The organism is Streptomyces sp. SLBN-8D4 (assembly GCF_049739545.1).
Taxonomy (GTDB): Bacteria; Actinomycetota; Actinomycetes; order Streptomycetales; family Streptomycetaceae; genus Streptomyces; species Streptomyces canus_C.
Genome location: NZ_JBMGQC010000001.1, coordinates 9915029 through 9971596, shown reverse-complemented (window position 1 = coordinate 9971596; position 56568 = coordinate 9915029). Strand labels below are relative to the sequence as shown.

Below are 56568 nucleotides of genomic sequence, written 5' to 3'. Positions count from 1 at the left end.
CGCCGTGGGCATGGTCGGGCCCGTCGCCACCCCGACCAGCACCGGCTTCTTGCCCGCGACCACGGCGTTGAAGGAAGCGTCACCGAGGTAGAGGTTGCCGACACCGATGGCCGAGACACTCTTGTCGCCGAGCAGTTGCTGGCCGCACTTCTGTCCTTCCTCCTCTGCCGACACCACAGTGCAGACGTTCAGTTCCAGCGGATGCCCGCCGATCCCGCCCAGCTTCTCGTTGACGTACTTCACGGCGGCGCGGGCGCCCGCGGTCGCCTCGGGGTTGCCTCCAGGGCCGCCCTCCACGTTCACCCAGCCCAGACCGATGGGGGAAAGGCTTCCGTCGGCCTTTCCTGCCTTGCCTCCCACGTAACGCAGGTAGTCGGTCACGACGGCGCTCGACGGGCGGGAGTCCGCAGCGGAGGAGGAGGCCGCCTGCGAGCCGGCGGTCGATGTCGATGCGGGTGTGCTCGCACCGCCGCACGCCGAGATGCCCAACAGGGACGTCGTGACGGCGGAGACGAGGACCAGTCTTCGGGGACGTGAGGTTGCGGGCATGCGGGATCCTCCGTGGTGGGAAAAGGGCAGGGCGGTGCCCGGCGGGGCATGCGGAAGGAGAGGCGGCAGGCAGCGAGAAGTCTGCGGGCGGCCCGGGGTGACCGGCGCGGCGGACTGGCTCGAAGGGTACGAAAGGCCTGATCATTCAGCCTTTCGAGCTTTCGTAACTTTCTTACGGAGCTGGAATCTAGGTGTAGGCTTTGCGCCGTGTCAACGCCTTGGTGACACCGAATTAACGATCATGCAATGAGGAGAGGCAGGGCATGACAACGGAAGCTGGGCGGCGTCGGCTCCCGCGACGTTCCCTTGAGGAGACGCGGGCGCTGATGCTCGAAGCGGCCACCAAGCTCGTATGCGCCGGCACGGGCGACACCAGTGAGGCAGCCGTCTCTGCCGCCCTCGCCCATATCCGTGTCAAGCAGGTCACCGAGGAAGCCACGCGCATCATGCGGGAGCGCCTGGGCGACGACCGGGCGCCGGCGATCACGACCGGATCGATCTACCAGATCTGGCCGGCACAGGCGGATTTCCAGGCGGAACTCCTGTTCCACCTCACCACCCGCCAGGCCGAACTGGTCCCGAGCCTGCCGGACAGCATCCGCCGCTTCGAGGAAGCGATCGACAACGGCCTCACGTGGCAGGAAGCGCTCAACGGCGTACTCACCCACAACCACGAGAACCACCGTGTCGACCCGATCTACCGTGTGATGCTCGGCTTCTACGCCAGTGCGGCCAATCCACGCGTACGCGAGTCCCTCGGGCATTACGGCGATTCGTTCACCAAGGTCGCCTGTGAGGCGTACCAGGCCCTGCTCGACGCCTACGGACTGCGGATGCGCGCGCCCTACAAGGTCGAACACCTTGCCACCACTCTCGCGGCCCTGCTCGACGGCTTCCATATGCGATGGATCGCCGGATACGCCGATCTGGACGACCCCGAGCAACAGGACGGCTGGTCCCTCCTGACCCGGGCCGCCGTCACGCTGTTCGACCAGTTCACCGAGCCGGCACGACCGGGCGGCACCACTGGGCACGTCCGAGCGACCCCGAGCACACCGACGTAACGCCCACGAAAAGCCGTCCGCCGCGCGTGATGCCGGCGCCCTGGGTCCGACCACTCGGTGCGGAAGGAGCCGAACTCGATCGCCCTCACGTGGATCCCGAACTGGGCGACTTCCCTTGCCCAGCGCCTCCAGGATGCCCTCCAGGGCGAATTCGCTGCCGCAGTAGGCGGACATGCCGGGCACGGCCATGAGCCCGGCCATGGAGGTGACGGCCATCAGGTGCCCACGGCGGCGGCGCATGTGGGGCAGCGCCGCGATCACCTCACGGTGGCCAAGGAGGCGGAGAAGGCCACCGTCCCGGACCTTACCGGCAGCAGTGAGCGAGGCCCGGAATCTGCTGGCCGAGCAGAACCTGAAGCTGGGGAACGCGACCGAGGTCGAGAGCAGCGCCGAGTCCGGAACCGTGTGCGCTCGGCCTCCACGTCAGTGTTGCCACCGGGTACTCCCAGGCGTCCGACGCGTTGGTGACGTCCAGCACCCCCGCGGCGGGAAGCGAGGTGGAGGCGGGAAGCACCGTGGTCGTCGTCACCCAGGACGCCGGTGCCGACCCGTCGGGCGAGGACACGGCCATGGGTTGTGACACGGCACCTTAGACACCTCAGTTGCTGCCGGTCCCACCCGTCCTGCCGTGACGCTCGTCGCTGCAGGCCCGCCCATGGTGTAGGCGGTGCCCTTGTCCTCCAGGATCCGGGACGCGTCGTCCTCGTCCTTGTCCGTCACGTCCGGCACCTCGACCTTGGGCGCACCGGTGGAGAGGGTGACCGAGACGGCCTCGCCCTTGGCGATGCTCCCTTCCAGCGGGCTCTGCCGGCAGACGTGGCCCTAAGGCTGGTCGGCGCAAGGCTCCCGCTGGGAGACGGTGACGGTGAGGTCGACGTGGTCCGCCGTACGCTGCGCTTCCTCCAGGGCCTGACCCACAAGGTCGGGTACATCGACCTTGCCGTCGTCTGCCGTACCACGCCCGAACATGAACCAGCCCACCACCAGCGCCAGGACGACGACCGCCACGCTCGCCGTGATCAGCACAGCTCCTCCTCTGCGACGGCCGCTCTCCTCCTGCTCGGCATCGTCGTACGGGAAGTCGGTCTCTGCAGGCGGGGGTTCGGCGCCCGAGACCAGGAGAGCGCACGCAGGGCTTCACCCCACCCGTCGACCGTCACGCCAACCCGGTCGCCCCCTCACTCGCGCGACCGCCAGGACGCTGGAGCGCAGGCCCGGCTTCGCCGCACAGGGACGAGACCGCAGCCATTGACCGAAAAGCTCAACTCCGCGGCCTGCTGGGCGCCACCGCAGGCAATCCGTCGACCGTTGCCGACAGCAGAGGCAGGAGCTGGGCGAGTTCTCCCCGGTCACCGATGGCATCGAGAAGCCGGGTCTGGTCGGAGTGGACGCGGTGGGCGGCGCGCTGGTGGAGGATGCGGCCGCGGGCGGTGAGGTGGAGCAGGACGCGTCGGCGGTCGTCGGGGTCGGGCCGACGGTAAACCAGGTTGCCGGCAACCATACGGTCGACGAGCTTGGTCAGAGTGGGCGCCGGCATGAGGGCATGCTCGGCGATTTCGGACATCGGGTGGCCCTGCCCGTCGGCGACGGCCGAGAGGACGCGCCACTCCTCCACCGAGCAGCCCTCCTCGGCCAACACCGCGCTCAAGCGCCGGCCGAGGCGCCGCTCGGCGTGACTGAGAAGGTGGGCAAGGTCCGGGGAGGAGGGTTCGGACGGCATTGCCGGTGTCCTTCCGATAGGTCTAGTGTTCGGACAGATTACGAGCCTCCGCAAGGGCGCCGGGGCCCGAACCGGGATCCACGCCCAGTGCCCTCACGGAGGTGGTCTGTGCATCCGGTGCCGCCCTGCGGGAACGGCGATGCGAGCACGACGCTGGTCGTGGCCCTGGTCGTGCCGCTGCAGGGGCCCGCGGGGGTCTTCGGCCCGTCGTGCGAGCTGGCCGCACAACTGGCCGCGGAGGAACTGAACGCCGCGGGCGGCGTGCTGGACCGGGAGGTCCGCCTGGTCACGGTGGACGGCGGGGCATCGCCGGAGCAGGTGGCGGCCGAGGTCGAGGCCCTGGTGTCGCTGCACGCCGTCGACGGGGTGGTGGGCTGGCACACCTCGGCCGTGCGCCAGGCACTGCTGCCGCGGATCGCGGGCCGCGTGCCCTACGTCTACACAGCCCAGTACGAGGGCGGCGAGCGTACGCCCGGCGTGTTCCTGACGGGCGAGACCGATGCCGCGCAACTGCTGCCGGCGATGCGGCTGCTGGCCGAGGCGACCGGCGCGCGACGCTGGTGCACGGTGGGCAACGACTATGTGTGGCCGCGCGTGACCGCACGCGGCGCACGGCGATACGTCCAGGCGTGCGGCGGCCTGGTGCACGACGAGGTCTTCGTGCCGCTGGGGACGCACGAGTTCGGGCCGGTGCTGCGCCGGATCGAGCGGTGCGAGGCGGACGCGGTGCTGATGCTGCTGGTCGGCGACGACGCGGCACGCTTCAACCGGGCGTTCGCCGCGTACGGCCTTCACCAGCGGTGCCTGCGGCTGAGCACTCATATGGACGAGAACATCCTGCTGGCCACCGGTGCCGAGGCCACCGAGGGGCTGTGGGCGACGGCCGGTTTCTTCGAGACGCTCGCGACCGCTGAGAGCCTGGACTTCAGCGCCCGGTACGCGGCGCGGTTCGGTGTGGAGGCACCCGTCGTGGGCAGTCTGGGCGAGTCGTGTTTCGAAGGGGTCCGCCTGCTGGCGGCGTTGGCCGAGCGGGCGCGGTCGCTGGACGTGCGGACGATGTGCGCGGTGGGCGAAACGGTCTCCTACGAGGGCCCGCGCGGCGTACTGCGGCTGCGCGGCAACCATCTCACCCAACGGCTGTACCTGGCACGGGCGGATGCCTTCGACTTCCACATCGTCACCCAACTCTGACCCCGCTCCCTGCCGTTGACATTACCCTGCCACAGAAATACTTTCTACGGGAAGCATCTGGCGCAGGCGAGGCATCCGTACTCAATCGGGCCGTTCGCTCGCCGCATTCGCCCATGGACGGGCGCTCCAGCCCACGCGGCTCCGCTCCTGTTGGCGCACTATCTACGCGCATTGAACAAAGGCCCGTTAAAGACCTTCCCCTTAAAGGAAGCGAAACCTTCGAGAAACAGTGCGGCGTGACTCTTCCGTGCAATCACCCGGGGTCACTCGGGTCGTCCCCAGTGCTGGGAAGAGGGAATGTCGTGACGGAGATCGTCGACAAGGAAGCACCGCCGACGAGTTCGGGCGGACGGACGTACAACAACTGGGCGCAGAACGACACGTTGGAGGACTACTCGCTGCGCTACGCGCCGAAGTCCTTCCGCCGCTGGAGCCCCTACGTGGTCGCCACGACCGCGCTGGGCGGCATCGCGTATCTCGCGGACTTCGCCATCGGCGGCTCGATCGCCATCTCCAACGGCTTCTCCAGCGCCATGGTGGCCATCCTGGCGGCGGCGGTGGTCATCTTCCTGACCGGCATCCCGATCTCGTACTACTCGGCGAAGTACTCCATCGACATGGACCTGTTGACCCGCGGCGCGGGCTTCGGATACCTCGGGTCCACGCTCACCTCGGTCATCTACGCCAGCTTCACCTTCATCTTCTTCGCCCTCGAAGGCTCGATCATGGCGCAGGCCCTGGAGCTGGGCCTGCACATCCCGCTCGCCGTCGGCTACTTGATCTGCTCCCTCATCATCCTGCCGCTGGTGATCTACGGCATGACGGCGCTGTCCAAGATGCAGGTGTGGACGCAGCCGGTCTGGCTGGTGCTGATGGTCGCGCCGTTCGTGTCCATCGCCATTCAGGAGCCGGGCAAGTTCTCGCAGTTCACCCACTTCGCCGGCAACTCCCCGACCGGCTCCGGCATCAGCATGCTCGGCATCGGCGCGGGTGCGGGCGTGGCGCTGTCGCTGATCGCGCAGATCGGTGAGCAGGTCGACTACCTGCGCTTCATGCCCGACAAGACGCCGGAGAACAGCAGGAAGTGGTGGGGTGCCGTGCTCAGCGCAGGCCCGGGCTGGGTGGTGCTCGGCGCGGCCAAGCAGATCGGCGGGGCCTTCCTCGCCTTCTTCATCGCCGGCAGCGTCGGACTGAGCAAGGCCAACGAGCCCATCCAGCAGTACGTCCACGGTTTCAAGACCTTCGCCGCGCCCGTCGCCCTGGGCCTGGCCACGTTCTTCGTGATCCTCTCCCAGATAAAGATCAACTCGACGAACGCGTACTCGGGTTCCCTGTCCTGGTCGAACTTCTTCTCCCGGTTGACCCACCGCCACCCCGGCCGCGTGGTCTACATCTTCCTCAACGTCGGGATCGCGCTGGCCCTGATGGAGGGCGGCGTCTTCGGCTTCCTCAACACGGTCCTCGGCTTCTACTCCAATGTGGCCATCGCCTGGATCGGCGCCGTGGTCGCCGACCTCGTCATCAACAAGCCGCTGGGGCTCAGCCCCTCGTACATCGAGTTCAAGCGGGCCCACCTGTACAACTTCAACCCGGTGGGCTTCGGCTCGATGCTCATCGCCTCGGCGGTCTCCATCGCCGCCTACTTCAACGCCTTCGGCGACTACGGCAAGGCGTACTCCCCCTTCATCGCCCTGTTCCTGGCCATGGTGCTCTCACCGCTCTTCGCCGTGCTGACCAAGGGCAAGTACTACATCGCCCGCGTCGACGACCTGGCAGAACCGCTGCTCGACGCCGACGGCCTGCCGTCGGCGGTCACGCTCACCTGCACCGTGTGCACCACCGACTTCGAGCGGCCCGACGTGGCCAACTGCGCTTTCCACTCCGGGGCGATCTGCTCCCTGTGCTGCAGCCTGGAGAAGGACTGCCACGACTCCTGCAAGAGCGGCGCCGGTGCCGGTCCGGTCACACTCGCCATGCCCACCGTTCGATCCGCGGACTGACTACCCCCTCGCGTCCTGCGCGGTGCGGCTCCGGCCCGTGTCCTTTCGGCACAGGCCGGAGCCGCACCGGCGAGCAGCCCCCACCCTGCAACCAGGCAAGGGATACGGCTCGTCGGCCGCACTGGACGCCTCCTCGCCGCACCACCGTTCCCGGTGCCCTGGTCCAATCCCAACTGGTCCACTGCACCGGGGAGGGGGGAGGGTTCCGAAACCGATCGGGCAGCAGCGGCGGCCCGGACCAAACATCACCGTACGGAGCAGCCGGGCCGCCTACGCCACCGCCGTCATGACGGCGAACACCGCCCCGTTGTTGGGGTAGTGCACAGTAGTCCAGAGGGTCACTGCGTGAAGCTCGTGCAGGAACGCGGCTGAGCAGCTGTTGCCGGTCCGACCTTGAGGCATGTGCGTCGCACGGGAGTCTCGCCGACCGAGATCCTGGGGACCCTGTTGCCGCAGTTCTACGTGCTCGTGCCGGTGGAATTCAACTCGACGTCTCCGTCGTGTGATTGTGTCGCTCGAACCTGTTTCTGAGCCCCGGCTGATGATGCGGCGACGCCGAGTATTACCTGTTAGCACGGCTGTCGTGTGGTGACACGCGACGACGCGCGGTGGGGATGACTGTCATCCGACGAGTCCTGCCGCGCGGTGGGGTCTGCCTTTTGACGAGCAGCCAAGGTGCCGGTACAAGCAACTGCTCGGAGCGGAACCGACCTTCTACCCCAGCGACGTCGAGGCGGTGTGGCAGCTGGGCGAGGAGCTTTACGTGTAGATCGTCGAAAACGTGAGCAGGGCGGGCGGCGCTGTGAGCCTGATCCGGCTGGAGGACCCCGCTACCGAGGTCGCACGGATCGCTGAGCGGGACCTGCGGCCGGTGAGCGTGGAGCAGTACGGCAACGAGACGGGAATCGGGGGCGAGGTCTCGAAGCCGAGTCCCCTGACAGAGTCGTCCAGCCAAGCCCTGTAGCCGAGCCCTGTCATCCGCATCCTCAGCGACCGCACCCGGCGAGAGCGGCGCGGGACAGTGCCGGCATTGGCGAGTGGCCACTGCGAGACGTCCACCGCCTGGATCAGCGAACCGTGGGACGGCCCTGGGGCAGTAACCGTGTCGACCACCCGCGAGGCTCCGAACGAGTGGACTCAACGGTACGTGATCTGGCGGGGCCCTTTACGACGCGTTGCCAATGGTGAGGTTGCTGCCGTCCGAGCCCGCAACTGAAAGAAGCCCCGCAGATGCGACGTATCCCCCACCTCCGGATGCTCGCCGCAACGCTGTTCGTGGCGTGCGCCGCTCTGGTCCCGACGGCAGTGGCTCCCGCCGCAACCGCCCAGACCACAGGGGTCGACCGGCCCTACGGGGACGACTACCCGCCGGGCGGCCTCGGCCCAGAGTTGACCGCCCGCCTGGACAGGACGATCGAGGACGTTCGCCGGCAGGCAGGCATCCCCGGTGCCGTGGTCGGCGTCTGGCTGCCCGGCAAGGGAAGCTACGTCCGCGCGACCGGCGTCGCCGACACCGCCACCCGCCGCCCGATGACCTCCGATGCCTTCCTACGGATCGGCAGCGAGACCAAGACGTTCACGGTCACCGCGCTGCTCAAACTCGTAGACGACGGTCGGATCCGCCTGGACGACCCGATCTCGCACTACGTCGACGGCGTACCGAACGGACACCGAATCACCCTGCGCCACCTGGCCGGGATGCGCAGCGGCCTGTTCCCGTACAGCGCCGACCCGGACTTCGCCCGCGCCCTGCTGAGCGACCCGCAGCGCCACTTCACCCCGCAGGAGGTACTCGCGTACGGCTACCGCCACGACAACACCTTCGCGCCGGGCACGCAGTTCCAGTACTCCAACTCCAACCTGGTCCTCTTGGGCCTGGTGATCGAGAAGGTCAGCGGCCAGAGCCTCGCCGACTTCATCGAGAGCCGGGTGCTGCGGCCGTCCCGCCTGCACCACACGCTGCTCCCCCAGGGCCCGGAATTCCCCGAGCCACACCCACACGGCTACACGAACCAGACCCTGACCCGCGAGGTGGCCGACGCCACCAACTGGAACCCCAGCTGGGCCTGGGCGGCCGGCGCGATGATCTCCAATCTGCACGACTTGCGCCGCTGGGCGCCGATCGTCGCAACCGGGTCGCTGCTCAGCCCCGAGACCCGGGCTCAGAGGCTGAAGACGCTGCCGACGGGGCTTCCGGGCCTGAGTTACGGCCTCGGCATCTTCGAGACGGGAGGGTGGATCGGCCACAACGGTTCGATCCCGGGGTACCAGACGGTGACGGTGTATCTGCCCTCGAAGAAGGCGACCCTGGTCATCATGATCAACACGGACATCAGCAGCGGGGGTCAAGAGCCGTCGACGCTGCTGGCTCGGGCGGTGACGGGGGTTGTTACGCCGGGGAATGTTTATGACGGGGCGGTTGCTCCGCGGTAGGGGTGGAGCCGGGCTGCAATCGTCCCCACCCTGTACCCCCGACTCTGCAAACGCTCAGTGTCCGCGAGCAGAACTCATGTGCCGCCGTCGTGGTGCCGCAGGGTGAACCGCTGTTTCTTGGGCCCCAGTTGCATGATGACATCGTCGCCCTGGGCGCTCACGGTCGTCGGGCCGTAGAGGTCGTTGGCGTACGTTCCGGTGTTGGCGCCCGTCCGCCTTGGCCTGAGCAGTGCCACCGGTCGGTCCGATTCGGTCCGGGTCACATCGTCTCCGACCGCCACTGCTACGAGGCAGTCCGCTCCCCCGACGCCCCAACAGGCCGGACCTTCTCACACAAGGGCATCGATCCCGCACCCACAGACTGAAACAACGCCCTCATCCACTTGACCAAAGAGAAAGGGCACCCCCCACCTGCCCGTCAGTGACGGTGCCGGGCGGCCATCCACTGCCAGATGTGAGTTCCGCTGATGCTGGGGTCGTTGCGGGCCACGTAGATCCACGACCAGTGGCCGTTGAACTGGTAGCCGTTGCGGACGACGTGGTCGTAGAGCGTCATCAGGGAACCGGGAATCACGTCGCGCGCGTGCACGGTGTTGGCCTGCGGGTCCACGGTGGGGTCGTCGCGGGAGGTGACGAGCCAGGTGGGGGTGCTGATCCGGGCCAGGTCGCTGTCAGGGATCAAGGCTGGACCGCCGGGCGGGAACGACTCGACGACGCCGCAGATCGGAACCGATGCGGCGAACAGAGTGGGATGGACGGTGGTCATCTTCAGACTCATGTAGCCGCCGTTGCTGCAGCCCGCGACGTAGATCCGGTTGCGGTCGATGTTATTGCGGCGCGTGACGTCGCTGATGATCTCGTGGATGAGGGGGGCGAAGCGGGGGCCGTCCTCCATCCAGTACGAGGTGCTCTGCGGGGCGAGGACGTAGGCGCCGTCGAAGATGCGCTGCGCCTGGGGGGTGGCGAAGCCCAGGGCACCGCGGTTGGCGCGCAGCGTGGTCTCGTTGTCGTAGTAGTCGTTGGGCAGTGAGGCGCCCTCACCTCCGCCGTGCAGCCACACGATCAGCGGACGCTTCTTGTGCCGAAAAGCGTGGTAGGCGGTGGGCGAGTACAGGCGGTACTTCATTCCCGAGCCGGAGACGTGCGAGCTGAAGGCATCCACCTCGGGGTCCGACAGTCGCGGGTCCTGCACGAAGTTGTCGATGGTGATCGTCCGGTGGTTGCGTAAGGGGATCGGGGCGTGCTGGATGAGGGTGTAGACGAGGTCGAGCATCACGTTGCGGCCCGCGCCCGCGAGGTAGCCGAGTGTGCCGCCCCCGGTTTGTCCCTCGCCATGGCTCAGTTCGAGCACGATGTCACCGCGGTGGTCGAGCCGGACCGCGGTCACTGTGCGGTCGAGGTCGTACTCGCCGAAGATGATGTCGTCCGGGGCGACGGGAAACGGGCTGACGGCCTTGGCGCGCACGCTGAAGGTGTCGGTGGTCAGGCCGGCCGGGTCGATCGGGCCCAGCCGGGAGGTCCTGAGAGTGATCGACGTGACCTGCTCTCCGCCGTCGAGCACCTGGGCGTTCAGGGTGAATCTCACGCTGGTGGTTGCACGGTCGTCCGCGTACGCGGCAACGCCGGGCAGGGACAGGCCGGCAGCACTCGCTCCGGCGGTCAGTATGGTGCGACGGCTCATACGCGGTGCCATGCGGACTCCTTGTTGGGGGTTCGGAGGCTTCACCACGACCAGTTCGCGCCGAACTCGGCGGCGCGCTACCGAGAAGCGCAAACGGTCGGCCCCGTCTGCCGGGGCTCACACGACCAGACCTCTCTTGATGGCAATAGTCAAGAGTCAGACGCGGCTGACGCAGCCACAACTGTCACAGGATCAGACGGGCAGGACGCGGCGTACGGCCGACGTATCGGTGCCGGGCCTTCAGCTGAGCGAACGGCGCACACTGTGCCGGCGGTCAGGGGGCGGGCGCCCAGACCGGCGATCCGGCGAAGACCCCATCAGCACTCGCCGGACTGTTGTCGACCAGCAGGCCATGGATCTGAACTCGACACCACAGTTGTGAACACGGGCCAGACCGAAGTACGCGGCGATTTCGTTCAACCGTGCACCAGTTCGTCGACACTGCGCTTGCCCCATACCTGACCTTGCAATATCTTAGAAATGCCGATCTTCATGCTTCGCAGAGCTGTTCGCCCCCGCAGAGGCGCAGCGACAAGGATCCCGGTCTCATGCGTTGAGCGCCCCTCAGGGATGGCTTGCAGCGGCAGAGAGGGGCGTCGGGAATGAAAATGAGCCTGGCCGAGCTGCGCGCACTCGCCACACAGGCAGGGTTTACCGGCAGCGACATCAAGATCGCCGCGGCTGTCGCCATGGCAGAGTCAAAGGGCGACCCGGTCATCATCGGGGACCAGCATCTGGTCGACCACAAGTGGGGGCCGTCCATAGGCTTGTTCCAAATACGCTCACTCAAGCACCCGGGGCAGTTCTCCCCACCGGACGCACTCAGGGTTGAGGCAAAACTCAAAGATCCGCTCTACAACGCCAAGACGGCGAAGGCCATCAAAGACGCACACGACTGGAAACAATGGTCCACGTTCACAAACGGGGCCTACAAGCAGCACATGGATGGCGACCCCGGCAAGTTCGAGCCGTTCCCCGGTGCGTCGTTCTTCCACACCGGACGGAAATCGCCGATCATCGCCGCAATGCACCACCGACTCGTCGCCAAAGGCTGCGACCGGTACCAGTCCCACGCCAACGCCGACGCATGGGGCCCGGGCGATGTGAAGTCCTACGCCGCCTGGCAAAAGAAACTCGGCTTCGACGGCGCCGCCGCCAACGGCATACCCGGCGAGACCAGTTGGGACAAACTACAGGTCCCCAACGTCTGAGCGTCGAGGATTGTCAAGAACTGTGGACGGGGCCTCATCCTGGCTGTCTGTAACATCATCGCGTGCCGGAGACATGGATCGGTCTCGACACCAGGGCTGCGTCGTGCAGTCGGTGTGCCAGGGTTGATGGGGTTTCAGGAGCTGGGGCAGGACCGCGAGTTGGTCTCCGGGGGCTGACGCGGATTCTGGGCATCACCTACAAGCCCAACCTGAACGGAACTTGACCACGCCCTGAGTTGACGGCGGTGAAGAACTAACGGAGGGCCTCGGTGGTGTTCAGAATTCGCGCAAAAGGATCAGCTTGCCGTCCTTGAAGCGCGAGATGTTGATGTAACGCTGGTTGCAATCGTTCACCGACGGGCAGGTGCCGTTACATTCCAGCACATAGCAATCTTCCTTCACATACGGCCACACACGGACATCGGTGATGGTCAACCCCGGCAGCATGCGCGCGTAATGTCCAGCCAGGCGTCGATATCCTCGCACCCGGTCACGCCCGTTGTACTTCCAGCCCACCCATACCAGAGCAACGACCCACCGACCGGGAAGCCGCGGGTTAGAGATCTGCACGCCCTGAGACGGTTCTTCGTCCGTGTCCCCAACGGCCGGGTGGTCAACGTGCTGAGCCACCGATGACGGCCGAGAACGGGACCGACCAGTGCGGACCCATTGACCCCTGGCAGACGACGCGCTTTCATCTCGTGCATCCTCGTGAGTCTTCTGCGCCGGGCCGGGGGCACGGGGTACGGGGGACGGCGGTGGCCGTCCCCGGCCGAAGGGGGAGCCACCTGATGAGACCTTCCTTACGCATGTCCATGACCGCTGTCCTGGCGGTCGCTGTCGCCTGCGTCTCCTGGCCGGCCGGGGCGGCCGACGCCGATCAGGTCCCGCGCACCGAACGGATCAGCGTGGCCCCCGACGGCACCGGCGGCAACCACCACTCGGTGCAGCCGGTGGTCAGCGCGGACGGACGCGTGGTGGCCTTCCAATCGTCGGCGAGCAACCTGGTGCCCGGTACGGACGTGCCGAACAGCATCTTCTACCGGACGGCTCCCGGCGCACCGCTGCAGCGTGTCGTGGTGCCGGGTGAGACGACGTCGACGCCACAGCTGTCCGAGTCGGGGCGCTACCTGACCTTCAACTCGTACTCGACCCCGACCGGGACGTCGTCCGTGCACGTCATGGACCTGCAGACCGGCCAGACCGAACGCCTGGCACCTGCGATGGACGAGGGCTACCACGTGTCCTACGGTGTCGCCCCGATCAGCGCCGGTGGCCGCTACGTCGCCTTCGTCGCCCGGCCCAACACCGACGAGAACGGCGCCTACGCCTGCCGGGTCATGCTCCTGGACCGCCGGACGCAGCAGGTCCGGCGGGTCAGCCGACCCTCGGACGGGTCGAAGAACTTCCACCAGTGCCAGCAGGTCTCGATGAGCGCCGACGGCCGCAAGGTCGCCTATCTGGAGGGTTACTCCGGGCCGGCCGACGACGATCAGGGCGACATCCTGGTGTACGACCGCGTCACCGGAAGAACCGTACAGGCCGATGCCACCCATGACGGTGCGACGGCCGACATGTCGGCCGTCGGTCCGGTGCTGAGTCCGGATGGTTCCAAGGTCGGTTTCAACTCACGGGCCACCAACCTGGTTCCGCAGGTCGATCAGAATGGCGGCTGGAACGCCTTCGTCCGTGACCTGCGCACTGGCACGCTCCAGCGGTACGACGGCCACTCCCCCACGGATCTCACCTCGGTGTCGGACCTGTCGGTGCACGGCTCGAAGCTGCTGCTGGACACCGCGGACGCGGATGGCAGGTCGCTGGGGCTGGTCCTGCGCGATCTGCGGACCGGCCACGAGGAGTTGCTGTCACCGGGACAGGACGGCAAGCCTGTCACCGTGGGGCGCGCGGCGCTGAGCGCGGACGAGTCGACGGCCGTGTTCGACTCCTACTACCCGGGGCTGGTGCCCGAGGACACGAACCTGATCGGGGACGTGTTCGTCCGTACCCTGCGCTGAACCGTCGGCGTCGCCGCCCGGAGCGCCGTGGCACAAGCGGTCATCGCGTGGGCCTGCGGTGGCGGGTGAGGAAGGCGGCGCCGATTTGTTCCGCCGACAGGCACTGGGCGTCGTCGCTGCCAGCGGGGAACGCCCGCAGCGCCGCAGCTACAGGTGCCGGCCGCCGTCGGGAAAGACACCACTTGTCGATCGCAGGGCCGTGGAATGTCGTTGAGAGGCGACACCACTCCCGCAGTGATCTGGTTCGTTCACGGGCCGTGGTGATGACCGCCGGATCAGCCGACTCTGTTCTGGACGACGCGGTTCCGCGTCGCCAGGTCAGTTCTAGAAGTTGCCGTGTGACGGTTCCCAGATCGAGCAGTCATGGGCGAAGAGCACTCGTCGCGGGTCGAAGTCGGCAAGTCGCTCCAACCAGTGCGCGTAGTCAGGAAGCGGCTGTTCCACGCCGTGAAGAGCGGCCCGGCGGGCCAGCTGGTCCGACGCGAACTGGGATGCGAAGTCGTGAGCCTGGCCGGCAAGGATCACGGTGCCGTCGTCTTGCCGAAGGACCAGCGACTGATGTCCTGGGGTGTGCCCGGGTGTCGGGATGATCCAGACGCCCGGCCAGATCTCGGTCTCACCGGTGAGTTCCTCGTAGGCTGCGCCGGGGAAGTCGACGAGCTCGTCGATGGTGTAGTTGCCCCGGCGAGCGGCGGCCAGCTCGGATTCCTGGACCAGGATCGGCTTGCCGCCCAGCAGAGGATTACCGCCGCAGTGGTCGAAGTGAAGGTGGCAGTTCACGACCAGAGAGATGTCGCCGAGGGCGACTCCAGCCGCAGACAGTGCCTCTTGCAGTGCTCGGCGTTGGGGTCGGTAGTGTGCCTCGGTCTCGGGGTCGGCGCTGCCGATACCGCTGTCGAAGAGGATCAGTCCCTGTTCGTGTTGCACCAGATAGGCGAGCACGGGTTCGACTCGCGGTTGTGGGCCGCCTGTCTCTGAAGCCGGCCGGATGAAGTATCCCAGGTCGAGTCGACGCACCGCCGTGTTCCTCCCCATGCCAGCCATCCTGACAGGCGTCGATGTGCCGTTCAGGGGGTCTGCCGACAGCAGAATCGCGACTGCGACGTCGATCGGCCCGCGCCTGTCCTGTGGTGTCCTGGGCAGCGGCGCGGGCCTGGGTGATGGCGAGGCGGTAGTAGTCGGTGCCGGTCTGGATCAGTTTGCCGCCGAAGGTCAGGCGGTCGACGATGACCGCGCAGAGGCGGGGATCGGTGAAGGTCTTGGTCCAGCCGCTGAAACTCTCGTTCGAGGCGATGGCGGCGCTTTCTTCTCCTCCCGCTCCGTCGGAACCCGGAACAGCAGCTCAGCACCCCTGCGGTCCAGCTCCATACAGCCCAGCTCGTCGATGCACAAAAGATCGACTCGGCCGTAGCGGGCGATGGTCTTGGCCAGCACCTTCTCGTCCGCGGCCTCGACCAGCTCGTTGACCAGCCTGGTCGCGAGCGTGTTACGCGCTTGCCCCACGGCTGCACACCGGGGTGCGCCTGAACTGGAGCGCGTCCTCCGCAGGCCTGCGTCCCCGGCCGCCGGCCAGGACAGCCCGATGATCCCGGTCAGCCTTCAAGTCCATTTGCGTGAGATCGGCGTCCCGCCACAGCGCGGCAGGACCTCCGCATCCAACAGCTCGTCCTTCAGGCCCCGTCCCCCGTTATCGCGAAGGCACGAACGTTGCAAGGGCAGACCCGGCAGTAGTGTCGGGCTGGCAGATCCCCGAGGAGCAGAAGGCACTACTGGCCAGTGTCGGGATCCCCATCGTTGATCAGTCGATCGAGTACATATCGTTCCAGGTGAAAGCGGCTCCAGTACTTCAGACGTCGGACGGCAGGTCGCTCTAGCGCCTCACCCGGAACCGCCATGGTGACCTCGTGCCCGGCCTGGAATGGTCGTTCGGCGTCGAGCTCGCGACAGGCACGGTCCACTACGTCCTTCCGCAACGCGAGGCATGGTTCGCCAACTCCTCCATCGACCTGTGGCTGCGAACCCTGCACCACTACGGCCTGCACGTCAGCGAATCCGAGATCCTCAGCGACCCGGATGACCGCGAGGACGAAGCCCTGGCCGAACTCAGCGGGCTCTCTCACGAACTCAAGAAGATCGACCCACCTGCCTTCGACGGCTACCACGGGTTCATCTGGGCCGAGTTCCTCGACCGCTGGCTCTGGTAGTCGCACGCGGCCGCCACAACGGCAAGTTCGAACGCCTCGGCCGGACGGTGCAGGGCGTGCTCTCCCCGGCCCGCCTGGAGAACGCCGCCCCCACCGCCGAACCCGTCGACCTGGACACCGTCCTTGCCGACCGGGTCGCCATGTGGGAGTCGTTGGCCGCGGAGCAGTACGTCACCCGCGACATCACCGGCCCGCCCGCAGGCCGCGTGTGGGCGATCCCCGGCGCGCTGGGGCAGATCATGGACAACCTCCTCGCCAACGCCCTCCGCGTCTCCCCGCCCAGCACCACCATCACCCTCCACCGCGGGCCCGGCAGCGAGCTCCACATCATCGACCAGGGACCGGGCATGAATGCGGCCGACCACGAGCGCGCCTACGACCGTTTCTGGCGCTCCGGCGGCGCCATCACCCTCCACCCCACACCCGGCACCGGCCTCGACACCCACATCCAACTACGACCCGCCACCCCGCACTTCCGCGAGCGGCGCCCTGGCGGGGAGGACTTCAGCTCCCGTCACTCCCCCGGCCATCGCGCTCAACTCGGTCCGGCGGCGGGCTGAACATCGTGGAGAAACTGAGTCCAGTGCCCGCAGGAGGAGTGCAGAAACCAGGGAAATCGACCGTGTGTTCTTGCATTCGCCGGGCATCAGGAGCGACGGAGGTTGATAACTATGGTTCCCCTGCTTGTCGTTCTTCTGCTGGCTCTCATCCTCTTCGGCGCGGGTTTCGCGCTGAAGGCACTGTGGTGGCTCGCCGTCATCGTGCTGGTCGTCTGGCTCCTGGGCTTCGTCATGCGCTCCGCTGACACGGGCGGCCGCAAGGGACGCTGGTATCGCTGGTAACCCGAAAAGCAGCAACTGCCTGTGGCTCCGGATGCGTCCGGAGCCACAGGCATGTCCCGGTCCTGGACATCTCACCGGGCAAACCGCGTAAATGCCACGTTCCCGGGAACCGGGCCTCATCGCTGGGGCCCGGTGAAGCAGTGGAACCTGCGCCTCCAAATCCACCGGCCCTCAGCCACAAAGGGCCCAGCCGTCGGCCGCTTCCTCGTACCGGCCAGCCGTCTCAGGCACTCCCAAGGCCCACACGTCTGCGAAGGCGAGCCGCAGAGTCCGCCCGTCCCCGGCCGCCGCACCGTCCCCGGCCTGGCACAGCGGCCCTCAGGCCACCGGATTCTCCAGCAGCGTGATCCGGTTACCGTTCAGGTCGTGCAGAGCAGCAAACCGGGTGCCTGTTCGACCGGTATGCACCGGCTCCGTGTTCAGGCCGCGTTGCTTGAGCCGCGCCATGGTCTCGTCCAGAGCAGGCACCTCCAGATAGAGAAGCGCTGGACCAGCACGCTCGGCGCCCCCGAAGACCTGGAGCGACTCGCTCATGGTGAGACGCCAGTCTGCCGGTGACGGCATCGGCCTGGCGTCCCAGCAACCGTTCGTACCAGACCACCGCCTCCTCAACCCTTCCCACGAGCACGCTGCCCGGATCAAGGTCGACCGTGGTGGTCTCATAGGGGAAGCCTCCGACGGTGAGCGGCGGCCCAGCGGGGAGATCGACGATGCGGAAGGTCCCGTCCGGGTTCAGAACGATGGGTGGCGGGTGGCCTGCGCCGGCCATCGCGCAGCGGCGGGTGGCCGGGTCGTAGATCGCGTAGAAGCAGGTGGCGCCAACGGTGTCCTGCTCGTCGGGCGATGCCTCCGCCGCCATGCGCTGGAGCAGGTCCCCGACCCGGGCCGACTACTCCTCGGCTACCAGGAAGTCCGCCAGAGCTTGGTCAGGCTCCAGGCAGAGAACGGCAGGTCGTACTCGGTCGGCTTCGGGTTCGCGATCCTTGATCTCGTGCCGCTCGGGCAGCGTGAAGGTCTTCGGCCGGCCGGCCTTGTACTTCGGGTACAGCGAGTCGAAGCCGTCCGTATTGAAGTTGTGGATCACATCCTTCACCCGGTCCGCGCTGGTGAACGGCACCTCCGCGATCTTCGGCACCTCCGCGATCTTCGGCACCGGGCATGCCCTCGCGGACAGCAGGACCATCTGGGGCCGCCGCCATGTCACCACTGACCCGATGCCTCTGCGGATGATCCGCAGCAGGCACTGCCCCTCGTCATCGTCGATCCGTCGAACCTGAACTCTGTCGGCCACGCCGACCAGTTCCGTGAACGCGCCGATCGGAAACGGAACTTGATCGGCGCGCCACGGACCACGGGCGGCGGGTATCAGCCGAGGTGCCGGGCGAAGAACCTCAGCGTGCTCTCCAGCTCGAATGCCGGGATCTCCCCGTGCTTGCCGGGGTTGGCGTGCAGCGTCTTCTCGGCCGAGGCCAAGGCGTCGAACAGCGCCAAGCTCTGGACCCGTGGCACTCGCTCATCGTCCCACTGCACCAAGAACTCCACGGGGATGGTGATCCGCGCGGCGGCCTCGGCCGACGCCAGGACCCCGCCCAAGCCCAGTACCGCCGCGCGGACCCGGGGTTCGGCAGCGATGAACGGAACACCGAGTCCGCACCCCAGCGAGACCCCCCAGTAGCCCACCGGGCCGGCGCCTACGTGCTCGAGTTGCTGAACCGCGTCCAGGACCGCCCGCCATTCCGGCACGGTCTGGCGGGCCACGAACGCCTGGAAGCCGGCGATCAGCGGCGCCAACTCTTCCCCGGCCTCCACACGGGACTGGTTCTCGGTCGCGATCCGGTCGTACTCCTCAACCTTCGGCCGGTCACCATGGGCGGGCACGTCGACCGCCACGACCGCGAACCCGCCTTCGGTCACGAAGTTGCGTGCACGAGCCAGGACGTCAGGGGCCTTCTTGTGCTGACCGCCACCGTGTCCCATCAAGACGAGCGGACGAGTGGCGACGGCACCTTCCGGCGTCCACAACACGCCAGGAATGTCGCCGAGGGTGAATTGCTGTTCGCGGACGCCGTCGGACGACGTCTCAGAGATGAAGCGCATAGCGGTTCATGCCTTTCGGGATGCCTCTGCGGGCACTCCCTAGGCCATGCGAGGGAGGAAGGCCCGACCTGTCAAAGCGTTGATCGGTCTCACCTCCTCAATTCGCAGCAGTGCACGGCGACAGGAACGTATCACGAAGGACTTCACCCTTGCCCGGGCGGGGATGCAGACAGGGCGAACGTTGTCTGACGCGGCATTAGCTGCGCCGGGGTAGTACTGCGGCGGCGGCCGGCTCAGTCCCGCTCCACGATCCTGGACGGCCGGCAGGCGGGTGCCGGGCGCCCACCTCCACCGAACGTGGAACCCTGTCGATCCCGGAAGGCATCGAGGCGCCGTCCAGCCGGTTGACGCATCCGCCCTGCTAGGCCCCGAATCAGCGGGGGTGGGCAGAGCCGTGGCGGGTACACGCCACGAAACTTTGTCGATGTCCGCGTCCAGCTCGCGGCGCAGCACCGGGAGACCACACATGAAGGTGCGCCGATCAGGCTCCCCCACGGCGCTGGGCACGCCCGCCGAAGTCGTGGCCGACCGATACCGGTTGGAGGCCAGGCTCGGCTCCGGTGGCGCCGCCGACGTGTACCAGGGGATCGATCTCCGCCTCAAGCGTCCGGTGGCCGTCAAGGTCTTCCGGCCCGACGGCGAGCCGGCCCTGGCGCAGCGCTTCGCGGACGAGGCCGTGCTGCTGGCGGGGTTGCAGCACCCGGGGCTCGTCACCCTCTACGACGCCGGACGGCACCAGGACCGCCCCTTCCTCGTGATGGAGCTGGTGAAGGGCCCCACTCTGGCTCAGCGCATCTCGGCTGGGGTCATGGAGCCTGCGCGCGTGGCCCGGCTCGGCACCGCCCTCGCTGGAGCTCTCGCCCATGTGCACGCGGCGGGCATAGTGCACCGCGACGTCAAACCGTCGAACGTCCTGCTGGACACCGCGGGCGTCCCGCACCTCGCCGATTTCGGCATCTCACGGATGGTGGGCGCCACCCGGCACACGGCTTCGGGGGCACTCCTCGGCACCGCCGCCTACCTGGCACCGGAGCAGGTGCTGGGCAAGGTCGTGGGACGGTCCGCCGACATCTACGCACTCGGCCTGGTCCTGCTGGAATGCGTGAAGGGCGAACTCGAATACGGCGGCACGCCCCTTGAAGCCGCTGTAGCCCGCCTGCACCGCCCACCCGTAGTTCCGCGCTCCGTGCCCCCGCGGCTGGCCGAGCTCATCCATGCCATGACAGCACTTGAGGACAAGGCACGGCCTGACGCCGAACAGTGCGCGGAGACACTCTCCGCCCTGTCCGATGAGGCCCTCATGCCAACCGCGGCCAATGCTGTCCGTCCCGACGGTCCCGAAAGCGGCAGGGACGCGCACGCCAGGGCAGGAGCACGAACTGAGGGAGTCCCCGCACCGACTGCCGCCGGGCCGAGCCTCCGGCACCAGGTATCGAAGCCGTCCCGTACCCGCCGTCCACTGCTGGCCACCGGCACAGCCGTGCTCACAGCACTCCTCGGCGCCACCCTGGTCGCCTCACTGGACGGTGCAGGAGACGGCTCCGAACGGTCCGCCCCGGGCTCACTCGGATCCACACCCCTGCAGCAGCCCTCCCCCACCACCTCCGCAGAAAGCCCACGGAGAGCGGCCGGACAGCCGGCGGCATCCACGTCCACACCCCCATCGAAAGCCCATCGTCCCGCGACATCGGCGGCTTCCGAACCGCAGGCCCGTACGCCATCGAGCGATCCGACAAGCAGTCCCGGCCCGGAAACGTCAGCGGATCGCAAGGACGCGCAGAGCAGCCGCCCCCGCCCGGACGCCACTCGAGCCGAGGCCAAGAACCCTTCCGAGAAGTCAGCGAAATCGAAAGGCCAAACCGCGGACAAGGCACACCACTGACTCCCGCACACGGTGTCCGCCATCCTGGGGCGTTGGGGCTCACGGCCACCTCGCCGCCTCACGACGGTCCACAGAGCACGAGCTTCACGCCAGACCCGAAGGACACCAAACCCGGGCAAGACCTGCTGGGCTTCGACCTGGCGCTCAGGATCCGCAACTGGAAGTCGCAGTTCCGCCACCTGATGCAGGTGGCTGTCTCCGTGCGGGAGGGCGCGATCTCCTCCACGCTGCCGCTGCGCCGGCGGGTGACCGCCGCGACCAACAGGTCGAGTCGTTCAACCGGTTCTCCCAGTGGGTCGGCTCGGCAACGGCGGCGTGATCGCCGAGATCGTGCGCCAACTGCAGGCCGAGGGGATGGGCATCGCCCCTGAGGACCTGGCACAGGTCCCGCCGTACCTGACCGAGCACATCCGGCGCTTCGGCGAATACGCCATCCCCGAGCTCGGCGACGAGCCCGACGCGTACGTTCCGCGCCTGGACGTCGACTTCACGCTTCTGCGCGGCGACGAGCCGGCGACCGAGGGGTTCTCGCAGGCTGCGTGAGCCCGTGTCCCGAGTCGGCGGCCGTCACATCACCGCTCCACCTGGTCCGGCGTGACCGTCACGTCTCCGTGGGCTCCTGATCGCTGTGTTCTTGCTCCTGCGCCCAGGCGGTCGCCCATTCGTCGAGCGGACGGAGGGCATCACGGAGTGCTGTCCCCAGCCGAGTCAGCTTGTAGCCATCGGCCGAGGGGGCGATGATCCCGCTCGATGCGAGTTCGCGGAGCCGTTGGTAGAGGACGCTGGATGACAGCCCTTCGCACCGTGCCAACAGTGCGCGGGCGCCGAGCGGACCCGCACGCAGTTCCCAGAGAATTCGCAGCGCCCACCGACGGCCGAACAGGTCCATCGCGGCCATGAGGGGACGGCCGGTAGTCGATCCACGAACCGGTGTTCCTGGGCGCGGTGTCGGCATGACACTCCTTGCGTTTCGTTATTCGAAACACTAACATCCATCCGGCGTTTCTGATTTCGAAACGAACTCGACGGGAGAGCCGATGTCGCGGACAGCCCTGCTGGAACCGCCGTACACCGACCAGGCCACCTCTTCCCCGACGACAGCGCCTACACCACCGCGGCGCTGGTCGGCATCGGCGCCATGGCGATCACGACGCTGACAAGCCTCGCTCTCGCCCGCCGACGCTCGTCCGACACCAACCCGTAAGTCGGATGCACACATCCCCACACCGGAGGTTCCATGCCCAAGGGCTACTGGGTCAGCGTCTACCGCACCATTTCAGACCCCGAGAAGCTGGCTGCCTACAACAAGCTGGCCCGTCAGGCCGTCCAGGCCTGGGGCGGCCGGACCCTCGTCCGTGGCGGTCGGGTCGTGGCGTATGACGCCGGAATCGCCGAGCGCACTGTCCTGGTCGAGTTCGACAGCTTCGAGCAGGCCGTCGCGGCGCGTGAGAGTGCGGCCTACCAGGAGGCGCTGGTCGCCCTCTCCGACGGCGTCGAGCGTGACTTCCGCATAGTCGAAGGCATCGAATGACCGAGATCCAGTCGGACCTTCGCTGAAGGCTCACGGAGCTCCGAGAGGCTCGACTCGCCGAGGTGCTGTGCAACGGCAGCTGGACCCTCACCCCGCTCGACCACGACGCCCACGACGCCCGCGAGGCCCTGCGCTCGGTCACCGAGTGGTCGCAGCGATGGGCTGCCGAGCTTGCCGACGCCCGCCCTCTGCCGCCGCGGGTGCCGGCGAGGGCCGGCGCAACCGGTTCTGACAGCGGTCCCCACGCGGGACACCTCAGATCTCGGCCCGTAACCACAGGACTGGAGAGGACGGACCATGACAGAGTTTCCCTCGCAGGCGGCGCGAACCGCCGTCGCCGCTGCCCTGGCCGAGGATGAGTCGGGCCAGGACATCACCACCGCGTGGAGCGTTCCCGAAGGCATGGCGGCCGTGGCCGAGATCCGCGCCCGGCAATGCGGCATCGCCGGCGGTCTCCCTGTGGTCGCCGAGGTCTTCGCCCAGGTCGACCCCGAGGTCACAGTGGAAGCGCTCGTCCCCGATGGCGCCCGGCTGACCGGCGACGATGTCCTGGTGCGCCTGTCCGGCTCGGTGCGCAGCCTGATCACCGGGGAGCGTACGGCGCTGAACTTCCTGCAGCGCATGTGTGGCATCGCGACGCTCACCGACCGCTACGTCCAGGCCGTGGCCGGAACCGCGGCGCGCATCCTGGACACCCGCAAGACGGCGCCGGGCCTGCGCGCCCTGGACAAGTACGCGGTGACCGTCGGTGGCGGCCGCAACCACCGGCTCAACCTCGCGGCAATGGTGCTGCTCAAGGAGAACCACATCGCCGCGGCAGGCGGCGTGTCGACCGCGATCGACGCGGTCCGGCGCGGGATGGCGCGCACCGAGCAAAAGGTGGAGACCGATGTCGAGGTGCAGACAGTGGCGCAGGCCGTTGAGGCCCTCGATGCCGGGGCCCGCTGGATCATGCTCGACAACATGTCGGTGGCCGACCTCGAAATGGTCGTGAAAATCCGGGCCGAGCGTGGCGACGCCTCCCGGATCCTGCTGGAAGCCTCGGGCACCGTGCGTCTGGACAGCGTCCGCGCCATCGCCGAGACGGGAGTCGACCTCATCTCGGTCGGCGCGTTGACGCACAGCGCGCCCGCGCTGGACCTGACGATGCTGCTGACGACCGATCCGGTGCCATGCCTTCGGTAGTGATCATCGACGCGTGTCAGCGGCAGGGCCGGGGCGGCAGCCCGACCGCTGTTCTCGACGAAGCGTCGTTCACCGACGAGGAGCGATGCCGCATTCCCGGGGAACTGGGCACTTCGCACGCCGTCTTCATCCGTGCCACCGGAGTTGAGGGCGGCCGTCCCTCGTACTCGCTCCGGTTCTTCACCGCCGAAGGAGAACTGCCTGCCTGCGGCCACGGCACCGTCGCGGCCCTGGCGCTGCTCGCCATACGCGAAGGCGGCAGCGACCACCACGCCGTGCTGTGTACGACGAACCGCAGCTTCGAAGGCTGGGCCATCCGGAACCGCGACAGCGTGACAGCGTCGTTCGACCCGGGCCCGGTGAAGCTGCGCGTCGCCCAGGCACCCGAGCTGAGAGCGGTCACAGCCGGTCTCGGCCTGGCTGACGAAGCAGTCGTCGGCAACGCCTGCGTGGCCTCGAACGGGCGGCCGAGGCTTCTCCTGCCAGTGCGATCGCGCGCCGCGTTGGCCGACCTCTCCCCAGACTTCGCCCTGCTACGTACCGCCTGCGACCGCTACAGCCTGTTGGGCTGCTACACCTACTCGATCCCGGACCGGCACGGCCGGGCAGCCGCTCGGATGTTCGCCCCGTCGATCGGCGTCCCCGAGGACATCGCCAACGCCAACAGCACAGCCTGCTTGGCCGCCCATCTGCTCGACACGACAGGGGCACAGACGGTCGCGATCGAGGTGGAGCAGGGCGACACCCTCGGTCGACCGGCCAGCGTGCTCGCTTCGGCACGACGAGGGCCGGCGGGCATCACGACCCGGGTCGGCGGGGTAGCCGTGGTCCGCGACGGACACTGAGGCGACGACTGGACCGTCCCTCTCTGCGATCCGCGACGCACCGAGCCAGGGCCGGTCGAGACGATGACCGGCTCGCCGGAAGGGCGACGGCCCGAACAAGGACAAGAGGGAGACCACAAGCAGGTACGAGTCGCACCGGTACGACGTGATCGGCCATCAACCCCGAGCCCCTGCCACAGATGTCGTCAGACCTGGCCGAGCTCTTCGAGGGCGGACACTGAGGTACGAGGTCCGCGACTCTCACGATCGAGACCGGCACGGACTCCTACCGCCTCGCCCAGACCAAAGCCCGGGCCGAACAGGCAGCCACACTCTGAACCCTAGTTGTTGCGCGTCATGACGTTGGTGACGTGAGTTGTTGGCAGATCAGCTGGTGAGCAAGTTGCGCCGTCGCGAGCAGGTCCTCGCGAGTCGTGTGGCCACACGCCAGCCGGCGTCATCGCCCGCGTCATGCATCGCATCCTCGCGCTGACCGCCGCGATCTGGCACAACCACCACACAGGACAGCCGACCAGAGTAGTTGGAGTGCGTTGTCCGGATGAGACCGATCGCCAGGCTACAGAGGGTGCCCATCGCACGGGGTGCGGTGCCGGTGCGGACGCGAGAGGCGTCCTCGGCCAAGGTCGCGTCTCTGATGTGGTGCAGGGCCTCGACCTGCCAGTGTCCACGGATGCGTTCTGCGATCCGGTGGGGGGGGGCTTTTTCGGGAGCAAGGCTGGTGACCGCGTAGATCGTCTTGACGATGCAGGAGCCGATCAGTGCCTTGGTCATGCCGAGGACGACGTCGCAGCTGTACCGAAGCACCGGGCTGCTGCCGCCCCAAGATGGGACAGTCAGCACCCATGGGCCCCGGGGGATCCACCGGCTCGCCGCGCGCCTTGGCGACGTCCCGATCGGGGTGTTCACCGCCGACTGGACCCTGGTGCCAACGGAAAGTGCGCAAGCCGGTGCCGTGAAACTGGCCGCGCTCATGCGAGAGCCTGCGGTACTTGTCGTGGCCGTAGGCGCGGTCGGCGAAGAGCGTCAACGACACCGCGAGCGGGATCCCTTGGCCGTCGGTCGTGAGGTGGTGCTTGCTGCCCGGGCGTGCGCGGTCGGCCAGGCTGGGCAGATCACCGGGGTCGCACCGAAGTGGGTCATTAAATGCCCAAAATAGTGCAAGGTGGGATAATTGAGTAAAGCGGGGACGCGTCACCGGTCCCCCTCCCCCCACTGACCGTGAAGAGGCGGATCCGACCATGTCGAAGAAACCACGTTCGTCCGAGCCACCGCACGGCAAGGGTCCCAGCCGTCACCAGGGCACCGGACAGCACGGCTGGTCGCCCGATGTGGACGAGACGCGCCAGCAGGACAACCCGAGCGCCCATCGCTCCTTCCGGCCAGAGCAGGCCGGCGAAAAGGGTCGGGGCCGGTCGGTCTCCCCGGAGGAGACGAAGCCCGTTCCGGGCGACACGGCCAAGAGCAGCAGTGCGAGAGGCGAGGCGTACGGCGACGCGGACGAGAAGGGCAGGCGCGACACCGGACCCAAGGGCCGCTCCCAGCGCCCCAGCGGCACCAGGGACGCTTCCGGCGCGACCGGCGTGGATCCACAGGAGCCGCCGTCCGGGCGCCGCCAGGGTTGACGGTCCCCTGGCGCCTGGACGGCCTGACTCGCGGCTGGACGAGCGACGCCCCTGTCAGCGGATCCGCACGGATCCCGTCAGCAGATCCGCGGCAGTTGCTCCCCGATCGGTAGATCGACCACCCGCGTCCCTCCCAGGCCGGTCCGTGCGACCACCATGCCGGGATGCCCCTCCACGGCCTCACCGATGATCACGGAGTCCGCGCCCAGAGGATGGGCTCGCATCGCAGCGAGGACCGCGTCGGCGTGCTCGCGCGGGACGAAGGCCACCAGCTTGCCCTCGTTGGCGATGTACATGGGGTCCAGTCCGAGAATGGCGCAGGCGTTGGCGACGGCCGGCGGGACCGGGACGTCGCGTTCCCGGATGACCACTCCGGTGCCCGAGGCCTGCGCGATCTCATTGAGCGAGGCGGCCAGGCCGCCTCGGGTGGGGTCGCGCAGGACGTGCAGATCCGGGGTGACGGTGAGCATGGCGTCGACCAGGCCGCCGAGCGCCGCGCAGTCGCTCTTGATCTCGACTCCGAACTCCAGGCCCTCCCGCACGCTCATGACCGCCACCCCGTGGACGCCGATGGCGCCGCTGACGATCACGACGTCGCCGGGGACGACTCGCTGAGGGCGCAGATCGACGCCCGCCGGAACCAGACCGATGCCCGCGGTGTTGATGTAGATCCCGTCGCCGTGTCCGGCCTCCACCACCTTGGTGTCGCCGGTGGCCACCTCCACACCGGCGGTGCGCGCGGCCGCGCCCAGCGCCTCGGACACGCGGGTTACCACGTCGAGCTCGACACCCTCCTCCAGGATGAATCCGCAGGAGAGGTAGGCCGCGCGGGCTCCGCTCATCGCGAGGTCGTTGACGGTGCCGTTGACCGCCAGATCGCCGATGCTGCCGCCGGGGAAGCACAGCGGCCGCACCACGTAGGAGTCGGTGGAGAAGGCCAGCCGGGCACCGCCCAGGGAGAGGACGGCGGCATCACCCATCTGGGCGAGCACCGTGCCCCCGAAAGCGGGCGCGAAGATCTGCTGGACCAGTTCGGCGGAGAGGACTCCCCCACCGCCGTGGCCCATGACGACGCGGGGCCGGTCCCGCAGGGGCGCCGGACATGTCCACGCCTCGACGTCCAGGGCGGGGACGGGGAGATCGGTGGTGTCAGACAACGGGGGTCGCCTCCTGGGCCTTGGTGGCGGGCATATCCAGCCGCCGGTAGAGGTAGTACGCGGCGCAGGCTCCCTCGCTGGAGACCATGGTGGCCCCCAGCGGGGTGCGAGGGGTGCACAGGGTGCCGAAGGCCTCGCACTCGTGCGGCTTGAGCAGCCCCTGCAGGACCTCTCCGCTGCGGCACTCGGCCGGCTCCTGGGTGCGGATGCCCTCGACGGAGAAGCGGTGTTCGGCGTCGTAGGCGCGGTACTTCGGCGCCAGCCGCCAGCCGCTCTGCGGGATCACCCCGATGCCGCGCCAGGCACGGTCGGTGACCTCGAAGACGTCCTCCAGCATGGCCCGGGCGGCCGGGTTGCCCTCCGCTCGCACGGCACGGGCGTAGGCGTTGTCGACGGTGTGCTCGCCGCGTTCCAGCTGCTGGACGGTACGGCGCACGCCTTCGAGGATGTCCAGCGGCTCGAAGCCCGTCACCACGATCGGCACCCGGAAGCGCTCCGCCAGTTCCGGGTACTCCCCCATGCCCATCACGCTGCAGACATGGCCGGCCGCGAGGAAGCCCTGCACCCGGCAGCTCGGCGACGACATGATGGCCTCGATGGCGGGCGGTACGCGGACATGGGACACCAGCATGCTGAAGTTCCCGATGCCCAGCTTCCGGGCCTGGTGGACCGTCATGGCGTTGGGGGGTGCGGTCGTCTCGAAGCCGATGCCGAAGAACACCACCTCGCGCTCCGGGTTCTGCTGGGCGATCCGCAGCGCGTCGAGCGGTGAGTAGACGACGCGCACGTCACCGCCCTCGCCGCGGACCTGGAAGAGGTCCCGTCCGGTGCCCGGCACGCGCAGCATGTCGCCGAAGGAGCAGAAGATCACCTCCGGTCGGGAGGCGATCTCCAGAGCCTTGTCGATGACCTCCAGCGGAGTCACGCACACCGGGCAGCCGGGTCCGTGGATCAACTCGACCATCTCCGGCAGGAGTTGGTCGATACCGTGGCGGATGATGCTGTGCGTCTGCCCTCCGCACACCTCCATCAGGGCCCACGGCCTGGTCACCGTGGCGTGGATGTCGTCGAGCAGGCGGCGGGCCAGCTCCGGGTCCTGGAACTCGTCGATGTACTTCACTACTTCCGCACCTCTTCCACCGGGTCGACGCCCGCCTCGGTCGCCGCCATTTCCCAGGCGTCGCCGAACTCCTCCTGCAACAAGCCGAGTTCGGCGAAGAGTTCGAGTGTCTGCCGCGCCGATTCCTCGTCCAGCCGCTGCAGGGCGAACCCGACGTGGACGATGGCGTACTCGCCGACCTGGAGGTCGGGCAGATACTCCAGGCACACCTCCTTGACCACGCCGCCGAAGTCGACGGTGGCCATCCGGGTGCCGTCCCGTTCCTCGATGTCCAGCACTCTGCCGGGTACCGCCAGGCACATGAGTGATCTCCTCGCTGTCGGTCGCGCGTCTGCTCAGTCGGTGGGGATGGGAGTGGGAGTGGCGCGGGCGGCCACCATCAGTTGGCCCAGCGCCAGGCCACCGTCGTTGGGCGGCACCAGGTGGTGCCGCAGGACCGTGAAGCCGTCCTCGCGCAGGGTGGCGGAGCAGGCCGCGGAGAGCAGCGTGTTGGCGAACACGCCTCCCGTCAGCGCGACCGTGTCAAGGCCGTGCCGCTCTCGCGCCCGCACGCACATCCGGTGCACCAGGCCGGCCACGCCCCGGTGGAAGCGCGCGGCGACCAGCGCCGGCTCGACTCCCCCGCGCAGGTCGCCGACGATCGCCGCGAGTACAGGTGCCGGGTCGGCCCGTACCGGTTCCGGATCGGCCGGTACGGCGCCGTCCCGGTTCTCCTCCGGTGCGTGCAGGGCGAAGGCGTACGCGGTGGTGTCGTCGGCCGGTGCACGCACAGCCGCGCCTTCCAGTTCGACGGCGGCCTGCGCCTCGTATCCGGCTCGGTGGCACACCCCGACGAGGGAGGACACGGCGTCGAAGAGCCGGCCCATGCTGGACGTGGGGACACAGTTCAGGCCGCGCTCCAACTGCCGTTCCAGCACGTGGAGTTCGTCGAGCGGGCAAGCGGTCGTGCAGGCAAGGTCGTCGGACCAGTCGATTCCGGCCGCCCTCAGATGGGACAGTGCCATGCGGTACGGCCGGCGCACCGCGACGTCACCACCGGGCAGGGGAACATACGCGAGGTGTCCGAACCGGGTGAAGCGGTCGTAGTCCGCGACCAGGAACTCCCCGCCCCACACGGCGCCGTCGTCACCGTGGCCGGTGCCGTCGAAGGCGACGCCGATCACCGGCCGGGTGCCGTCCAGTCCGTGTTCGGCCATGGCGGCGGCAATGTGCGCGTGATGGTGCTGGACGCGTACGACGGGCCGATGCGTCGCGTTCCGGTCGGCCCATCCGGCGGAACGGTAGCCAGGATGCCGGTCGGCGACCAGGACCTCGGGCCGCACTCCCGTGATGGACTCCAACTGCGCCACCGCGCCCTCGAAGACCCGCTGTGTGCCGACGTCGTCCATGTCGCCGATGTGCGCCGACAGCCAGGCCTGACGGCCCGCCCCGAGACAGAAGGCGTTCTTCAGGTCTCCGCCGACGGCCAGGACCGGACGCACGGGCAGCGGGAGGGAGAGCGGCAGCGGGGCGTAGCCCCGCGAGCGGCGGATCACCAGTGGCTCCCCGTCGCAGACGCGGACCACGGAGTCGTCGCACGGGACGTGGATCGGCCGGTCGTGCGTGAGCCAGGCGTCGGCCAGATGCGCGAGTCGCTCCAACGCCTCGTTGTCGTCGGTGACGATGGGCTCACCGGACAGGTTGCCGCTGGTCATGACGAGCAGCCCGGGGCCGTCCGGGTCGCCGGGCAGACCGAGCAGCAGATGGTGCACGGGGGTGTAGGGCAGCATCACCCCGAGGTCGGGGCTGCCGGGTGCCACGGCCGCGGCGGGCCGGAGGCCCCCGGGGGCGTGCGACGGACGCCGCCTCAGCAGGACGACCGGCCTGGCACGGCCTTCGAGCAGGCTCCGTTCCGCCGGGCTCAGCCGCACGAGGTGACGGACGTCGTCCGCGGTCCGCGCCATGACGGCGAACGGCTTGTCCCCGCGCGCCTTTCGCCGGCGCAGGAGGGCGACCGCGTCCTGGTTCGAGGCATCGCAGGCCAGGTGGTAGCCGCCCAGGCCCTTCACGGCGAGGATCGCGCCACGCTTCAGCAGCGCGCGGGCCTCGGTGACCGGGTCCGAGGTGGCCGGGTCCGAGGTGACCGGGTCCGCGGTGACCGGGTCCGCCCCCTCGTTCTTCCCGATCCGTGCTTCCTGGGCGAGGATCAGCCGCAGACGGGGCCCGCAGGCCGGGCAGGCGACCGGCTGCGCGTGGAACCGGCGGTCGGCCGGATCCTCGTACTCCCGGGCGCAGTCGGGGCACATCGCGAAGCCCGCCATGGTGGTGTTGGCCCGGTCGTACGGCACGCCGGTGACGATCGTGAAGCGCGGGCCGCAGTGGGTGCAGTTGACGAACGGGTGCCGGTAGCGCCGGTCCGCCGGGGTGGCCAGCTCGCCGAGGCAGTCGGCACAGGTGGCGGAGTCCGGGGAGACCAGGGTGCGGGCCGGTCCGCCGGTGCGCGAGGTGAGGATGGTGAACGCGGTGCCGCCGACGGGAGCCATCTCCCGGTGGTGGACGGACTCCACGCGGGCCAGCGGCGGTGCCTGGGCGGCGATCAGGTCGCAGAACCGGGCCACGGCCGAGGCGCTGCCCTCGACCTCCGCGACGACGCCCTCCGGGGTGTTGGTCACGTGTCCGGCCAGGGCCAGTTCGGTGGCGAGGCCGTAGAGGTAGGGCCTGAAGCCCACGCCCTGCACCACTCCCCGGACGGTGACCCGGCGTCGCCGTGGAGTGTTCCCGGCGACGGCGGTCGGAGCCTGCGGACCGCTCACGAGTGGGTGTGGGCCATGGTGCCGGTGGCCTCCGGGTGCGTGTGGGTGTGGTTGTGGAGATGAGGCTGCCGGGCCATGACCGGTGAGTGGACGGGTGTGCCGTCCGCAGCGCCCAGCGCCCGGTCGAGCAGCGCGCCGACTCCCTGCCCCCGGCGTGCCGACGTCAGGATCACCTCGACCCCCGGGTTGACCTGCTGCACATTGGCGCGGAACGCCGCCTCGTCGAACTCGACGGCCTCCGCGATGTCGGTCTTGGTGACCACCACGAGGTGGGCGAGACCGAAGGCGGTGGGGTACTTGAGGGGCTTGTCCTCGCCCTCCGTCACGGAGGCGAGCGTGACCCTCAGCGTCTCCCCCAGGTCGTAGGAGGCCGGGCAGACCAGGTTGCCTACGTTCTCCACGAACAGCAGCCGGGTGTCCTCGGGCAGCCACCCGTCCAGGTGCCCGGCGAGCATCCCCGCCTCCAGATGGCACAGCCCGTCGGTGAGCACCTGCTTGACGGGGACCCCCGAACGCGCCAGCCGGGCCGCGTCGTTCTCGGTGGCCAGATCGGCGCTCAGCGCCGCGACGGGAACCGCCCGCTCCCGTGCTCGCAGCAGTTCGCGCTCCAGCAGCGCGGTCTTGCCGCTGCCCGGACTGGACAGCAGGTTGACGACCGCGATGCCTCGAGCCGTAAGGTGCGCGCGCAGTTCGTGGGCGCTCGCGTCGTTCTTCGCGAGTACGGCCTGCCGCAGGTCGACGACACGGCACATGGTTCAGCGCTCCTCGGGGATCGGTTCGCGGGTGGGTGCGTGCGGGGGGCCGCCGTCCTCCCAGTGCACGTCGAGGATCTGCAGTTCCCGGCCCGCGAGCAGGTCGGTCTGCGTACCGCCGCACGCGGGGCAGGTCAGCCGGGGCGGCATGCCGACGGCCCATTCGTGTGTGCAGGGAGTGCAGCGAGCCCGCCCCGGCACCGCTTCCGTGATCAGTTCGGCGCCTTCCAGCAGGGTTCCGGCGCAGGCCAGTTCGAAGGAGAAGGCGAGTGCGTCGGGTACGACGCCGGCCAGTTCGCCCACCTGGAGTCGTACCGATCGCACCGCCTTGACGTCCTTGGCCCGCATGGCGGCCTCTTCCACCTGGTCGACGACGGCCAGCGCGACGGACATCTCGTGCATGGGGCTTCGTCCTTCCGCAGCCTGTCTTCCGCAGGCTTCATTAGAGGCGGGCGCCCCCTGGAGGGGCGGCCCGGCACGCCGTCGCCGGCCGGCGGATACACCGTTCGACGCAACCTCACGGCGCACCGCCGTCTCCCGCGTTTCACATCCGTCGGATCCGCAGGTAGCGCCGGAGGTCGGGAAGCACCTCGGCGGCGACAGCGACCAGGGCGGCGAGGGCCGCTCCGCCGATGACGATCTTCTTCATCCCGTCTCTCCTCATGTCGAGATCCCACCGGCCGTGGCCCGCGGCGCGGACTCTCCCGGCTCGTGCCTCAGCAGCTTTTCGATCAGCCGGACAGCCTCAGGAACGGCGTCGGACACCGGCGGGCTGAGACCGATGCCCTCGTCCACCGAGGCCGGTTCGCATCCCACGACCAGGACGCGGCGTGGTGGCTCGCCGCCGGTCCCGGCGCACAGGGTGCCCAGCAGTGCCAGGACGGTGTCGGGGGTCATCCGGTGGCCGTCCAGCGCGGGGGCGGCGGGTGAAGGGCTCCCTCCGCCGACGTCGTGCTCGATCACGTACAGCGTGCCGGGGGCTTCGCCGCGTGCCGTGGCGTCCACGAGGACGAGGGTGTCGTAGCCGTCCAGCAGCTGATAGGCGAGGTGCACCCCGCGCACCCCGATGTCCACGACCTCGATGTGTGCGGGCAGGTCGTGCTCGGCGAGCCAGCGGGCGGTCTCCACGCCGAAGCCGTCGTCCCCCAGGAAGACGTTGCCGATGCCGGCGACGAGAGTCCGGGGGCCTGACTGGGGAGCGGGGTTCATACGTCGTCCTCCAGCGGGGTGATCTCGTCGGGCTGGAAGTACAGGTACCGTCCCTGTTCGCGGCGGATGTCGGCGCCCGGGTCGCCCTCGACAGTGACCGCCAGGTGCACCCCGCCGTCGACGTCGTGCAGCACCGCCTCGACCGTCGCGGTGCGGCCCCGCAGGAAGATGTCCTGCGCGTCCGTGCGCCGCAGGCCCGGATGCAGTTCGACGCGGCTGCCCTGGCCCACCGACCGGCCGTCCACGACCACCCGGTCCCGCTCGGGGTCGAAGCCCACGTCGCTCGCCGGGTCCCACCAGGGGGTGTCGGGCCGCTGCACCCCGAATTCGTCGGGGAAGCCGCCGTCCGGGGAGGACGGGCCCGGGCCGGCCACTTCGCGCAGGCTGCGCACCGCCCCGTGCAGCCGCTCAAGGACCTCGGCCGGCATCGAGTCGGCCAGCTCGATCACGGCGGCCGCCCGCTCGTCGGTGCCCCGGGCCTCGCGTTTCTCCTCGTCGGTGAGGGCCGCGGTGCGCAGCGCGAGGATCTCGTCGATCTCGGTGGCGTCGTAGAGCGCGCCGGGACTCTCCGGGGCGATGGCCGGATGGTCCTGCAGGATGATCGGCGAGGACAGCACGAGGTCGGCACGGCCGGGTTCGCCGGCGAGTACGGGCCAGGTGTGCAGGTTGCGGCAGGCGGCGACCGCGCCCTTCGCCCACTCGGGGGGATCCGTCATCGACAGGAACGATCCGGCGCTGAGGGCCATGAGGAGGTGGGTGGCCACCAGGGAGTGCGGCAGAGCCGCCTCCCGGTCCGCGCCGCGGCCCGCGGGCGGTGTCCAGTCGCTGGTGTTCTCGATGACGGCGGTCAGCCGCACGGCCCGGTAGGGGCCGTCGAGTTCGCGGGCCGAGAGCCGTACCGCCCCATTGATCTCCTCGCAGCGCCGGACCAGCCGGCCGACGGTGCGGCCGGCCTCGTCCACGACTGGCTCGGACTCCTCGCGGGCGGGCAGCCGGAAGGGATGTGTGACGCCGTCGCCGAGGAGCTCGTCCACCGACGCGACCACCTCGACGCGCTCCTCGTTTCCCTCGTCCCAGGGCACCAGAACCCGGTCGTCGAGGCGGAGTTCGGGCACCGTTTCGAAGTCGCCGTCCGGACGGGCCCGCTGCACCGTGCGCCTTCGGGCGTGCAGGAAGCGCACCTCGACCGAGAGGGTCGCCCCCGCCTTCGGTTCCATCAGGCATTCGGTGTGCTGGAAGTCGTGCTCCTCGCACTCGGTGCCCCAGCCGGGCGGCACGAGCACACCGAACTGCCAGCGCAGCCGGTTCTTGGCCGCCGAGGCGCGGTACGGGTAGAGCACATAGCCCTCGAAGAGGACGGCGTCGGCCACCTGCCGGGCCAGAGCGAAGCGCTCCTCGGTCTCCGGGGCGAACGCGGTCACGGTCACGGATCGGTCCTTCCGGTGGTGGCGGTGAGGGCGCGCAGCGGGTCGTGCGCCGGCGGGTCGGCACCCTCAAGGAGCGCCGCGACAGTCGCCTCCCAGGAGGGCAGGGCATGCCGGGAGCGGTAGGCGAGGAGGGCGTCCATGGTGTCGCGGGGCAGCCGGAGCCAGCCGCAGCCGGGGAAGTGCTGCTCGACCATGTCCCGCCAGGCGGTGACGGGCATCCTGAAAGGTGCCTCGCGGTCCCACGGGACGGGCTCCACCCGGAAGCCGCCGGTTCCGGTGAACGCCGTACCGGAGAAGAGCATCAGCAAGGGGACCTCGCCGTCGGTGAGGGCGTCGAGATAGCGGGTCGCGGCGATGTCCATGTCGTAGGTGCAGGGAACGACGAGGTCGGTCTCGATCTCTCCGGTGAAGCTCGGGACCATGACCGAGACCTGGGCGAACTGCACCGGCTGGAGCGTGCTGCCCCAGCGTGAGCGCTCGCCGAAGAGGTCCGCGAGGCCGTCGGCCTCGGCGGGCTCGTATCCGCGGCGGGCGGGTTCGATGCGGATCTGGCAGCGCAACGCGAGGGCGTGCACGTGCGCGTTGTCGCCGGCGGTGACGCGCAGCCGGAAGACGAGGGTCGGACCGGCGGCGTAGCGGTCGGCTCGGACACCGGTGCAGGCGAAGGAGAACTCGGTCACGGATGACCCACCTCTCCCAGGGGCCGGACGCGTCGCGCGACATCCGCGAAGAACGCGTCCAGCGCGGCGCGGGCCTCGGCTCCGCCGTCGAATCCCTGCCACAGCAGGCGCATGCGGCCGACGAGTTCGTAGCAGATGTCGATGGGTACGAGGTGGCACTCGCAGCCGGCGTTCGTGCGGCGCAGCAGCAGCGCCTCGACGTCTGCTTCGAGCAGTCCGGCGAGGCGGCTGCCGCCGAGGACGTCCGTCCACGTGGCCGGTTCGAGTTCGCTCTCGGTGGCTCCGGCCGGGCTCGGGTAGAGGGCGACCAGCCGGTCGAGCGCCGCGTTGCGGAAGAGGAAGGCGACGCCGACCGGGATCTGCAGCGCCTCCCACGCGCTCTCGTCGAGGCGGTGTCCGGGGTCGGTGAGGTAGCGGGCCGGGACCGTACGGAAGCGGCCCGCGGCGGCGCCCGGCTGCTCCATCAGCAGCGCGCACGGGGCGCAGGCGCACACCAGGGCGCGTTTCTCGGTGTCGACGAGATGGCGGTGGCCCGCCTCCACCGCCACGGCGCACAGCTCACACCGTTCGGGCTGCGGAGGCTTCTCGGTGAGAAACCTCCGCAGGCCGGGCGTGCGCGTCGCCGGGGACGCCGTCATCGGGCCCCCGTCGGTGCCGTGCCGATCTGGAGGAGCGTCGGTCCCGCGGGGGCGGTCTGTACGTCGACCGCCCTGACCTCCGGTGCCAAGCAGGCGAGCGCTGCCTCAGCGGCCTCCTGGGCACCCGTGCCGCTGCCGCAACCGCAGCCGCCGGCCTCCCGGGTCCGCAGGGTCAGGGTGCCGCTCTCCTCGTCGAAGCCCACCACCTCCAGGGTGTGCTCCCGGACCCCGTCGAGGGCGCGGGCGATGCGGGTGTCGCGGTCCTCGGGGTGCAGGTCGTGCAGGACGAGCAGGTTCGCGACCAGTCCGTCACCGAGCAGCTCCGCGGGGAGTTCGCCCGGAGTGGAGGACAGCAGGTGGAGGATGCGGGCCAGGCCGGCGCCGTAGAAGTCCATGAGGGACCGCACGAGTTCCTCCGCGGCCGCGGCGGCGGCCGGGTCGCCGCTCGCGGTCAGCCGCTCCAGCACCTCCTCGACACGGCGTCCGGTCTGCTCCGCGTTCACCGGCGTCGCCGCCGTCGCCGCGCTCATCCGCCCAGTCCGCTCAGGCCGGTGGGGACGTGCATCGACTTCACGGTCTTGCCGCCGCCGACGTACATGTGGACGCCGCAGGGCAGACAGGGGTCGAAGCTGCGGACGGCGCGCATGATGTCGATGCCCTTGAAGTTCTCCGGGGTGTTCTCCTCGAAGATGGGCGTGTTCTGCACGGCGTCCTCGTACGGGCCGGGCGTGCCGTAGGTGTCCCGGACGCTGGCGTTCCAAGGGGTCGGCGGGTACGGGTGGTAGTTGGCGATCTTGCCGTCCCGGATCACCATGTGGTGGGACAGGACACCGCGGACCGCCTCGGTGAAGCCGACGCCGATGCTCTCGTCCGGGACCTCGAACTTCTCCCAGGTCTGGGTGCGTCCGGCGCGGACCTCCGCCAGGCCCTTCTCCGCACAGTGCAGGGCGACCGCGGCGGCGTACGCCTGGAAGTAGGTACGGGCGCGGTTGCGTTCCAGCGCGTTGGACCACTTCGGGATCTTCCACTCGAAGGTGGTCTCCGGCTTGGTCATGGTGCGGGGCAGGTTGATGACCACGCTCTGCCCGGTGGCCTTGACGTACCCGACGTCGACGAGACCGGACAGGGCCGTCGACCACAGGCGGGCGATGGGGCCGCCACCGGTGTCCAGGGCGAGGTGGTCCTTGCCGTCGAACCAGCGCGGGGACATGACCCAGCTGTACTTGTCGTCGAAGTTCCGCTTCTGCGGGGTGGGGATGGTGTGCTGGTTCCACGGGTGGCGCGGGTCCACCGGGTTGCCGAGCGGGTCATGGGTGACGAACTGCTCCTGACCCTGCCAGTCCTCGTAGTAGGAGCTGCCCAGCAGGATGCGGATGCCGAGGTTGATCTCGGTGAGGTCGTTGGTGACGAGCTTGCCGTCGACGACGATGCCGGGCGTGACGAACATGCGCCGGCCCCAGTCCGTCATGTTGGCGTAGGTGAAGTCGCAGTACTCGGGGTCGTTGAGCGCGCCCCAGCAGCCGAGCAGGACACGCCGGCGGCCCACTTCCTCGTACCCGGGCAGTGCCTCGTAGAAGAAGTCGAACAGGTCGTCGTGCAGCGGCACGACGCGCTTCATGAACTCCACGTAGCGCATCAACCGGCTGAGGTAGTCCGTGAAGAGCTGCACGGAGGCGATGGTTCCGACGCCGCCCGGGTAGAGCGTGGAGGGGTGCACATGGCGGCCCTCCATCAGGCAGAACATCTCGCGCGTGTAGCGGCTGACCTGGAGGGCCTCGCGGTAGAACTCGCCCTCCAGCGGGTTGAGCGAGCGCATGATGTCGGCGATCGTGCGGTAGCCGTGCTCCGCGGCGTGCGGGGCCTCGGTGCGCTCGGCGAGTTCGAGGACGCCGGGGTTGGTCTCCTTGACCATCTTCTCGCAGTAGTCGACCCCCACCAGGTTCTCCTGGAAGATGTTGTGGTCGAACATGTACTCCGCGGACTCACCGAGGTTGATGATCCACTCGCCGAGGTGCGGGGGCTTCACGCCGTACGCCATGTTCTGCGCGTACACCGAACAGGTGGCGTGGTTGTCACCGCAGATGCCACAGATACGACTGGTGATGAAGTGGGCGTCGCGCGGGTCCTTGCCGCGCATGAAGACGCTGTAGCCACGGAAGACCGACGAGGTGCTGTAGCACTCGGCGACCCGCTTCTGCTTGAAGTCGATCTTCGTGTGGATGCCCAGGCTGCCCACGATCCGGGTGATCGGGTCCCAGGCCATCTCCACCAGGCCGCTGCCGTCGCCGGCCGCCTTCGTCGTCGGTGCCATCTGTGTGCCGTGCCCTTCGTTGCGCGGGAGGTTCGGGTGGGGGGTGCATGCACGAGAACGGGGAGCGGGTCAGCTGCGGTGCGTGCTCACCACGGGGGTCGGTATCCGGTGGTGATCGTGTCTCCGGTACGGCGCCACTTGGGCTCCTTGTCCACGGTCCTGGCCGTGATCGACCGCAGTTTGCGGACCACGGCGCCGTACGCCCCGCTGGTACCGCTCGACACCTTGGCGCCGGGAGGTTCGTCCATGAACGGCATGAACTTGTCGGGGAAGCCGGGCATGGTGCAGGCGATGCAGATGCCGCCGACGTTGGGACAGCCGCCGATCCCGTTCATCCAGCCGCGCTTGGGCACGTTGCACTTGACGACCGGGCCCCAGCAGCCGAGCTTGACCAGGCACGTCGGCGAGTCGTACGACAGGGCGAACTGGCCCTGCTCGTAGTAGCCCGCACGGTCGCAGCCCTCGTGCACGGTGGCCCCGAACAGCCAGGTCGGGCGCAGCTTGTCGTCCAGCGGGATCATCGGGGCCGCGCCGGTCGCCTGGTAGAGCAGGTAGGTGAGCGTCTCGGAGAAGTTGTCGGGCTGGATCGGACAGCCGGGGACGCACACGATGGGGATGCCCGCGTGCGACTTCCAGTCCCAGCCGAGATAGTCCGGCACGCCCATCGCGCCGGTCGGGTTGCCCGCCATGGCGTGGATGCCGCCGTAGGTGGCGCAGGTGCCGATGGCGACGACCGCCAGTGCCTTCGGGGCGAGCCGGTCGATCCACTCGCTGGTGGTGATCGGCTGGCCGGTCTCCGGGGTGTCGCCGAAGCCGCACCAGTAGCCCTCGGGCTTGATCGCCTCGTTGGGGATGGAGCCCTCGACGACCAGGACGAACGGGTCGATCTCGCCCCGCTCCCCCTTGAAGAACCACTCGATGAACGTGTCCGAGCCGCCGACCGGACCGCACTCGAAGTCGATGAGCGGCCAGTGGACGGCGATCTTCGGAAGGCCCGGCAGCGCACCGAGCACGATCTCCTCGATGCTGGGCTGCATGGCCGCTGTCAACGCGACCGAGTCGCCGTCGCAGCTCAGGCCCGCGTTGATCCAGAGAATGTGGATCGTGGGTGTCTCGTCGGCGGGCGCGCCGCTCGCGTCCGCAGCATCGACCGTGTCCGGCGTCGCCTCAGTCATGGGACCGCCTCCTGGGGAGGTAAGGGATGAAGGCTAAGATTTCGACCATCGCTTCTCTTCGTATCAGCCGTTCGGCCGCGATGAGACGCCAATGAGGGCCGTTCCGGTGACATCCGCGACGGAGGGGGTCGGGCCGGTCTGCGCAACCCGGGCGGGACCGAGGTGCGGCGGGGTGCGCGCGGGCCGCTCCTTGTGGACGAAGGCACGACGCAGCGAGTGGTACGGGGCTTCCGGGTCGTCGAAGGTGCGCCGCATCCGGACCAGCTCCTGCTCACGGAAGCCGGCCAGCGGGGTCGTGCTCTCCAACCGGTCCAGCTCCGCCTTCTTCGCGGCGATCCGTGACGCCGTCGCCGGCAGTGACGCCAGACGCGCCGCCAGACCGCCGACCTCCCCCGCGAACTCCTCAGGTCCGCGGTCGACCACCCGGTCGACGAGACCGAGGCTCAGCGCGCCCGCCGAGCTCACCGGCAGAGCCTCACGCATGAGCCGTTCGGCCGTCGCGGAACCCACTCTGCGGGGCAGTGTGTGCGTCCAGTACTCCGAGCCGTACAGGCCCATCAGACGGTAGTGAGGGTTCAGCACGGCGCCCGAGCGGCACCACACCTCGTCGGCCGCCAGGGCGAGCATCACCCCGCCCGCCGCGGCGTTGCCCGCGACAGCCGCGACCACCAGTCGGTCCGTCGTCGTCAGGACGGCCTCGACCAGGTCGTCGATGGCGTTGATGTTCGCCCAGGACTCCGCGGCGGGATCGTCCGCGGCCTCGATGACATTGAGGTGGATCCCGTTGGAGAAGAAGTCCCGTTCGCCGCCCAGCACAAGGACGGACGTGGGCCGCCGGCACGCTTGCCGGTATGCGTCCAGCAGACGTCGGCACTGCTCCGTGCTCATGGCGCCGCCCGGAAAGGCGAACGAGAGGAACCCGACGTCGCCCTCCTCCCGGTAGCGGATGTCCGTCCAGGTACGGTGCTCCACCTCGGGCAGCAGGGGCAGGGCATGATCGGGCAGGGGCGGCAGCAGGCCGCCCAGTGCCCGCACGGCGGGCAGTTTGTACGTGGGCGGCTGCCCGGGCATGCGCCGGGGTCGCAGCTCGGGGATCCACACGGCGCCGTCCCTGGTGGCCCGGCACACCGCTCCGGCCCTGGTGCCCAGCAGCTCGCCCGGGCGGCCGCGCAACACGCTCTCGGGATGACCGCCGTGCAGGTACCACTCACGTCCGAGCAGGATGTCCAGCACGCCGGGCTGCGAGTCCGCCGCTCTCAGCTTGCGCAGGACATCCTGGGTGGAGTCCTCGGCCCAGTCGATTCGCCGGATGCTCTGGTCGAGGTAGGGGCGGGGGCGCAGGAGAGCGTCGGCCGTGGGTGCCACGTCCTGCTTGCGTGGTACGTGGGTTCCCTCGGCGAAGCGCTCGACCGAGAGCATGACGGCCTCGACAGCGGCGTCGGCGATCTCGCCCCGGTACAGCTCGCTCTTGGGGACCGGAGGAACCCGGCACGGTACGCAGGCCCACACGTCGCCGGCGTCCATCTCCCTGTCGGCCTGCAGGACGGTGACGCCCCACTGGTCGACGCCCTCGTGGATCGCCCAGTCCAGGGAGGAGGGACCGCGGTCGCCCACGGGCCCCGGATGGACGATGAGGCAGGTGTGCGCTGTCCATACCTCCTCGGGAATCGCCGTCTTCAGCATCGGCGCCACGATGAGCTGCGGTGCGTGCCGCCGCACGAGGTCGGGCAACGGGCTGCCGGGCAGGGCGAGTTCCACCGCCACGGTGTGGCCACGGTCGCGCAGCTCGGCGTGGACACGCTGGGTGAGGCTGTTGAACGCACTGGCCAGGAGCAGGATGTGCACGGCTGCCTCCGAGACGGACGAACGGCAGGCAGCAATGGCCGCCGCACGCGATCCTCGGGCAGGGCGACCTGCCGTCCCCGACGACAGGCGGTGAGGTCATCCGAAAGCGGGCGCCGATCCGCCGTCCGGCCTCACTGGCCGCGGCAGACGACGCCACTGATGATCACATTCGTCGCAGGCCGCTGGTGATGCGCTCCCACCGGGAGCGGGTGGCGCCGAAGTGGGTCTCGTGGGCCCAGATGTGGGTGCACGACCGGCACTGCAGGTGGAGCAGGCTGCCGACGTGGGCCAGCAGGTAGCGCCAGTGCTCGGAACAGGTGCGCCCCTGCTCGCAGGTGGCGCACCCGCGACGGTCGTCGCAGTTCGGGCAGGCCACCCAGGCGCGCCGCCCGATGTCCGCCTGCGGGTCAAGCGGCAGCATCGCCGCCGCCTCGCCGCGGCAGGACACCGGCCGAGACCAACTCGTCGTACACGCGCTGCTGCTCCGCACTGAGGCCGGAATACAGCAGCTCATACGCCGCTTCCTCGCCGCGCAGCGCGGCGACGGGGTCCCAGTCGGGGCCGAGAGCGTCCAGGACATGTGCGCGCCGGAGCAGTTCATGCGAGCTCAGGTCGATGTCCAGGTCGACCGTCGGAGACGGGTCGGGTCGGTCCGCCGCGGACCTGCTTTCCGTGGCGGGTTCATCCGGTTCGCCTGGAAGGGCGCGGCCATGGGAGGACATGGGACCGAACGTAGGCAAGCGCCTCTCGCCCCGGCAAGAGCAGGTGGGAGAAGTCACAGCAGGCCCGCGCCCTCAGGGGACGTTCGGTGGCAACCCGTACACGCCCGTCGGCCGACGACTTGTCGGTCGGCTCATCCGTCTCCGTGGCGATGCGGGTTACGGCTTGAGTACCGCCAGCACCTCGTCGAGCGAGACGCCGACGGGGTCAGATGCCGATGCCGGCGGCCCCGAACGACAGCTCGGTCACCCGGCCACCGCTGCCACCCAGCGCCGACGTCCTCATGACCCGGCCCTCGGACGGAGCCGGAGCCCCTGCATGCCGCCGTCGACGGCGAGGGCGACACCGGTCACGGAGGCGGCGGCCGGGGAGGCCAGGTAGGCCACGGCCGCCGCGATCTCCTCCGCGCCGACCAGGCGTCCCATGGGCTGGCGCGCGTTGAGGGCGGCGCGTTCCGCCTCCGGGTCGGCGGAGGCGGTGAGGAGCCGGGTCACCCAGGGGGTGTCGGCGGTGCCCGGGTTGACGCAGTTGACGCGAATGCCCTCATGGACGTGGTCGGCGGCCATGGCCAGGGTCAGCGACAGGACGGCACCCTTGCTCGCTGAGTACAGGGCACGCTGCGGGAGGCCGGCCGTGGCCGCGATCGAGCCGATGTTGACGATCGCCGCAGTGCCCGGACGGGCAGCGGCAGCGCGCCGCAGATGCGGCAGGGCGGCACGGGTCGCGCGCACCATGCCGAGGACGTTGACGTCCAGGACGCGGTGCCACTGTTCGTCGGGGCCGTCCTCGACCGTACCGACGGCGCCGATGCCGGCGTTGTTGACGAGGACGTCCAGTCCGCCGAGCCGCTTCGCTGCTTCCTCGACGGCGGAGCGGACCGCAGTGTCGTCCCGGACATCAGCCTTGAGGGCGTGCAGCGGGGCGGGCACGCCGGACGGTTCGAGGTCGAGGACGGCCACCGCCGCGCCGCGCGCCGCCAGGGTGCGGGCCGTGGCGAGCCCGATGCCGGACGCGCCACCGGTGACGAGGGCTCTGAGTCCTGCGAGATCGGTCATGAGGCGGCTTCCTTCCGGGAGCGTCGGCTGAGCGGGAGGGAGGACATGGGCGGCTCCTTGACTGGCACAGGCACCGGGAGGGACTGCGCGGGAGTGCTTTGAGTACTTCGGTGCAAAAGGGTGCGGCCGGCGTCAGTTGCGGACGGGGGTGAGAGGTCGAACGGACTCGTCCCGGCCGTGGCCGGGAGGGAGCGGTTCGGAGTCCTCGTACCTCCGACACCCCTCGACTAACATCGGATGTATTAAGAGGCAAGGGATCGCTACGTGTCCAGAGCCAAGACAGAATTGCCACGTGAAGGGGCTGCCAGCGATCTAAGCTGAGCGAGCACCCGAGGAAGCATCCGATGTAAGCTGCGCTGCGTAGCGGAGACATCCCACACCTGCGGGGCCCGTTGACCGCGTCGGCCAGGACAGGGCGCGCGTGGTCTGGCCCCGTACGCGGCGCGGTCCGCGCGGCGCCCCGGCGCGGCCGTTGTCTACCGCTGCGCGCCCATTGACGGCTCCCCACGGGGCAACGGCGTGCCGCTGCAGGACACACGGGCGCGGACACCCGGACCTCCGGTCGCCCCCTCAGGGACGCCACCAGATCCGCTCGGGCGGGGCGGAGATCGAAAATCGTCGGCAACCTTTTCGCCGTGGGTGGCCACTGACCAGTGCACCATCGGCCCGAGCTTGCGAACGGACAGGTAATGGACACAACGAGGCGGATCGCGCGGCAGCGCAGGCGCAGGCGCAGACGGCGACTCGTGCTGGGCGCCACGGCGGCGCTGGCCTCCGCGGGCGTTCTGGCCACAGCCGGTTGACCTGGGCATGCCCATCTTCACCGACAACGCGCCGCCGCCCCAAACGGATACGGGAAGACCCGGGCCTCAAAGCTGACCACTGAAGCAACTACCGGCCCCGCCCCGGGCGGGGCCGTATGCAATGAAGCTCGTAGCCACGGAGCGCAAGTCATATTGGGCGCGGTACGGCTCCATCCTGCCAGCGGTAGAGGTCGCGCAGCAGGGAAATCTCGGCGCCGTGATGGATCAGCTCCCTGTTGACGTGCAGGACCCTGTTCTCCATGGGAAACCGCTCGGGACCCACCGTGGGCGGATTCTCCAGGTCAGTGTCAGAGAGTTCGCGGACCCCCGCGTTCCATCTCCCATACATCTCATCGAGCTGCCTTAGCGCCTGGTCAGCGGTCCCCGCGTAGGCGAATGTCGCGGAGTTGACGTCCTGGCCGCCGAAGTACCATCCGACCCGATAGCCCAGGCAGGAGACGATGATGTGCGCCAGCCGCCAGGCAATCGTGGTCACCGGTGCGGGCTCCGGGCCAGGGGACGCTAAGTCCATCGCCCATGCCCCCGAACCTTCCGACATCGGTGCGGCCGACGTGCCACGTGGGCGGACACTCCAGCAGCCGCGCACCGGCTCCCAGAAGTACTCCTCATCGGTAAGACCGTCCAACCGCGGCCGTAGGTTCTTGTGCCAGTACCAGTCCAGCTGGTCCGCGAGTCGCTCGCTTCTTGTCATTTCCGCACACTACATACAACGAAAACCTGGCTGTGACCCCCGTGGACGCCGTCGTCGGCCCGCAATCCCCTGATCCATCCGCTGACGATCCCGTGTTCGACACAGCGGACGCCACGGCGAGCCACTGCGAGATCGCGACTTCAACGCTGGTCCGGGACAGGCCGGGTGCCCGTGAAGACGAGGTCACCGGGGAGAAGCGGCACGACGGCGGACAGCCGGGCGATGAGCTCGGGAAGAGGGAAGATCATGGATTTCGTGCGGTCGTGCTGGAGGACCTCGCCGTTGAGCAGGCCGGTGATCTCCAGGTCGTCGGGATCGTCGAACTCGTCCGGAGTGACGAGGACCGGCCCGGTCGGCCCGAACACTCACGGGTGGATCCGGTCGCCAGGGGAATGACGCCGCTCCTCCAGCCCCGTAATAGCCGACCAAGGTGGTGAGTTCGAAGAGACCTCGTTCCCCCACTCGGCCACCGTGTCGCAGTACTCGGCGTCGCCCAGGATGCCGGTCCGGGTCAGCGCGGCGGTGGCCGACAGCGCGGCTCGCTCAGCGGGGTCGAGCAGCTTGGGCAGCTCTCCGGCGCGCAGGAATGACGAGCTCGGCTTCGGTGAGGCCGCAGGCGCGGCCCCCTGCCTCGTGAGCCTGCCATTCGAAGGCACTCCCCCAGCGGGCGGCGACGAACAGGAGACGCCGGAATTCCACCACGGACTCAGCGCACCGCACTCACCGTGTTTCTCGGCGCGCGCCAAGGCTGGTTGCGTCCGGTTTTGCTCGCGCCTAGCGGAGTGCGGAGAGGTCGACGGCGTTCGCCATGGCCTGCATTCCGGCGTCGTTGGGATGGAGATGGTCGCCGCTGTCGTAGGCAGGAAGCATCTGGGCGGGGTTGCCCGGATCCCGCATGACGGAGTCGAAGTCGATGACCGCGTCGAACGCGCCACTCGTGCGGATCCAGTTGTTCACCGTGGTCCGGATGCCGGCCTTGGTGCTGTTCAGCGGGGAGTAGGGCAGCATGGTGCCCCCGATGATCCTCACACCGGCCGCGTGGGCCTGCGCGATGATGTCCTGGTACCCGGCGATCAGCTGGTCGGCGGTGAGGGAGGGGTTGTTGTTGATGTCGTTGATGCCCTCCATGAAGATCACGTCCCGTACGCCCCGCTGGCCGAGGGCGTCGTGCGCGAACCGGACCGTGGCGGCCAGTCCCTGCGGGGCCCAGCCGGCATCGGCGCGCACCATGTTGCCCCCGATGCCCGCGTTGACGACGGAGAGCCGCTGGCCGCCGCTCGCCGACTGCAGCCGCGCGGCCAGGCGGTCCGGCCAGCGCCGGTTGCTCTCGAGTGTGCTGTTGTAACCGTCGGTGATGGAGTCGCCGAAGGCCACCACGGTTCCGTTGGTCACGCCGGCGGGTGCGACGTCGACGCCGGACACGTAGTACCAACTCCACATGGAGGTGGTGAAGTTGGTGGCTGCGTCCTCGCCCGCGTGATTGCCTGAGCCGGCCTCCGAGCGGTACGAGGTCTGGTAGGCGTCCCGGTGGAAGGTGGAGGCGCCGGTCGCACCCGGAAGGTACAGGCTCACCAGGAGGTCCTGTCCCGCGCTCACCGACATTGGGATGACATCGCTGGTCACTTCCGCCCCGGCTGCGACGGTCGGGTTGCCGACTCCGCCGAAGGTCACGGTGCGATGGGTGCCGGGCACCGCGGCGGCGCCACTGGACCGGACGGCCACGTCGACGGCGCCGACGGACAGCGAGATGGTGCCGCGCAGGTTGGACACCCGGATCCGCACCCCGGAACCGGCGACGCTGGTGTGGACGACCATCCGCAGCGTCTGCTCGGAGAAGGTGTCACCGCCGGAGGTCACAGCGGGGGCGAAGGCGCCTACCCGGGGGCGTTCGGTGAGGCTCCACTGCTGGTTCTTGTCGCTGCTGCACGACCACTGGATGAGCGGTGTGTTGTCACCCACCGAGCCGCCTTTGACGTCGAGGCACATCCCGCTGTTGACGGACTTGACCGCTGAGCCGTTGAAGGTCCAGCGCTGGTTGGGTCTGCCGCTGCACGGCCACTGGATGACCGACTCTCCCGCCGAGGTGGACGCGCCCTTCACGTCCATGCACTTGCCGCTGTTGATGTTCACCAGCGAGAACGAACCATCGCTCTGGGCGACGGTCTGCCACAGCTGACTGGCGTCGTCGGCGGCGGCGTTCTGCACCACCTCCGCGGCGTCGGCCGACGAGGCCGACTTGACCTGTGCGTTCTTGCCGCTGTGCGCCGCGGTCAGCGCGTACACATGGCCGTCCTGCGGTCCGGCTGTGGCGGCGGTGGTGGTGGCGGTGGCCGGGGCCACCGGTACGAGCGACAGTCCCAGGACGGCCACTGCCACGGCTCCCGTGACGGCGGCTCTGTTCCGAAACCCTCTCATCAGCACCTCTTCCATGTGGTCCTTCTCCTGGGAGCCGAGGCCGCGGTGAGGCGGGCCTCGGCCGGTGGATGGCTCGGGTCAGTTCCGTGTCCACTGCTGGTTGGTACCGGTGCCGCACGAGTAGAGCTGGAGCCCGGAGCCGTTGGCGCTGCGTCCGTCGGTCACGTCCAGGCAGCGGCCGGACTCGACTCCGACGAGGGTGCCGTTCGCGTTGAGGGTCCACTGCTGGTTGCCGCCGCCGTTGCAGGACCAGATCTCCACGGGCGTGCCGTTGGCGGTGCCGTGGCCCGTCGCGTCCAGGCACTTGTCGCCGTACACCCGCAGTTCCTTGGCCGAGGTCAGGGTCCACTGCTGGTTGGAGCCGGCGTTGCAGTCCCAGATCTGCGTCAGGGTGCCGTTGCTCTGGTTGTAGCCCGGCACGTCCAGGCAGCGTCCGGATCCGGTGCCGGCGACCTTGGTGGTCGACCCGATCGACAGGTTGTCGAACTGGCCCGTCTCCCCCTGGCTGTTGCCGTAGCCGACCTGCCCCGCGGAGTAGGTGTTGTCGTTGACCGATCCCACCTTCACGTCGTCGATCCACGCGGTGATCGTGTTGCCGTAGAAGCCCAGCCTCATGGTGTGCCAGGAGTTGGTGTCCAGCGCGGTGACCGTGCCGCTTGCCAGCGTCACGAAGTTGTTGTCGGTGTCGTTGCGCAGGATGGACCAGGCTCCGGTGTTGCTGACCCGCAGGTAGTAGGCGTTGAGGCCCTCCGGGCCGAAGGAGTGCTGCCAGGTGGCCCGGCCGATGAGCTCCGTGTAGCCCGCGCTCTCCAACAGGACGTCGCTGGAGACCTGGTAGTCCTTCCAGCCGACGTCACCGACGAGGGCGTAGGGGTGCGACAGGGGGGCCCAGGTGATCGGCGTCTGAGCCGCCATCTGGCGCACGCACTGCCCGCCGCGTCCGCCTCCGCAGCCGACGACCTCGTAGGAGCCCTGCTGGTCCTGGACGTACTTGGCCTCACGGCCGGTGGCGTAACCGTCGTACGAGTCGGCGTACGGAAGCCCCAGCGAACCCTTCGCCGGGCCGGCAGCGGTGCCCTTGCCCTGTCCTGTCGTGGTGGTGAGGGTGTATACGTGACCCGGCTGGACGGTGAGCGAGTAGGAGCCCGCGGACGGCGTGATGTCGGTGACGTGCACCATCCCGGTCGCGGCGTCGGTGGAGTTGACGTTGGTCGACCAGACGTGCACGGCCCCGGTGGACAGGCCGCCGGTCACCGAGAAGTCGAGCGTCTGCGCCGCGGAGGCCTGGGTGGTCTCGATGACGGTGCTGTAGTCGCTGTTGTTGGTGGACTTCAGGGTCACGTAGCTGCCGTTGGAGGCGCTGCCGCCGATGTACCCCGTGGAACGGTCGAGGTACTTCCAGCCCGGTGAGGTGAACTGGGTGGTCTGGGCGGTGACCCAGGTGCTCTGTCCCACGGAGTACGCGCCCGACCAGGGCTGATTGGCGACGACCAGGCCGGCGGTGGGCCAGGGAATGTTGGGCGTCATGGCCGCGACCACGGGCCAGTTGATGGTCGCCGTCATCTTCCCGTCGATGTAGTCCCGGTTGTTGGCACGGGCCATCGCCGCGGCTCCGTCGTTGTAGTCCTGCGAGCCGTTCTCGCTGGCCCACAACTGCTTGCCGGTGGCCAGCGCGTTGGGGGTGCTCGGGCAGGAGGTCTGGGAGGTGAGCCAGCCGCACGGGTAGTGGCTGCCGATGATGTCCACGGACGCGGCGAAGGAGGAGTCCTTCAGCATGTCGTCGGCGATACCCCAGTCACCGTCCGCCCCCACGATCCTGATCGAGGAGTAGCCGTTCGTGTTCAGCGCGGTGCGCAGGCCCTTGTACCAGCCGGTGTTGTAGCCACGCTCGTTCCAGCCGCCCAGGTAGCTGATGGTCAGCCCGTGCGTTTTGGCGCAACCGAGCCAGGAGAGCAGGTAGTTGGTCATGTCGTCGGACCAGAAGTTGCCGTTGCCGATCCAGCCCGGCGCGCCCCAGGCCAGGCCGTAGAGCTTGATGTTCGGGTTGCGGGCCACGGCCTGCTCCATCAGCCACCACTCGTAGCCTCTGTTGCAGTTGAGGTCGCCGCGGGTGTGCTGGTGGCTCGGTTCGGCGCCACTGGTGGAGTTGGTGTCCCCGCCGATCTCCGCCTTGAGGATCTGCAGGGCCGCTCCGTATCCGGGCTTGAAGAGGTAGTCCAGAACCTGGCTGCGCTGCGGCTCGGGGTAGTCGATCAGCAGCCTGCTGTTCCCGCCGCCACCGCTGATGGCACCGACGCCGTCGAAGGTGCGTCCGGCCGAGGTGCCGTCGAGGGTGATCGATGTCGCCGCCTGGGCCGGGGCGGCGACGAGCATGGATCCCATCATCGCGATGACGAGTGCACACACCACGCCAAGGGTGCGCCGCAGGTGGCGGCGACCGTTGCGCCCGCTGGGCGGACGTCTGAGGACCAGCATCCCGTTCTCCTCGGGTTGTTGGACGATGACGCATTTCGTTGGAGGCAGGGCACTGACGAATCGACGACGGGACCAGCCCATGGGAGGGCCCCGACTGCTGAGCCATCCGATGTATAGAGCGAGTCTTCCCGGATTCGGACCGCCCTCAAAACCTCGACGTTGAAGGTATGGGTGACCATGTTCGGCGTCAATGCCTGCAGCACAACAGGGATCTTCGGATCGCCTACTCGTCGACGGTGAGGGCGGAACAGCTGGACAGGCGTCGCCACTCCGATGGAGAATCTTCACAATACATCCGACGTATCACAGATCCCGTTGCCGTCTTCTGAGGTGGACAGCGTCGCCTCCGTCAGGAGCCCGCCGTCGGCGGCGGGACAGGGCGCGGCGCTGCGGGCAGTGGAAGCCAGGCAGCAGGGATGTACCGCCGGCCAGGACAGCACCCGCTCTCCCGGAGGAGTTGGTTTCTGGAGTCGGTGGTCACCGACCGGTGCACATCGGCTGGATCCCGTGGCACGGACGAGGGATGAGGACATCGAGGCAGACCGCCCGGCGGCGCAGGCAGAGACGCAGACTTGCGCCGGGAGCCACAGTGGCGCATGAAGCTGTCGGACGGAGGGCGGTCAGGACGACTCCCGGACGACCAGCTCTGTGCGGAGGATGACGTGGCGCCAGGCCACGGACTCCTCCTCCATCTCCTCCAGCAGCAGCCTGATCATGGCCCGCCCCATCTGCTCCAGCGGCTGTCGCACAGTGGTCAGGCGCGGCTCGGTGCGCTCTGCCAGTGGAAAGTCGTCGAAACCGATGACGGCGACGTCCCCGGGGACCCGCCGTCCGGCCGCGCCCAGTGCGCGCAACGCCCCGGCCGCAGTGGTGTCCGAGGCAGCGAGGACGGCGTCGATCTCGGGGTGCCGTTCGAGGAGTTCCGTCATGGCACGACGGCCGCTCTCCTCCGAGAAATCACTCTCCGCGACCCAGGACCGTGACGTCTTCAGACCGGCCAGCGCCAGCGCGTCCTGATAACCGCGCAGTCGGCACTGGGCAACGTACATGTCCAGTGGCCCCGTAATGGTGGCGATCGCCGTGCGGCCCTGTTTCAGAAGGTGGGACACGGCATTTCGGGCGCCGCCCACGTTGTCGGCGTCGACGTAGCTCACATACTCGTCGCCCGAGCGGCGCCCCAGCAGAACGGTCGGCAACCGCGCCTCGGCGAGCATGTCCGGCAGCCTGTCGTCCGCGTGTACGGACATCAGCAGGACTCCGTCGACCCGGCCGCCTCGCGCGTACTCCAGGAAGCGCTGCCGCTCGGTCTCCGAGCGGACCAGGGTCAGCATCAGCTGCATCCCGGTGTCCGCCAGGGCATCGCCGAGTGAGCGGACGATCTCCGAGAAGAACGGCTCGGCGAACTGCCGCCAGTCCGGCTCAGTCAGGACGAGGGCCACGGCGTCCGCACGCTGCCCGGCCAGGGAGCGGGCCGCGAGATTGGGCACGTAGCCCAGTTCTTCGATGGCCCGCTGCACGGTCTGGCGTGTCGACTCCTTCACGCCGGCCGCGTTGTTGATGACCCGGGAGACCGTGCCCCGTCCCACCCCGGCGTGGGCGGCCACCGCTTCCAGAGTCGGCGCTCCAAGACGCCGCTTGGCCATGACCACCTCCCCACCCGCGAGATCACCGATCTTACGGGGCGGAGGACCCGGGCACATGCCTTCCGCACATGAACGACCGGGCTCGGCGCGAAGGGAAGTTGCGACAGCGATGGTCCGCTGCGGACGAGCCCGCCGAAACCCGGGAAGAAACCCGCGGACCCACCCCGCCGGACAGAAGTGTCAGCCGGATGGATCCGCGGTACCGGGTGCACGCGGTTGGACGCGGGCCGGGCAGGCCTTCCAAGCGGCCTGTCAGACCGCCCGTCCCGGTGCCTTCAGGCGGTGGTGCAGGGCGTGCCGTTCAAGCTGAATGCGCCTGGTTTGGCGAAGGCGCCGTCATAGGCGCCCTGGAACCCGAAGGAGACCTGGCCGCCCGGTGCGATGGACGCGTTGTAGGCCATACCACCAGCCGTCGCAGCTCCCGACGAGGGTGAGATCTCGGCGCTCCACGCACTTGTGACCTTCTGCCCGGGCGGCAACGCAAAAGCGAGTTTCCAGGCGTCAACGGGCGACGAGCCCGTGTTGGTCACGGTGACATCCGCCGTGAACCCTCCCTGCCACACGTTCGTGCCGTAGCCCACCTTGCAGGCCGACGAACCGCCCGAGCCACCCGTGCCGCCGCTGCCGCTGCCGAGGTTCACGCTGGACGAAAACGAGTTCACGGCCAGGCCCGCGCCGTTCTGCCAGGGCTCGAAGCCTGCCTGAATGCTCGTCAGGTACCAGTTGTCCTGGGCGAGTCCGCGGGAGACGGCCTGCCGGACGAAGTCCATCACGTCGAAGTTCCAGCTGTCGATCGCCGAGGGTGCGACGAAGGACAGGACGTCGTTGGAGCCGTTGTTCCCGGACCACACCTGCCAGTTGCGGCCGCCCACCGTGGCGGAACCGACGGGCGATCCCACCGGCTGCACGGACCCCACCCGGTTGAACCAGATCATGATCTCGGTGCGGTTCACGCCGTCGGTGCGGGGCGTCGGGTCCAGCCAGATGTCGTAGGCGGCGTCGTAGGCCGCACCGCTCACGTAGCTGTAGGAGATGCCTGAGGGCGCGCTCGCGATGGAGTTGAGCCGGGCGGGGAGATTCGTTCCGGGCGAGCAGTTGGTGTAGTGGCAGCCGTTGTACACGGACGGGTACGACTTCGGGGCACCGCTCGTCGGGACCGAGCCGTCGGCCTGGGTGACCCTGAAGCCGGAGTCCGTGACGGAGATGCACTGGGAGGCGCTGGTGCCCCAGCGGTTGTTCTGCACGACGTAACGGCCCTGGATCGTGGTGGTGCCGAACGCCTCGCAGATCGTCGTGTCGGCCTGGGAGGCCGAAGCGCCGGTGAGCAACGCGGCCAAGGCGACGAGCGTGGTCAGCAACGCACCGCAGAGGGCGCGCATCCTGAGGACTTGGTGACGTGACGATTGCATGCGGCTCCTCCGCGAGCGATGTGGGGGGCGAGGGCTTCTGCAGGGAATTGGGAGCGCTCCCAAAAAGCGATCTCGCTGGGACTGCAGGAGAGGATCATGTTCCTGACAAGGCGGTCGGCTCTGGTGTCTTGAGGTGATTACCGAAGCCGCTGGTGCGGCGGGTGGAACGGGGCTCGACAGCTTGCGGGTCCGGGCACCGGGCGGCCCCCAAGGGGGCGGGGGCCGCCCGGGCCGGGTGACCCCGTCTCCTTGTGACGGGGTCGCGCACGCGGCCTCAGCGGGGGGACTATTCGAGGAGTTCCGCGTACGAGCCCATGGCCAGGGCGATGTCCGCCTGGGCCCAGAACCGGTGATACGTGAACGACGGCACCGCGCCGCCCTTCAGGTAGGCCTCGATCTTCGACCAGGCCGGGTCGCTCTTGTAGAAGGACCGGAGCGAGGCGAAGGTCGACGAGGAGTTGATCGTGTCCCCGTTCGGCATCGCGCCACCGAAGCTGCTGGGGACGTAGACCGAGTCGTCGAACCGGTTGTAGTCCGCCCGGTCCTCCGGCACCGCGATGCCCAGGCTGTCCTGGTAGTTGTTCCACATGCCGTCCAGGAGCGCCTTGGCCGTCGTCTTCGCCGCCGTGTCACCGGACTTGGCGGCGTAGTAGCTCAGGGTCTTGGCGTACGCCGCGGCCACGCCGACGTCGTTGGTGTAGTCGGCGACGGTGACGTGAAGTCCGCTGTTGGCGCCGGGACTTGACGCGTTCCAGGTGTCGGGCCGGCCCGACCACTGCAGCGTGGAGGGGATGCGGTAGGTGCCGTCCGGGTTGATCGTGGTCTTGGACAGCGCCCACTTCACCCACTTGTCGAGGACCGCCTTGGCCTGCGCGTTCCCCGTCTGCTGGTACAGCTCCGCCACCCGCTCCATCGACCACGCCTGGAAGCCGAACCACTGGTTGGACGGCGGGTCGTGGTAGACGGGCTGCTGGTCGTAGTACATGCCGTAGAAGGTCGATGTCCCGGCCGGAGGAGACGCGTAGCGGCCCGCCCAGCTGTTCGTCGCGCCGCCCGCGATGGCACCCTCGTCGGACTGCAGCCAGCGGTAGAACTCCAGCTGTCGCCCAAGGGACTTGGCCCAGTCCGACTGTCCCGTCGCCGACTTGGGCTTCAGGTCGGCGTAGGAGCTCAGCGCGTAGGCCGCGAGAGGGTTCTGGTAGCCGCCATGGGTGTGGCTGGATCCGATGCGCCAGGCCCAGCCCGCCGAGGTGTCGGTGGCGCCGCCCCAGGCGTAGTACCAGGAGAGCAGGTACATCGAGGCGTCCTTGCCGGTGCCGGCCGGACAGGTCGACGGCCCGACGCAGTTGCCGATCTTCTTGAAGTACTTGTCGTACATGGCGTAGCGCAGGTAGTCGCCCATCTTCGCGGCCTTGCCCATGGTCGCGGAGACGTCGGAGCCCTTGCCCTGCTGCTTGGCCCAGATGTCAGCCCAGTACGCGGCCTGCACCGCGCGCGCGTCGGCGTCGGGTGCATCGGTGAACTTCCACTGCTTGGCGTAGGAGGAGTCACCCGTGAACAGGTCCAGGTAACCGTTCTTGCCGCCGTACTTGAAGGCGTCACACGTCGGCTGCGGCATGGTCTCCCACACCGACTCCTGCACACCGCGCTGGAAGGTGTTGATGTACGACGGTCCGGTGTCCGTCGGTCCCGCCTCGCACTTGCCCGGCGAGTTGCCGAAGCCGTAGACGTTGTCGACGTCCTGCAACCAGTGCATGCCGTAGATGTCGTCCGTACCGTACGCGCTCTTCAGCTCACCGGCGATCGGATCCGAACCCGAAGCGACCGACGAGTCGAGCTTGGCCGGGTACTCGTTCGGGGTGTCGAGCTCGGGCGCGTAGGTGGCCGGCTTGGAAGCGTTGTAGAACGAGTTGGTCGGCTGGTCGGCGTGGGTCGGGATCATGTACTTCTCCATGATCTCCCAGGCACCGTTGAACTTGGACCAGTCACCCGTCACCTTGCCGTACATCGCCTGCAGCCACAGGAGGTAGCTGTACGCCTCCGAGGTGGTCTCGTGGCCCTGGTCCGGCGCCTCGACGATCAGCGTCTCGACCGAGTGATAGGGGATGCCCTCGGGGGAGAAGTAGCCGTTCGCCGGATTGGTGATCTTGCCGTACAGATCCAGGAAGCGGGCGTCGTACGCCTTCGTCGCTCCCAGCTGCGTCACGGTGACCGAGGCCTTCGCCTGCCCGGGGGCAGTGGACTCGAAGGTCGCCGCGCCGGTGCCGGAGGAGTCGGCGGTGACGGTGACCTTCTGGGCGGTGTTCCAGTTCGCCGGGGTGAAGGTGAGCGAGGCCCCGCCGGTCACCGACAGGCCTGAGTTCCCGCTCGCGCGAGCCGTCGTCACCGTCACGTCCGCGCTCGGCTGCTTCGACAGCTTCACCTCGTACGTGCCCGACTTGCCCTGCTGGACACCCAGTTGGGACGGCGTGGCGACCACAGAGGGACCCGAGGTGACCGTGATGCCGACCGGCGTGGACTCCGCGGAGGCGCCCAGGCTGTCGTACGCCTTCGCCAGCAAGGAATGACTGCCCACGGTCAAGCCAGAGGCCGAGAGCGCGTACGGCGCCGTCGTGTCCGTGCCCAGCAGCTTGGTGTCGTCGTAGAACTCCACCTTGCTGATGGTGGCGTTGTCCGCGGCCGCGGCCGTGGCCGCGAGCGGGACCGCCTCGCCCTGGGTGTAGACCGCGCCGGCGGCCGGGCTGGTGAGCACGGTGATCGGCGGCTGGTGAGCCCCGTTGCAGGCGGTGCCGTTGACCGAGAAGGAAACGGGGGCCGCATTGGTGCCGCTGTAGCTGAACTGCGCGCCCGTGGAGACTGCGGCGCCCGCGGCGATCTTGCCGTTGTAGCCGGCGTCCTTCACGCTGATGTTCTGACCGGACTGGGACCAGGTGCCGTTCCAGCCGTTCATCAACTTCTGGTTGCCCGCGTAGGCGTACGTCAGCGTCCAGCCGTCGATGGCGTCCGCACCGCGGTTGGTGATCGTCACGTCCGTGGTGAAACCGGAGCCCCAGTCGTTCGTCTTGTAGTCCACGCTGCACTCAACGCCCGCCGCCCGCGCGGTCGTTGCGCCTGTGGCCAGCATCGACAGGGGCAGGGCCAAGGCTGTCGCCACGGCGGTCCACGCCCGCCGAGGGGTTCTGTGTTTGCGTCCGGGATCCATGAACTGGTTCCTCCTAGCGGCTCGGAGCTCGGGGAAGGACAAGTCTTGGCCAGTGGGAGCGCTCCCATCATGGGGATGAGGACGGCGGCGGTCAAGGAGCTTGAAGAGTCGAACACACGAAAGCGTTTAGTTCAAAGGAAGTTCAACCGTACCTCTGGGCAAGCGCGTCGCTTGGCGCTACCTTCCTTCGCACCAGTGGGAGCGGTTCCAATCAGTCGACGCGCCGTCACGGTGCGCCACACTGCGAGGAGTCGCTCATGCGACACCCCCCACGTCCATTTCTCCTGGCCACCGCAGGCGCCGACACGCTCGTCGCCGTCGCGGTCGTCCCGATGATCCGGCCTCCGGGAGCAACGCGCCGCCGTATGGCGGAGAGCGCGGCAGCCGATCAGTGGGACCACGGCCTCCAAGGATCAGTGCTGACCAGCAACCCCCAAAGCACACCCAGCAGTTGGCGCCTCGTTGTCGGCTTTTGCCGACAGACGTGCCACGAACGACCGCTGGACGGACTGCGTCGCGGCCGACGCGATCGCCGGCTCAGGCTCCCCAGTAGCTTGAGCGGACGCCCGCTGCGCACCGACGAAGCTCGAATGCATGGGCATCGACGGCGCCACCCGTCGACCGCCGGGTGGGGAGCGCTCCCAACACGAGTCCACATGCGTCCCGCGCCGAGAGCGTCGGTCAACGGCGTGTCCCAGAGCGACGGCGCGCCGTGGTGCGAGCTCCTCAACGAGCCTTGTCCGCAAGGCCGTAGGCCGGCCGCCTGCGCCCCGCACGGCCGGGCCCCGGATCAGCGGACGGCTCCTCCGAGCCCTTCCTGACCTTCGGCCACAAGGCCACGTCGACCCGTACGCATCAAGGCGCGCGATCTCCCGTGCGCGCTCAACCAGCGGAGAAACCCTCCAACCAGAAGGAATGCTTCATCATGAGTCGCACCAAAACCTCATTGCTCGCGG

52 protein-coding genes and 6 pseudogenes (2 of these 58 only partly in view) are annotated in these 56568 nt (G+C 68.8%); 18 read left to right on the top strand and 40 right to left on the bottom strand.

Going from position 1 to position 56568, the window contains the following annotated elements:
• Positions 1-549, bottom strand: partial view of an ABC transporter substrate-binding protein gene (locus tag RKD20_RS45305; protein WP_424882858.1) — the 5' portion only. Its footprint begins 765 nt before the window's first position; 549 of the gene's 1314 nt are visible here — the first part of the coding sequence; the start codon lies at positions 547-549; its stop codon lies beyond the left edge, outside the window.
• Positions 550-812: 263 nt separating this feature from the next.
• Here RKD20_RS45305 and RKD20_RS45300 point away from each other — a divergent pair, with 263 nt between their 5' ends.
• Positions 813-1613 carry a hypothetical protein gene (locus RKD20_RS45300; RefSeq protein ID WP_424882857.1) on the top strand — a complete coding sequence of 267 codons (801 nt, stop codon included), beginning with the start codon at positions 813-815 and terminating at the stop codon, positions 1611-1613.
• A 20-nt stretch (positions 1614-1633) separates the two neighbouring features.
• On the opposite strand, the pseudogene RKD20_RS45295 reads toward RKD20_RS45300, so the two are convergent.
• From RKD20_RS45295 to RKD20_RS45280, 4 genes and pseudogenes are all read right to left on the bottom strand, one after another.
• Positions 1634-1868 (bottom strand): annotated as a pseudogene (locus RKD20_RS45295) (SDR family NAD(P)-dependent oxidoreductase); the annotation flags it as partial.
• Between the two features lie 49 nt (positions 1869-1917).
• A complete protein-coding gene (locus RKD20_RS45290) occupies positions 1918-2184 on the bottom strand; it encodes a hypothetical protein (RefSeq protein ID WP_424882856.1) in 267 nt (88 codons plus the stop codon).
• 251 nt (positions 2185-2435) lie between these two features.
• Entirely contained in the window at positions 2436-2639 is a 204-nt protein-coding gene (locus RKD20_RS45285; protein WP_424882855.1) for a hypothetical protein, read from the bottom strand.
• A gap of 235 nt (positions 2640-2874) precedes the next feature.
• On the bottom strand, positions 2875-3333 hold the full coding sequence (locus RKD20_RS45280) for a MarR family winged helix-turn-helix transcriptional regulator (protein ID WP_424882854.1): 459 nt from the start codon (positions 3331-3333) through the stop codon (positions 2875-2877).
• A 108-nt stretch (positions 3334-3441) separates the two neighbouring features.
• On the opposite strand from RKD20_RS45280, the gene RKD20_RS45275 reads away from it, so the two are divergent.
• The 4 genes from RKD20_RS45275 to RKD20_RS45260 all read left to right on the top strand — a co-directional run bounded on the left by RKD20_RS45275 (position 3442) and on the right by RKD20_RS45260 (position 8957).
• Complete coding sequence (locus RKD20_RS45275) at positions 3442-4524, top strand: substrate-binding domain-containing protein (RefSeq protein ID WP_424882853.1); 1083 nt, start codon at positions 3442-3444, stop codon at positions 4522-4524.
• Positions 4525-4826: 302 nt separating this feature from the next.
• Positions 4827-6524, top strand: coding sequence for a purine-cytosine permease family protein (locus tag RKD20_RS45270; protein WP_424882852.1), 1698 nt, complete (start codon positions 4827-4829; stop codon positions 6522-6524).
• 781 nt (positions 6525-7305) lie between these two features.
• Positions 7306-7488, top strand: coding sequence for a hypothetical protein (locus tag RKD20_RS45265; RefSeq protein WP_424882851.1), 183 nt, complete (start codon positions 7306-7308; stop codon positions 7486-7488).
• Positions 7489-7754: 266 nt separating this feature from the next.
• Positions 7755-8957 (top strand): serine hydrolase domain-containing protein, encoded by a 1203-nt coding sequence (locus RKD20_RS45260; RefSeq protein ID WP_424882850.1) that lies wholly within the window; start codon positions 7755-7757, stop codon positions 8955-8957.
• A gap of 74 nt (positions 8958-9031) precedes the next feature.
• Here RKD20_RS45260 and RKD20_RS45255 read toward each other — a convergent pair whose 3' ends face one another.
• Complete coding sequence (locus tag RKD20_RS45255; RefSeq protein ID WP_424882849.1) at positions 9032-9220, bottom strand: hypothetical protein; 189 nt, start codon at positions 9218-9220, stop codon at positions 9032-9034.
• A gap of 155 nt (positions 9221-9375) precedes the next feature.
• Positions 9376-10650, bottom strand: coding sequence for a prolyl oligopeptidase family serine peptidase (locus RKD20_RS45250; RefSeq protein ID WP_424882848.1), 1275 nt, complete (start codon positions 10648-10650; stop codon positions 9376-9378).
• Positions 10651-11246: 596 nt separating this feature from the next.
• On the opposite strand from RKD20_RS45250, the gene RKD20_RS45245 reads away from it, so the two are divergent.
• On the top strand, positions 11247-11849 hold the full coding sequence (locus tag RKD20_RS45245) for a peptidoglycan-binding protein (protein ID WP_424882847.1): 603 nt from the start codon (positions 11247-11249) through the stop codon (positions 11847-11849).
• Between the two features lie 276 nt (positions 11850-12125).
• Here RKD20_RS45245 and RKD20_RS45240 read toward each other — a convergent pair whose 3' ends face one another.
• On the bottom strand, positions 12126-12365 hold the full coding sequence (locus RKD20_RS45240) for a hypothetical protein (RefSeq protein ID WP_424882846.1): 240 nt from the start codon (positions 12363-12365) through the stop codon (positions 12126-12128).
• Positions 12366-12658: 293 nt separating this feature from the next.
• Between RKD20_RS45240 and RKD20_RS45235 the strand changes: the two genes are divergently transcribed.
• On the top strand, positions 12659-13864 hold the full coding sequence (locus tag RKD20_RS45235) for a hypothetical protein (RefSeq protein WP_424882845.1): 1206 nt from the start codon (positions 12659-12661) through the stop codon (positions 13862-13864).
• Positions 13865-14188: 324 nt separating this feature from the next.
• Here RKD20_RS45235 and RKD20_RS45230 read toward each other — a convergent pair whose 3' ends face one another.
• Both RKD20_RS45230 and RKD20_RS45225 read right to left on the bottom strand, forming a co-directional pair.
• On the bottom strand, positions 14189-14899 hold the full coding sequence (locus RKD20_RS45230) for an N-acyl homoserine lactonase family protein (protein WP_424883480.1): 711 nt from the start codon (positions 14897-14899) through the stop codon (positions 14189-14191).
• Between the two features lie 100 nt (positions 14900-14999).
• Positions 15000-15352 (bottom strand): annotated as a pseudogene (locus RKD20_RS45225) (ATP-binding protein); the annotation flags it as partial.
• A 416-nt stretch (positions 15353-15768) separates the two neighbouring features.
• Between RKD20_RS45225 and RKD20_RS45220 the strand changes: the two are divergent.
• The 3 genes from RKD20_RS45220 to RKD20_RS45210 all read left to right on the top strand — a co-directional run bounded on the left by RKD20_RS45220 (position 15769) and on the right by RKD20_RS45210 (position 16910).
• Positions 15769-16068, top strand: a complete 300-nt coding sequence (locus tag RKD20_RS45220) for an SUKH-4 family immunity protein (protein WP_424882844.1) — start codon at positions 15769-15771, stop codon at positions 16066-16068.
• Positions 16069-16124: 56 nt separating this feature from the next.
• Positions 16125-16628, top strand: a complete 504-nt coding sequence (locus RKD20_RS45215) for a sensor histidine kinase (RefSeq protein ID WP_424882843.1) — start codon at positions 16125-16127, stop codon at positions 16626-16628.
• A 111-nt stretch (positions 16629-16739) separates the two neighbouring features.
• Positions 16740-16910: a hypothetical protein gene (locus RKD20_RS45210; protein WP_020121623.1), complete on the top strand. Its 171-nt coding sequence runs from the start codon at positions 16740-16742 to the stop codon at positions 16908-16910.
• Between the two features lie 318 nt (positions 16911-17228).
• Here RKD20_RS45210 and RKD20_RS45205 read toward each other — a convergent pair whose 3' ends face one another.
• The 4 genes and pseudogenes from RKD20_RS45205 to RKD20_RS45190 form a co-directional block, all read right to left on the bottom strand.
• The gene (locus RKD20_RS45205) at positions 17229-17444 is read right to left on the bottom strand and encodes a VOC family protein (RefSeq protein WP_424883510.1); all 216 of its coding nucleotides are present in this window, start codon (positions 17442-17444) and stop codon (positions 17229-17231) included.
• 145 nt (positions 17445-17589) lie between these two features.
• Positions 17590-17769: pseudogene (locus RKD20_RS45200) on the bottom strand (SpoIIE family protein phosphatase); the annotation flags it as partial.
• A gap of 36 nt (positions 17770-17805) precedes the next feature.
• Positions 17806-18201: pseudogene (locus tag RKD20_RS45195) on the bottom strand (IS630 family transposase); the annotation flags it as partial.
• Between the two features lie 74 nt (positions 18202-18275).
• A complete protein-coding gene (locus tag RKD20_RS45190; RefSeq protein WP_424882842.1) occupies positions 18276-19007 on the bottom strand; it encodes a dienelactone hydrolase family protein in 732 nt (243 codons plus the stop codon).
• 466 nt (positions 19008-19473) lie between these two features.
• Between RKD20_RS45190 and RKD20_RS45185 the strand changes: the two genes are divergently transcribed.
• Complete coding sequence (locus RKD20_RS45185) at positions 19474-20889, top strand: protein kinase domain-containing protein (RefSeq protein WP_424882841.1); 1416 nt, start codon at positions 19474-19476, stop codon at positions 20887-20889.
• Between the two features lie 315 nt (positions 20890-21204).
• On the top strand, positions 21205-21432 hold the full coding sequence (locus tag RKD20_RS45180) for a hypothetical protein (RefSeq protein WP_424882840.1): 228 nt from the start codon (positions 21205-21207) through the stop codon (positions 21430-21432).
• Positions 21433-21490: 58 nt separating this feature from the next.
• On the opposite strand, the gene RKD20_RS45175 is transcribed toward RKD20_RS45180, so the two are convergent.
• Positions 21491-21787 carry a winged helix-turn-helix transcriptional regulator gene (locus tag RKD20_RS45175; protein ID WP_424882839.1) on the bottom strand — a complete coding sequence of 99 codons (297 nt, stop codon included), beginning with the start codon at positions 21785-21787 and terminating at the stop codon, positions 21491-21493.
• 339 nt (positions 21788-22126) lie between these two features.
• On the opposite strand from RKD20_RS45175, the gene RKD20_RS45170 reads away from it, so the two are divergent.
• The 5 genes and pseudogenes from RKD20_RS45170 (at position 22127) to RKD20_RS45150 (ending at position 26072) form a co-directional block, all read left to right on the top strand.
• Positions 22127-22420, top strand: a complete 294-nt coding sequence (locus tag RKD20_RS45170) for a DUF1330 domain-containing protein (protein ID WP_424882838.1) — start codon at positions 22127-22129, stop codon at positions 22418-22420.
• 297 nt (positions 22421-22717) lie between these two features.
• Positions 22718-23605, top strand: coding sequence for a carboxylating nicotinate-nucleotide diphosphorylase (gene nadC / locus RKD20_RS45165; RefSeq protein WP_424882837.1), 888 nt, complete (start codon positions 22718-22720; stop codon positions 23603-23605).
• Complete coding sequence (locus tag RKD20_RS45160) at positions 23593-24450, top strand: PhzF family phenazine biosynthesis protein (RefSeq protein ID WP_424882836.1); 858 nt, start codon at positions 23593-23595, stop codon at positions 24448-24450. The genes nadC and RKD20_RS45160 overlap by 13 nt, the downstream gene beginning before the upstream one ends.
• A gap of 417 nt (positions 24451-24867) precedes the next feature.
• Positions 24868-24963, top strand: a pseudogene (locus RKD20_RS45155) (IS982 family transposase); the annotation flags it as partial.
• 725 nt (positions 24964-25688) lie between these two features.
• Entirely contained in the window at positions 25689-26072 is a 384-nt protein-coding gene (locus tag RKD20_RS45150) for a hypothetical protein (protein WP_424882835.1), read from the top strand.
• A gap of 77 nt (positions 26073-26149) precedes the next feature.
• On the opposite strand, the gene hypE is transcribed toward RKD20_RS45150, so the two are convergent.
• From hypE to RKD20_RS45025, 25 genes and pseudogenes are all read right to left on the bottom strand, one after another.
• A complete protein-coding gene (gene hypE, locus RKD20_RS45145) occupies positions 26150-27229 on the bottom strand; it encodes a hydrogenase expression/formation protein HypE (protein ID WP_424882834.1) in 1080 nt (359 codons plus the stop codon).
• The gene (gene hypD, locus RKD20_RS45140; RefSeq protein ID WP_424882833.1) at positions 27222-28349 is read right to left on the bottom strand and encodes a hydrogenase formation protein HypD; all 1128 of its coding nucleotides are present in this window, start codon (positions 28347-28349) and stop codon (positions 27222-27224) included. The genes hypE and hypD overlap by 8 nt, the downstream gene beginning before the upstream one ends.
• The gene (locus tag RKD20_RS45135; RefSeq protein WP_020124092.1) at positions 28349-28651 is read right to left on the bottom strand and encodes a HypC/HybG/HupF family hydrogenase formation chaperone; all 303 of its coding nucleotides are present in this window, start codon (positions 28649-28651) and stop codon (positions 28349-28351) included. The genes hypD and RKD20_RS45135 overlap by 1 nt, the downstream gene beginning before the upstream one ends.
• Before the next feature lie 33 nt (positions 28652-28684).
• Positions 28685-31141, bottom strand: coding sequence for a carbamoyltransferase HypF (gene hypF / locus RKD20_RS45130; protein WP_424882832.1), 2457 nt, complete (start codon positions 31139-31141; stop codon positions 28685-28687).
• The gene (gene hypB / locus RKD20_RS45125; RefSeq protein ID WP_424882831.1) at positions 31138-31893 is read right to left on the bottom strand and encodes a hydrogenase nickel incorporation protein HypB; all 756 of its coding nucleotides are present in this window, start codon (positions 31891-31893) and stop codon (positions 31138-31140) included. Before hypB ends, hypF begins: the two co-directional genes overlap by 4 nt.
• Before the next feature lie 3 nt (positions 31894-31896).
• Positions 31897-32295, bottom strand: coding sequence for a hydrogenase maturation nickel metallochaperone HypA (hypA, locus tag RKD20_RS45120; protein WP_424882830.1), 399 nt, complete (start codon positions 32293-32295; stop codon positions 31897-31899).
• A gap of 142 nt (positions 32296-32437) precedes the next feature.
• Entirely contained in the window at positions 32438-32542 is a 105-nt protein-coding gene (locus RKD20_RS45115; protein ID WP_424882829.1) for a DUF6893 family small protein, read from the bottom strand.
• Between the two features lie 11 nt (positions 32543-32553).
• Positions 32554-33102, bottom strand: a complete 549-nt coding sequence (locus RKD20_RS45110; protein WP_424882828.1) for a hydrogenase maturation protease — start codon at positions 33100-33102, stop codon at positions 32554-32556.
• A complete protein-coding gene (locus RKD20_RS45105) occupies positions 33099-34529 on the bottom strand; it encodes a hypothetical protein (RefSeq protein WP_424882827.1) in 1431 nt (476 codons plus the stop codon). The genes RKD20_RS45110 and RKD20_RS45105 overlap by 4 nt, the downstream gene beginning before the upstream one ends.
• Positions 34526-35209, bottom strand: coding sequence for a DUF6084 family protein (locus tag RKD20_RS45100; RefSeq protein WP_424882826.1), 684 nt, complete (start codon positions 35207-35209; stop codon positions 34526-34528). The genes RKD20_RS45105 and RKD20_RS45100 overlap by 4 nt, the downstream gene beginning before the upstream one ends.
• On the bottom strand, positions 35206-35847 hold the full coding sequence (locus RKD20_RS45095) for a DUF5947 family protein (protein WP_424882825.1): 642 nt from the start codon (positions 35845-35847) through the stop codon (positions 35206-35208). The genes RKD20_RS45100 and RKD20_RS45095 overlap by 4 nt, the downstream gene beginning before the upstream one ends.
• A complete protein-coding gene (locus tag RKD20_RS45090) occupies positions 35844-36377 on the bottom strand; it encodes a hypothetical protein (protein ID WP_424882824.1) in 534 nt (177 codons plus the stop codon). Before RKD20_RS45090 ends, RKD20_RS45095 begins: the two co-directional genes overlap by 4 nt.
• On the bottom strand, positions 36374-38158 hold the full coding sequence (locus RKD20_RS45085; protein ID WP_424882823.1) for a nickel-dependent hydrogenase large subunit: 1785 nt from the start codon (positions 38156-38158) through the stop codon (positions 36374-36376). Before RKD20_RS45085 ends, RKD20_RS45090 begins: the two co-directional genes overlap by 4 nt.
• A gap of 86 nt (positions 38159-38244) precedes the next feature.
• Positions 38245-39333 carry a hydrogenase expression protein HypE gene (locus tag RKD20_RS45080; protein WP_424882822.1) on the bottom strand — a complete coding sequence of 363 codons (1089 nt, stop codon included), beginning with the start codon at positions 39331-39333 and terminating at the stop codon, positions 38245-38247.
• A gap of 63 nt (positions 39334-39396) precedes the next feature.
• Positions 39397-41178, bottom strand: a complete 1782-nt coding sequence (locus RKD20_RS45075; protein WP_424882821.1) for an enoyl-CoA hydratase-related protein — start codon at positions 41176-41178, stop codon at positions 39397-39399.
• A 163-nt stretch (positions 41179-41341) separates the two neighbouring features.
• Positions 41342-41599 (bottom strand): hypothetical protein, encoded by a 258-nt coding sequence (locus tag RKD20_RS45070; RefSeq protein WP_424882820.1) that lies wholly within the window; start codon positions 41597-41599, stop codon positions 41342-41344.
• Positions 41586-41900 carry a DUF6400 family protein gene (locus RKD20_RS45065; RefSeq protein WP_424882819.1) on the bottom strand — a complete coding sequence of 105 codons (315 nt, stop codon included), beginning with the start codon at positions 41898-41900 and terminating at the stop codon, positions 41586-41588. The genes RKD20_RS45070 and RKD20_RS45065 overlap by 14 nt, the downstream gene beginning before the upstream one ends.
• Positions 41901-42179: 279 nt before the next feature.
• The gene (locus tag RKD20_RS45060; protein WP_424882818.1) at positions 42180-42953 is read right to left on the bottom strand and encodes an SDR family NAD(P)-dependent oxidoreductase; all 774 of its coding nucleotides are present in this window, start codon (positions 42951-42953) and stop codon (positions 42180-42182) included.
• Positions 42954-43904: 951 nt separating this feature from the next.
• Positions 43905-44468, bottom strand: coding sequence for a DinB family protein (locus tag RKD20_RS45055; protein ID WP_424882817.1), 564 nt, complete (start codon positions 44466-44468; stop codon positions 43905-43907).
• 164 nt (positions 44469-44632) lie between these two features.
• Positions 44633-44830, bottom strand: a pseudogene (locus RKD20_RS45050) (fumarylacetoacetate hydrolase family protein); the annotation flags it as partial.
• Between the two features lie 412 nt (positions 44831-45242).
• Entirely contained in the window at positions 45243-46844 is a 1602-nt protein-coding gene (locus tag RKD20_RS45045; RefSeq protein WP_424882816.1) for an RICIN domain-containing protein, read from the bottom strand.
• A 117-nt stretch (positions 46845-46961) separates the two neighbouring features.
• A complete protein-coding gene (locus RKD20_RS45040) occupies positions 46962-49358 on the bottom strand; it encodes a ricin-type beta-trefoil lectin domain protein (RefSeq protein WP_424882815.1) in 2397 nt (798 codons plus the stop codon).
• A 620-nt stretch (positions 49359-49978) separates the two neighbouring features.
• Positions 49979-51001: a LacI family DNA-binding transcriptional regulator gene (locus RKD20_RS45035; protein WP_424882814.1), complete on the bottom strand. Its 1023-nt coding sequence runs from the start codon at positions 50999-51001 to the stop codon at positions 49979-49981.
• 275 nt (positions 51002-51276) lie between these two features.
• A complete protein-coding gene (locus tag RKD20_RS45030; protein ID WP_424882813.1) occupies positions 51277-52410 on the bottom strand; it encodes a GH12 family glycosyl hydrolase domain-containing protein in 1134 nt (377 codons plus the stop codon).
• Between the two features lie 286 nt (positions 52411-52696).
• Complete coding sequence (locus RKD20_RS45025; protein WP_424882812.1) at positions 52697-55612, bottom strand: glycoside hydrolase family 48 protein; 2916 nt, start codon at positions 55610-55612, stop codon at positions 52697-52699.
• 925 nt (positions 55613-56537) lie between these two features.
• Between RKD20_RS45025 and RKD20_RS45020 the strand changes: the two genes are divergently transcribed.
• Positions 56538-56568 carry the 5' portion of a glycoside hydrolase family 6 protein gene (locus tag RKD20_RS45020; RefSeq protein ID WP_424882811.1) on the top strand. The gene runs 1718 nt beyond the window's last position, so the window shows 31 of its 1749 coding nt (coding positions 1-31); it begins with the start codon at positions 56538-56540; the stop codon falls past the right edge of the window.

Excerpts from the sequence above, each read along its gene's own strand:
- RKD20_RS45160 (WP_424882836.1), top strand. The coding sequence starts at position 23,593 with ATGCCTTCGGTAGTGATCATCGACGCGTGTCAGCGGCAGGGCCGGGGC.
- RKD20_RS45040 (WP_424882815.1), bottom strand. The coding sequence starts at position 49,358 with ATGCTGGTCCTCAGACGTCCGCCCAGCGGGCGCAACGGTCGCCGCCAC.
- nadC (WP_424882837.1), top strand. The coding sequence starts at position 22,718 with ATGACAGAGTTTCCCTCGCAGGCGGCGCGAACCGCCGTCGCCGCTGCC.
- RKD20_RS45115 (WP_424882829.1), bottom strand. The coding sequence starts at position 32,542 with ATGAAGAAGATCGTCATCGGCGGAGCGGCCCTCGCCGCCCTGGTCGCT.
- RKD20_RS45235 (WP_424882845.1), top strand. The coding sequence starts at position 12,659 with ATGTCCATGACCGCTGTCCTGGCGGTCGCTGTCGCCTGCGTCTCCTGG.
- RKD20_RS45260 (WP_424882850.1), top strand. The coding sequence starts at position 7,755 with ATGCGACGTATCCCCCACCTCCGGATGCTCGCCGCAACGCTGTTCGTG.
- RKD20_RS45185 (WP_424882841.1), top strand. The coding sequence starts at position 19,474 with ATGAAGGTGCGCCGATCAGGCTCCCCCACGGCGCTGGGCACGCCCGCC.
- RKD20_RS45245 (WP_424882847.1), top strand. The coding sequence starts at position 11,247 with ATGAGCCTGGCCGAGCTGCGCGCACTCGCCACACAGGCAGGGTTTACC.
- RKD20_RS45230 (WP_424883480.1), bottom strand. The coding sequence starts at position 14,899 with ATGGGGAGGAACACGGCGGTGCGTCGACTCGACCTGGGATACTTCATC.
- RKD20_RS45205 (WP_424883510.1), bottom strand. The coding sequence starts at position 17,444 with ATGAGCGAGTCGCTCCAGGTCTTCGGGGGCGCCGAGCGTGCTGGTCCA.
- RKD20_RS45080 (WP_424882822.1), bottom strand. The coding sequence starts at position 39,333 with ATGACTGAGGCGACGCCGGACACGGTCGATGCTGCGGACGCGAGCGGC.
- RKD20_RS45150 (WP_424882835.1), top strand. The coding sequence starts at position 25,689 with ATGTCGAAGAAACCACGTTCGTCCGAGCCACCGCACGGCAAGGGTCCC.
- hypA (WP_424882830.1), bottom strand. The coding sequence starts at position 32,295 with ATGCACGAGATGTCCGTCGCGCTGGCCGTCGTCGACCAGGTGGAAGAG.
- RKD20_RS45175 (WP_424882839.1), bottom strand. The coding sequence starts at position 21,787 with ATGGCCGCGATGGACCTGTTCGGCCGTCGGTGGGCGCTGCGAATTCTC.
- RKD20_RS45290 (WP_424882856.1), bottom strand. The coding sequence starts at position 2,184 with ATGGCCGTGTCCTCGCCCGACGGGTCGGCACCGGCGTCCTGGGTGACG.
- RKD20_RS45035 (WP_424882814.1), bottom strand. The coding sequence starts at position 51,001 with ATGGCCAAGCGGCGTCTTGGAGCGCCGACTCTGGAAGCGGTGGCCGCC.
- RKD20_RS45135 (WP_020124092.1), bottom strand. The coding sequence starts at position 28,651 with ATGTGCCTGGCGGTACCCGGCAGAGTGCTGGACATCGAGGAACGGGAC.
- RKD20_RS45055 (WP_424882817.1), bottom strand. The coding sequence starts at position 44,468 with ATGACAAGAAGCGAGCGACTCGCGGACCAGCTGGACTGGTACTGGCAC.
- RKD20_RS45250 (WP_424882848.1), bottom strand. The coding sequence starts at position 10,650 with ATGGCACCGCGTATGAGCCGTCGCACCATACTGACCGCCGGAGCGAGT.
- hypB (WP_424882831.1), bottom strand. The coding sequence starts at position 31,893 with ATGTGCCGTGTCGTCGACCTGCGGCAGGCCGTACTCGCGAAGAACGAC.
- RKD20_RS45190 (WP_424882842.1), bottom strand. The coding sequence starts at position 19,007 with ATGCGCTTCATCTCTGAGACGTCGTCCGACGGCGTCCGCGAACAGCAA.
- RKD20_RS45025 (WP_424882812.1), bottom strand. The coding sequence starts at position 55,612 with ATGGATCCCGGACGCAAACACAGAACCCCTCGGCGGGCGTGGACCGCC.
- RKD20_RS45095 (WP_424882825.1), bottom strand. The coding sequence starts at position 35,847 with ATGACGGCGTCCCCGGCGACGCGCACGCCCGGCCTGCGGAGGTTTCTC.
- RKD20_RS45210 (WP_020121623.1), top strand. The coding sequence starts at position 16,740 with ATGGTTCCCCTGCTTGTCGTTCTTCTGCTGGCTCTCATCCTCTTCGGC.
- RKD20_RS45030 (WP_424882813.1), bottom strand. The coding sequence starts at position 52,410 with ATGCAATCGTCACGTCACCAAGTCCTCAGGATGCGCGCCCTCTGCGGT.
- RKD20_RS45065 (WP_424882819.1), bottom strand. The coding sequence starts at position 41,900 with ATGTCCTCCCATGGCCGCGCCCTTCCAGGCGAACCGGATGAACCCGCC.
- RKD20_RS45070 (WP_424882820.1), bottom strand. The coding sequence starts at position 41,599 with ATGCTGCCGCTTGACCCGCAGGCGGACATCGGGCGGCGCGCCTGGGTG.
- RKD20_RS45300 (WP_424882857.1), top strand. The coding sequence starts at position 813 with ATGACAACGGAAGCTGGGCGGCGTCGGCTCCCGCGACGTTCCCTTGAG.
- RKD20_RS45090 (WP_424882824.1), bottom strand. The coding sequence starts at position 36,377 with ATGAGCGCGGCGACGGCGGCGACGCCGGTGAACGCGGAGCAGACCGGA.
- RKD20_RS45170 (WP_424882838.1), top strand. The coding sequence starts at position 22,127 with ATGCCCAAGGGCTACTGGGTCAGCGTCTACCGCACCATTTCAGACCCC.
- RKD20_RS45085 (WP_424882823.1), bottom strand. The coding sequence starts at position 38,158 with ATGGCACCGACGACGAAGGCGGCCGGCGACGGCAGCGGCCTGGTGGAG.
- RKD20_RS45060 (WP_424882818.1), bottom strand. The coding sequence starts at position 42,953 with ATGACCGATCTCGCAGGACTCAGAGCCCTCGTCACCGGTGGCGCGTCC.
- RKD20_RS45280 (WP_424882854.1), bottom strand. The coding sequence starts at position 3,333 with ATGCCGTCCGAACCCTCCTCCCCGGACCTTGCCCACCTTCTCAGTCAC.
- RKD20_RS45110 (WP_424882828.1), bottom strand. The coding sequence starts at position 33,102 with ATGAACCCCGCTCCCCAGTCAGGCCCCCGGACTCTCGTCGCCGGCATC.